Genomic DNA, 52,913 nt, shown 5'->3' on the forward strand with positions numbered 1-52,913 from the left:
CACCAGCGTCGCATCAGCGCCGTGACGCGGGACGTCCCGTCTTGGGCGGTCCAGCTATGAGGGCGAAGCGCCCGCGGAGGACGCGAGGCGACGGGCGCACGAGAACCGCGCTCTCCGTGCAAGCTCGAGCCAAACCGTCCTACGCGCGCGGCCGTGCGGCCCGCCTCGGATCGAGGAAGGCCACGTTCTGAGCGGCCACGGGCTGGAACGGGCGGCGGATCATCGAGATGTCGATCCTCACCGCGTTCAGTCTCTTCTTGAGCAGCTTCATCGAGAACTTGCGGGGCTTGTAGTGCACGATGCCGACGTCCCGCTCGACATGGCCCATCATGTACCGGCGCTGCGTGTCGGGGCACTCCGCCTCCACCAGGGCGTCGTTGAAGGTCGTCCGGTGGCTGTGGAAGTCCCGCTGCGGGTCGTAGATCCCGTGGTCCTTGCGGTAGCGCGTGTAGGCCTTCGAGAAGGTCTCGGTCAGGGTTTCCTTGGCCGCGCTGCGTTCGAGCCAGGGGAAAAGACGCGGTTCGCCCTCGCGCCGGCGCAGCGCGACGAGCTCGAGGAACCCCAGCGCGATGAGGTTCTCGTGCACCGGGATCTTCCGGCGCGCGGCCTTGCTCTTGAGGGTCTGTCCCGGCCCCTGGCGCAGCACGAAGCAGGCAATTCCATCGATGTCCTGGATGTCGTCGGTAGCAAGCTGCAGGATCTCTTCGCTCCGCATGCCGGCATGGGTCGAGATCAGCGGCGCCCAGAACATCGGATCGCCCGGGTCTTCGAGGGGTTGGGTGAACTTCGGGGTGCGGAAGAGCGCCCCGAGCTGCTCGGGGGTCCAGATCTCGCGCGTGTTGTCCTCTTCGAGCAGATTCCGGCGCTCGAGTTCGTCGCTGCTCCAGATATGTTCCGCCATGATGTTTTGGTCGAGCCATCCCCGCAGGACCCAGAAGCGGCACATGCGTTGGAAGTCCTGCATGTGACGATAGATCGTGGCGACCCGCATCCGGGGCACCCGTGCGGCGCGCACGGCCGCCTCGACGCGACCGGGGCTGGCGCCCTCGCGGCGCAGCTCGGCGCGGATCTGCTCGATGAGACGCGCTTCTTCCTGGTCGGCCTTCTCGATCGCCTCGCGCGGCGTGAGCCGTTCTTTCGGACTGCGCCCGAAGTTGGCCGGCAGCCGCTCGATGAGCGCCCAGGCCTCCTTCAGCGCTGCGTCGCTGATGTCGCGCACGGGACCAGGACCGAGAAGATCGCTGAGGATCCGCGCCGTCGAACGCACGTTGTTGCTTGAGTTCCTCTTCCAGCTCCTGCCGGCTTCGGCACAGGGGTTCTCGTTGGCCTTGAAGGTCCTGTGCCCCTTGCAGCGCAGGTCGATATAGAGGTCCGCACCCTCGAGGATGCTGCAGGAAGGCGCCGGCCCCGGCGCCGCAGGCGCAGCCGCGCAGACGGCCGCAGGGGCCGGCGCGATCACTGGAACGCGCGCGACCACGGCCGGCGGTCGGGAGACACCGGTCGGTGGCGACGTCGGGGGAAGGATGGCGGGGGTCAGGGAGCCGGGCACATCCGCGATGCAGGCCGGCGGGACCAGGGGCAGGGGCTGCGGATGGACCAGCGGTGTCGCGATGCTTGTCGGTTCGAGTTCCGCCAGGGCGCGATGCACGAAGACCGGGCGGGGGCCGAATTCGCCCCGGTCGCGGCGGATAGTCTCTTCCCGCACTTCGAGGAGCGCCCGCAGCGCCTTCATCGCGAGGCGCCCCCAGTCGGGATCGCCCTCGTCGAGGACAAGGCCGAGACGGGCGGCGACGGCCTGGAGTGGCGCGCGCACGATCTCGCGGTCGCGCAGCCGGATCGCCTCACGCAGCGTCGCCAGGGCCGCCGCGGCGCAGGCCTCCTCGTAGGCGGCGGTTTCAGGCGTCCGGGCCGGCGCGCTCTCGCGGGCGAGTTCGGCCACTTCGATCTCGAAGCGGCAGAGCGCATCCAGCAGGCGGTTCATCTCGGCAGGCGTGATCGGCATCGTCTTCTCCGCGGCGGCGGCAAAGGCGATGTCGCTGAGGAGGGTGAGCCTCCGGGCGATGGCCTTTGCGTCGGAGAGGACGTGCGTTCGAAGCGGAAAGAGCAGAAAAAAAATCTTTGGGGCATCACCTCGGACGATCGCCAGGACGCGCGCCGGCCAGCGGCGGCGCCAGTGGAAGCCCGAGGGACGGTATTCGAGATGGGTCTGGGCGATGCGGCGGCGGTGCATGCGCGACTCCCTGTGCCAGCGTTTGTGACAGGGGAGGCGACAGGAGTCGTGCCAGACCGCGCATTCCGCGACTCACGAGCGGAGTGCGGTAAATATTTCAATGACTTAGGGGATTTTGGCTCCGGCGGTAGGGATCGAACCTACGACCAATTGATTAACAGTTCTGATGCCGCTTCCTCATACGCCCTCAATGCTACTCAGAGCGCCAATAAAATAAGGGAGCATCACTTCCCCGCTACCCATAGGGCGTCATGCGTGCTAGTCACTATTCATCCGATTGTGGAGACTAGCGTGCGACTAACCGATCTCAGCATCAAGAACCTACCTATTCCCGAAAAGGGGCAGAAGACGTACTGGGATGGCGGCTTCGGAGTGCGCGTATCCCAGGGCGGCTCCAAGACCTTTGTGATGATGAAGGGCAAAGAACGGAAGCTCTTCACCATTGGTAGATACCCCGCCATGAGCCTAAAATCGGCCCGCCAGGAGGCGCTGCGGCTCAAGGTGACCGAAACCCCGAAACAGGCACTCCAGTCGCTCTCAGCGGCCCGTGAGGCGTATCTGAAGGAGTGCGAGCAAAAGAACCGGCCAGCCACAGTTCACGTCTATCGCAACTACCTCAGCAAGCTCGACAAGAAGCACCTCACCGATGTCACCAAGGCTGACGTCGACATCAGCTCACCCCATGCCGTGACGACGTGGAAGGTGTTCTTCAACTGGTGCATCCGAAACGAGCTCGTTGACCGCAACCCCTTCGCGCACCAGTCCGTCTCCTACGGCCAGCGCTCGCGCGTCCTCACCGACGCGGAGATTACCACCATCATGGCCTACGACGCTCCACCGTTCTCGCACATCCTGAAGCTCTGCCTCCTCACCGGGCAGCGCAAAGGGGAGGTGACGCAGTTCTGCCCGGAGTGGATTGACGGCGACACGATCACCATTCCAGCGGCCGTGGCCAAGAACGGCCACGAGCACACCATCCCATTCAACCTACTCACCGCTCGATACCTCAGCGAGTATCAGCACCAGAGCTTCAACGGTTTCGGGAAAGCCAAGGCGCGCTTCGATGCTCTGTACCCTTGGCCGCACTGGACCATTCACGACCTCCGGCGCACCTTCGCCACCATTCACGCGCGGATCGGGACGCCCATCCACGTCGTGGAGGCGATGCTCAACCATCGCAGCGGCACCGTCTCAGGCGTCGCGGCCATCTACATCCGGCACAGCTTCCTCGAGGAGGCCCGCGCAGCAGCCTTGAAATACGAGCTATTTATCGCCAAGCTCACGGGTGCCTAGGAGAGACAAAACCGAGGCTCACGTGGGTCTCCCAAACGGGAGTTCACGTGATGAGACTACTCACCAAGAAGGTGGTCTGCGAACGGATAGGCTTTTCACCAGCACACCTCGACCGCTTCAGGTTCGATGAAGACTACGCGCACCTCAGCTTTCCGAAGCCGGTGCGCATCGGCTTCAAAGTCTTGTGGTCGGAAGAGGAGGTGGATGCCTGGATCAACACGCAGCTCGCGTCGCGCGAGCGCTCTCCCTAACGGGAGCACAATACCGGGCCGGGGGGAGTGCACGCCCTCCGGCCCTCCGCATTTCAGGGATGCAAAAAGCCCCCATCGCGAGGGGGCCCTTTGTCAACGTAGAGCTGTACGTTGCGTACAAAACACAGCAGGCCGTACGCCAGTTGGACCTGCCCCTCTAGCATACACCCACGACCGCTCACCCGGCAAACCCGGCGACTGCCGCGCCGTCTCACCCCTTCGTTCGACTATTCTTCTGGTACCTACCCCTTGAACGAAGGGGAAATACCGCTCCATTCCTACTCATTCCGCACCACTGTTCGTCCTGGCAAAGCCATGACCCAACCCCTTTTCGGGTTCACTCCTTTCACCACGACCGCTCGCTCGCGCAGCTCGTCGCTAAAGGGCTTGGGTCATAGCTCCGCTAGACGAACAGTGGGCGGTACAATTCCTATAGGACAAGTTCCTTAACGCTGCCGCGCTACGCGGTGCGCACCGCAACCACACGGCTCGCGTTCCGCCCTGGCGGGCGGCGTTATGGCGCTTCCACATTGCCACATCATCGGTTCCACCGGGACCGGGAAGAGCACGCTCATCAAGCAGCGGATCTTCGACGACCTTACCGCTGGCCGCGGACTGTTCTACCTCGACCCGCACGGCTCTGACGCCGACCACATCCTCAGCCTCATCCCGCGCGAGCGCCTTGCCGACGTCGTTCTCTTCGACATTTCGGACAGCGAGCACCCGGTCCGCTTCAACCCACTCCGCGCCCCCGGCGAGGTGCCCTTCGTCGCCACAACGCTCGTCGAGGCCATCAAGGACGCCTGGGGGTACAGCGGCGTGAGCACGCCCACGATGGACCAGTACCTCTTCAACGCCACCTACGCGCTCATCGAAGCCAAGCAGCCGCTCCTCGGCCTCAAGTTCCTGCTCACCCCGCACGCGACCCGCTACCGCCGCCGGGTGCTCAAGTCGGTGACCGACCCCATCGTAAAGGACTTCTGGCTCGACTTCGAACGGCTCCCCGAAAAGGACAAGCGCGAGACGACGCGCTCCACGCTGAACAAAATCGGGATGCTCATGGCCGACCGGCGTGTCCGAAACACTATCGGACAGCCAAAGACGTCCTTCACGTTCACGGACATTCTCGAGGACAACCGCGTCTTCATTGCCCGCCTCCCGCAGGGCAAGCTCGGCATCAGTAAGGTGAAGCTCGTCGGGATGCTCCTCCTCACGCAGCTCCACCTGGCGGCGCTGTCGCGCCAGTCCACGGAGCCGTTTCACGTGTACCTCGATGAGGTGCACCACTTCGCCGGGGCGACGCTCGCTGAGCTCCTCTCGGGTGTGCGGAAGTTCGGCCTCTCGCTGACGGTAGCGCACCAGTACCTCGCTCAGCTCTCACCAGCGCTGCGGGAAGCGGTCCTGGGCAACACCTCGCTGCGGTACATCTTCCGGGTCTCATCGACCGACGCGAAGCGGCTGGAGACGATTGTGGGGCAGAATCAGCTCCTCACCGACCTCAACCAGCTTCCCCGCTTTCGCGCCCGCGTGGTCTCGGATGAGCGGCCGGAAGAGGTGGATATTGTCCCTGACTTGCCTGAGCCAGACCCAAAAACTGCCGAAAAGGTCCGCTATGCGAACCACCGTATCGCGAGCGACCCGGCGCAGGTCGAGGAGTACGTGCGCCGCTTCATCGAAAAGACTTGACGGAAGCCAGCGCCACGCTTCCATTTTTCGTACTGTTCCCAAGGAGAAAGAGGGAAGACGTGCATCCGCTCATTGTGAAGTTTATCCTAGCAGTGGTGATTATTGTGCCTATCTTTCTGGCCTTTGTCCGTGCGCAGAAAGCCCTCCACGCAATTGCGGGAACACGAGGCTACCAAGAGCGCCCTAAAGACAAAATCTATCTGATCTATGCAGCCGTAGCCGCGTTTGTACTTATTGCCTTTGCACTGAACTGGATTGTTTCGGGTTTTTCCGAAGAGGCTGACAGGTTAATTTATATTGCTGGAGGCGTCCTTGCTTGTGTAGCCGTACTGGTGATGATGCACCCGGATGAAATGCCGCCTGACTCCTTGCAAGAAGAGTACCAAACGAAACTGCGTGTTGAGGAGCTTGAATTACGGCACCAGCTTGAGCTTAAGGCAATGCGCGAACGCTACGGTTTGGAGCCGAAACCGGAACCGAAACCGGAGCCACCAAAACAGGAAATCCCGGCCGACCTGCGCACCAGCCATACCCACATTCTCGCAGGCAGCAATTTTGGAAAAACGACGCTCCTAAAATCGCTCATTGCGGCCGATATTCAAACAGACGCCAGCGTGGTGGTGATCGACAGCCAAGGCGACCTCATCAACGAAATTGCTCCGCACGTTGCTCCCGACCGCCTTATTCTCGTCGACCCACAGCATTGCCCGGCTGCGCTCAATATCTTTGCTCGTGCTGGAACGGGTGACGCCGAAGTCGCGCGGGCAGTAGAGCTCTTTCAGTACGTCTTCACCGCGCTTGGGGTCGAGCTTACCGGCAAAATGGCAACCGTTTTCCGGTTCCTCTGCATCCTGATGCTGCATACGCCCGGCGCTACGGTGCGCACGATGCACAACGTGCTCAAAAACGGGGTGCCTCTAAATGATCGCTACCTCAAAGAAACGCCGGAGGTGGTCCAAGAGTTCTTCCAAGGCGACTTCAACTCACGCACCTACGCCGAAACCCGCAACGACATCGCAGGGCGCCTCAATACCGTTCTTTCTGCCACCACAGTGGGTCGGATGCTCAACGCGCCGAGCCAGTCCATCAATATCCGCCAAGCGGTGGATAGCGGCAAAATCATCCTCATCAACACCAACAAGGGGTACCTGACAGACCAATTTGCGAGCCTCATTGGCCGCATTTTCCTGGTCCAGCTGATGCAGGCAGTGATGAGCCGCCCGCAGGGGCAGCGCCGCCCGACCTACCTCTACCTCGACGAGTTCGGCGACTACGCCGAGGACAGCCAAGTGCTCTTCAACCTCTTCGAGCAGGGGCGAAAGTACGGGCTCGGGGTGACGGTCGCGCACCAGCTCCTCAACCAACTCGGGCCGCGGCTGCGCTCCACGATCCACGCCAATACCGCGGTGAAGTTCGTCGGCGGCGCATCAGCCGAGGATACAGCGGTTATGGCCAGGGAAATGCGCGTTCAGCCAAACCAAATCGACTTCGTGCGCAAGGGCACGTTCCTCGCATTCATGCGCGGGCAGCTCATCAGCAGGACGTGGACCGTAGATGCTGGCGCGCTGGATAAGATACCAACCCAAGGCTCCATCAGTGCAATTCATGAGCGGATGCGCCAGCGCTACGCCGCTGACCTATCTCCCACTCCCCCAACCTCCACACCGCCAAGCCCGACCAATCCGCCATCTTCAACCGGCCTCACGGCATCATGGGGTACCAGCTTTACGTTCCCGTACGAGGGAACAAAGGTGAGCGCAGAGCCACCACAACCGAAGAAAGGGGATGGGGAAGAGAGCAGCTCGTGGTGACGCAAATGTGATCTATTCCGCATAGCTGCTCGCTCTGCATCAGCACCACTTTTCCCGCATCATTCCAAACGGTTACAGAAATCCCAAGCTGTAGTCTCCTGCTGCTTCTAGATCTATGGAGGCAGCAATGTTCGACGAAAAACCAAACCTTCCGCTCGATGAGAGCTTCAACGAGGCCGTGCTGGTAATCGCTGGCAAACTCGTGCCGCAATACGTGGTGAGCGACGACGCTCCTGGTACCTTCCGCGCGCTCAAGGAGCACCTGGACGCCGGGAAAACGCTCGTGGTGGCTGCCGCAGGGTCCGACTACACCGTCTTCGGCACGCCGGAGGTGAATTGGGCCTTCCGGGCCTGGCACGACTGGGTGCACTGGCGCTTCGAGTACGACTTTTCGCTCCCTGGTGAAGCTGCCACGTGCAGCAAGCAGATCGAGCACCTCTACACCTACTTCCCCGGCTCGCCGCACCTCGAGCGCTGGAGCAGGCTCCTCGTAGCGGAGGTGATTGGCCAGCGGCAGTACTACGAGCGCCACCGCGCCTACGTGGACGACCAGAGGGCCTTCGCGGTCGCGTACATCGCCAACGGTCCCGCCATTCTCGGGCAGCGGTGGTGAGCGTGGTAGCATAGACCTATGGCGAAGACGCACGACGCTATGGGGCGCGCGGTGCGTTGGAAATGGCCGAAGAAGGTAGGGGAGGTGGTGCTCACTGAGTACGACCTCCTCATCTTTTACCAGCTCATGCGGTACCGCTACTTGCGCCGCGACCTTCTCGCCCGGCTCCTCCCCCCGCGCAGCGCCAACACCTTCCCCCGCCGCCTCCGGGAGCTCTTTCGGGCGCGGTACCTGATGCGCCCTGAGAGCCAGAAATTCTGCGAGAATGCGCACGCGCAGTTCATGTACTACGCCATTGCACCCAAGGGCGAGGAAGCGCTCTTGGCGCGGCAGGAACGGCCGCTCGCTGTCACGCAGGTCCGCGGCTCATCGAGCAACTTCGCGCACGACGCTGCGGGCGTTTGCAACGTGATGGCCTCAATCGAGGCCGGGGCGCGGGCGCAGGGGTACAGGCTCGTCACGCTCGAGGAGGTGCTGGACCGGATGAAGGAGCCGCCCGCCGACCCCCTGAAGTTCCCAACCATCATCGAGCACCGGCCGGAGAAGTTCCGCCCGGACGGCTTCTTCGGCCTCTACAAAGAGGGGCGCGTCTCGTTCTTCATGCACGAGCACGAGCGGGCGAATGGGGGAGACGTGAAGAAGCTCCGGCAGGCCAGCTGGCGCAAAAAGGTGCTGGCGTACCAGCACGTCTTCGAGATGGAGGCGTACAAGGAACGGCTCGGCATCCCGAACCTGCGCGTGATCGTCACCACAACGAGCGCCAAGAAGGCGCGAAACCTGGCCAAGCTCACCGAGGAGCTCGTCGGCCCGACCAACCGCTTCCTTTTCCACCACGTTCGTGACCTAGGCCGTGAAGCGGGGGAAGACGAGTACCCGGACCTTTTCGCTGAGGAGTGGCTCCGCGCGGGAAGGGAACCGACCAAGCTCGTGACGTAGTGAGGCCCCGGCATTGCTGCCAGGGCCTTTGTCATTGCGCGGCAATCCAGCCTTCCGCCCGCTGGAGCACCTTCGAGGCGTTCAGCAGGTCGTCGTGGTTGAGCGTGTCGCTCGACTTCCACTCTCCGGCGCCGTTCTTGTACGTGCGCTGGAGCTGGACCGTGTAGAACGGGGTGCCGTTCTCCGGCTCGTTCTTCCAGATGGTGGCCGTGATGAGCCCGATGCGGACCTTGTGCGCGGGTTTGTCAGACATGGGTTCCTCCATAGCTTGTCCCGCACTCAATGGTACCACGCTAGGGGTTGTATAATGGGGGTAGGCGCAGCTCATACCCGTGGAGGTATCCATGACCAAGTTCATTGACTTCGACGAGCTCAAGGCTCGCGTATCACTCGAGGACGCCATGCGGCTCCTCGGGCTCGACCTCAAGAAGCGCGGCGCGCAGTACCGGGGCACGTGCCCTGCCTGCGAAGGCAGCACCGACCGTGCGCTCGTCGTCACTCCTGGCCGTGGGTTCTACTGCTTCACGGCCAAGCAAGGTGGCGACCAGATCGCGCTCGCCGCGCACATCAAAGGCATTCCCGCAAACGAGGCAGCACACTTCCTCAGCGGGACCGATCCCAAGGAGAAGAAGCCAGCCAACGAGACGAAGCCGCAGACCAGTGAGGCCCGCGGTTTCAAGGAGCTGGACTACCTAGAGGCCGACCATGACGCCGTGGTTGCGTTTGGCCTCGACCCCGAAGACGCCAAGCGAATTGGCGTCGGCTATGCGAAGCGCGGGGTGATGCGCGGTACCGTCGCCTGGCCAGTGAGGCTCAGCGACGGGACGCTCATCGGGTACATCGGGCTCACTGAAGCGGTCTTGCCTGGCAGCTGGCGCTTCTGAAGCCTTCCTACTGGCCACCTTACGGGGTGGCCTTTCTTTGTCAAATAATTCCTCTTGCAGCGTTATTTCGCGCAGCAAGCGCCATTCAGAACGAATCAAGACGGTTGTAATGAGGTGCTATGAGGCGGGATGTTTTTCTTGAATTGCATTGAGCTTGCAGCGAGCCTCGGTGGTACGAGAGCAACACTTAAGACACTCTCGCAAAGATAAACATGGATAACTTCTTAAAGGAGCTTGAGGCTGAAACAAGTGACGTATGGCGTGACGCCGCGTTACTCGCACGAGTTACTGCACTACACGCAGCACTCGAAAGAATAAGAGACCTATCAGTAGAGTGGGGAAAGCAAGAGGAGATTGAAAAAGTAATAGCTGAGTACCTGTAGTATGGGTCTCGATATGTACCTTTCCCGAGCGCAATATGCGTATCCGGGAGGCAAAGCCACACTGCGATTAGCTGTGAAGGGCGACGCGCTCACGTTCGAGCCTGAGTATTCAACGGAGGTGAGGGAGGTTATCGGTTACTGGCGAAAAGCCAACCAAATCCACGGTTGGTTTGTACGCAATGCGCAAGGGGGAAAGGATGACTGTCGGGAGTACCCGGTCAGCAGAGACCAGCTCCGTGAGCTATTGAAGGTGGTCCAAGAGGTGAAGGCGTCAACGAAGCTCATCCCAGGGAAGGTGTCGATGGGGCAGACCCTGGAGGGCGGTGAGTGGGTCGAAATCCTCAAGGATGGCCGCGTCATGGCGAACACAGAGGTGGCAGAGCGGCTGCTCCCAGTCTGTGAGGGATTTTTCTTCGGCAGCTATGCGTACGATCAGGACTACTACGACGATCTCGTCGAAACCGAGAGAATCCTAAAGCTCGCGTTGGATAGTCCGGCCGATGTGACGTTCACCTACCAGTCATCCTGGTAGCGAGCTCACCGAAGCGGTGCAAACCGGGGAACGCCAGGCAGCCCGCCTGGCGTTTCGCCGTTTTGGCAGGTGCTCCGTGCTAAAATTGACGTAGTTTCAGCACCTTGCACAGGAGAATACCCATGTCCCTCATGCTCCACGCCGGGGCGGAGCCGGTCGACTATGCCGGTCTCCGTGAGCTTCCCATCCCGGAAGCAACCCCGACCCACGTCCCCATCGCGCACCATTCGGTGGTGGACATGGTGAAGTACAGCCTCGGCTTCTTCGGCCACGACCTGGTCGAGGAGCACTACGGCGTCACGCCCGACGGGAACCGCTTCTTTGGCGTCCTGACCCTGCGCTCGCCCTATGGCGACTACACCGACATGGTCGGCCTGCGGAACAGCCACGACAAGAAGTTCCCCATCGGCATCGCCATCGGTAGCCGCGTCTTCACGTGCGACAACCTCGCGTTCTACGGCGAGCACATCATCAAGCGGAAGCACACGGCCAACGCCAAGCGCGACCTCCCCGGCCTGGTGGCCGAGGTGATCGAACCGCTCGGGGAGCAGCGCAAAGCGCAGCACCTCACCTTCGAGCGGTACCGGGCGGCCATACTCGACGACTTCATGGTGGATCACGCCATCATGCAGATGTACCGGCGCGACGTCATCAACGTGACGCGCATCGCGGACGTTCTCCAGGCGTACGAGCAGCCCGACTTCGAGTGGGGCGACCAGCGCACGGCCTGGCGGCTCTTCAACGCCACGACGTTCGCGCTGACGGGCAAGGTGACCGAGAACCCCAAAGTCACCCGCGACCTGCACAACATCATCGACGGCGTGTGCGAGCGCCTCAACTGATCCTCCCCAACTGGCCACCCTCACGGGTGGTCCTTTTTGCTATCATTGGAGTATGAGGCCGGTCGCGTTTTGCGCAGGCGTTCTTTTCGGGGCATTGGCCCTCATGGCGTCTTTATCTGAGCCAGCAGACGCTGAGCAGCCCACGGCCGAGCGCTGCTTCCTCGCAGAATACGAGAGCCTCGAGGCGTACAACGCGGGGCCAAAACCGCCGCGCGCGTGGATAGAAATGAATGGACCGCACCCGCGCGTCTTTGTGCCGTGCCGAGGTAGCTAGCACGGCTCTACAAAGCCGTTTTTTCATTTTCTGCGACCACTCCCCCACCGCGACCACTCCCCCACCAAGCGGGCCAAAATGGCCGTTTTCGACACCCATCAGGGTGGGGGAGAGGGGAGTGCTAGGCTTCCTCTTGGTCGTCGTCTGAGTTGTCCTCAATGAGCAGCTGCGTCTCTGCCTTCAAGGACCGTATCTCCTCGATGTCATTCGTCAGCGTCTCGATAGACTCAGCGATCACATCGTCTTCCGGGTGGTGCGGTTCGACATGCTCCGGCACCGGCGGAGGCAGAATATCAACCTCGCCGCCTTTGGCAGTGAAAGAGAACAGCTTGTCGATTGACTTTTTCAGCGCTGCTTCAACGTCGCCCTGGAGCTTCCCATCAAGCCGCTTCACAACTTCTTCGTAGGCAGCATCAACGCCACCCTTTTCAACCCGCTCGCGCCGCGCCTTCAGCGTTGCTTCAACCTCAGCATCAGCAATCTTGCGCATCTTCCAGTCTTGCAGCGTGTGCGCAATTTCCATCGACGACTTCACCGTCGAAGCAACCTGCTTCATGATGAGGGCGATAATCGTCGCCACCGTAAGCGTCGTGCCCAGGATGATGATGACGGAGCCGGTCGAGGCGCCCTTCACTTCAACATCTTCGGGCTTCTCACCGACCGCCATCGCCAGGCCGCGAGCAATGTCGTACCACTCCCCCGACCACTTCTTCAGCTGCGTGACGTTCTTAATCTCGACGCCCTCAGTGAAGCGGACGCGGACGGTGACTTTGTCTTCGTCACCCTCGGCGTGGAGGCCGGTAATATTCACCTCCGCCAGCGACTGCCGTGCCTTCTTGAAGAGCTGGAGCGTCCGGTCGAGTTGTTGCTTCGCTTTTCGAGCGTCCTGTGCAGATGTCGCAGGGTCGTAATTCCCCTCCTTCACCGTCTGCTCAATGAACCGCCAGCCTTTCTTGCCGAGCAGGTGGAGCACTCCCATCGCCTCAAGCAGGTCAGATTGCTCGTAGGTGAGCTGCTCGACAGGCATCGACATCAGCTCCCGTTCTACAGCCTCCAGATGCTCCTTCAGGGGCACACGGCTGCTATTCGTCGCGTTTTGCTCGAGCGCCGCGACCAGCGCTTCATACACCGACATGGCGGGTGCTACGTGCTCGTCCAGCCAATCGGCCAGGCCAACTACCTCGTTAACGTCCATAGAAATCTCCAGCTGAATACGTCGGTCTAATCTGAGCGATCCTCGCTCAAAAACAAGCCCTTGTATGGCGCCGCTATCCCCAACGACCGAACGCTCCTAGCCCGCCGTGGTATAGTAGGATTGTGGAGAGGGACGCGCGCTATGCGAACCATCCACCAGCTTCAGGACATCCAGCGAGCCATCTACCAGTTTCGCGTTGCCCAAGGGCGGTACCTCAAAGACATCCCGTACGAGAGCCTCTGCGATGAAGCCCGCGCCGACATCATCAAGGACGCGCGCATCATCCTCTTCCGCACCAACCTCCGCATCAGACTGGTGCGGCGAAACGGCCAGAGGGTCTGGCGGTTCGTGGACCGGGAAACGCCATAGTTTTTATGCCAAAAGCAAAAAAGAAAGCACCACTCAAACTTGGACGGCCAACAAAATACTCGCCTGCCATTCTGAAGAAGGCTGAGGAGTACCTTGAGCTTTGCCAGGATGAAATCGACGAGTTTTGGAAGACCCGCGGCGAGAAGTCAGACAGCTACGACCGCCTGGTGGTCGTGAACATCCCAACCGTCGACGGGCTAGCGCTCCACCTCGACGTCAGCCGTGACACCATCCAGGAATGGGGCAACGTCCACCCCGCTTTTTCCGTCACGATAAGCAAACTCAAGTCAATTCAGGCGTCGAGGCTCATTAAGGGGGGCCTCTCCGGCGACTACAACCCAATGATGGCCAAGTTCCTACTGAGCGCCAACCACGGAATGCGCGAGCGCGTCGACACGACTACGGACGACAAACCGCTGCCGCAGGCCGTGACTATCAATAACTACCACAACCTTTCCGATGACGAGCTCATCGCGCTTGCAAGAGGAGGCCAAAAGGGAGCTGGCGCGTAGGGAATTGGCTAGGCGGCACCTCCGCTACTTTGCTGACTACACCTACGACGACTACCTCGAAGGATGGCACACCATCCTGCTCTGTGAAGCGCTGGAGCGCGTGCTGGCGGGCGAAATCCGCAACCTGCTCATCGAGGCCCCACCGCGCCACTCCAAGAGCGTTCACGTTTCGCAGCTCTTCCCCGCCTTCGCTGCTGGGAAGAACCCGGACCTCTCCTTCATCGTGTCATCGTACTCGGGCGACCTGGCCACCGACCACGGCCGCGAGACCCGCAACCTCATCGACAGCGACCGCTACCAGCACCTTTTCAAGACCCGCCTTGCACCTGACAGCAAGGCAAAGGGGAAGTGGAACACGCAGAAGTGGGTGCCGCCGACGGACGGCCAGGAGGGGCAGTGGAAGAACGCCAAAGGCGCGTACAACGCCGTGGGTGTAGGGGGCTCGACGACGGGAAAGGGCGCCGACATTGCTATCGTCGACGACAGTCTCAAGGACAGAAAGGAAGCTGAGAGCCAGCTCATCCGCGACGGCATCTGGTCCTGGTTCCGCGCCGTTATGCGTACCCGCCTTTCACCAACCGGCAGCCTCATCGTCATGGGTACCCGGTGGCACCTCGACGACCTCGCCGGGCGCATTATGGAGCAAGACCCGTGGGTGGACTACTTCGACTTCCTTAAGAACGGCCTCGGGGAAGCGAAGTGGGTGCGTCTCCGGCTCATGGCGATCGCGGAGGAGGACCAGGAGCCGTTTCGCCGGGTAGGGGAGGCGCTATGGCCGGAACGCTACCCCTTGAGCGAGCTCGAGGACATCAAGCGCACCATCGGCCCATACGAGTGGGAGGCGCTCTACCAGCAGCGCCCCATCAGCTCCGAGACGCAGGAGTTCAAGCCTGCTTGGTACCGATACCGCACCCACACCGAGGTGGAGGCGTTAACCCGCAAGCACCGCACGCTCACCATCGACACGGCAGCGAGCAAGAACGCCGCTGCCGACTTCACCGGCTTCTGCGACAACCTCGTCGCAGACGACAACACTTGGAACATCAAGGCGTGGAAGCTGAAGATTGCGCCCGACCAGCTCATCGAGCTGCTCTTCTCGCTGCACCTCGCCAACAAGTACGACCGCATCGGCATCGAGGAGGGAATGTACACCCTCGTGCTGAAGCCATTCCTCGACCGGGCGCAGCGCGAGCGCGGCGTGTTCCTGCCCATCGTCCCGCTGAAGCACAACAGCACGCAGAAGGAGGTGCGCATCCGCGGGCTTATCCCGCCGTATGCGGCCGAGACCATCTACCACATCGAGGGCGAGTGCTCCGAGCTCGAGTTCGAGCAGGCAGCGTTCCCGAACGGCAAGCACGACGACGTGCTCGACGCGACGGCGTACCAGCCGCAAATCCTTCAGGGCATTAGCGGAGGGGCGATATTCATGTGAGGTATAATGCAGGCAATATGAGAAACTTCTTTACCCGCCTCACAGGCAGCGCACGAACCAAAAGCCTTGGTGGCGTCAACCTCGTAGAGACGACCAGCTTCACCGGCTTCGACCACTACCAAGATGCTGCGACCCTGAAGACGTACAAGGAGAGCCTCTACCTCTTCATCGCCGTCTCGAAGATCACCAAGCGCGGCGCGAGCGTTCCCTTCGAGCTCTACCGCGTCACCAACGCGCAGGGCGACACCGAGGAGCTCCTCGAGCATCCCGTCATCGACCTCTTCAACAACCCGAACCCGCTCATGACAAAGCGGGAGTTCTTCGAGGTTTCACTCGCCCACTACCTGCTCTCAGGCGACTGCTTCTGGTACCTCGTGCGTGAGGGGCGAAGCATCGTCGGGATGGTCCCGCTCCGACCGGACTACGTTGAAATCCTGCTCTCAAGCGACCGTCAGCGGGTGATCGGATACGAGTACAACAACGTCGAGAAGATCCGCATTGCGCCCGAGGACATCGTTCACACGAAGAACGTCGACCCTACCAACATGCTCCGCGGCGTGGGGGCATCACGTCCGGCGAGCCAGCGCATCGTCTCAGAGAAGGAAGCGGCAGCGCTCCAGGGCAAGTTCTTCAAGAGCAACGGCGTCCCGAGCGTGCTCGTCTTCCTCAACCAAGACCTCAACCAGGAGCAGGTCCGGGAAGCGCGCAGCAACTGGCGCGAGACCTTCACCCGCCTAGGCGAGCAGGTTGGCTTCTTCGGCCAGAACACGAAGGACGTGAAGCCGCTCTCCGTCACGCCGCGCGAAATGGACTTCATCGCGTCGCAGGACAAGCTCCGCAACGACATCCTCGCTGCCTTTGGCGTGCCGCTCCCGATGGTCGACCTCAAGGACGTAGAGCGCGCCAACTCCCGCGAAGCCTACCGCATGTTCCTCCAGGAGGCCGTCATCCCGGCGCTCGACGCCTTCGAGGACACCATCAATAACCGGATGCTCCCGCGCATCGACGATAGCGTCTTCCTCACGTTCCCCGACCCAACGCCGTTTGACCGCGAGCAGGCGCTCAAGGAGGCCACTGAGCTCAAGCGCGCAGGCATCATCAGTGCAAACGAAGCGCGGGCGCTCTTCAACTACGAGCCGATGGACGGCCACGACGAGCTCACCGTTCAACGTAATCCACTGGACATGACCGACACCACCAAGGCGCTGCGCGCAAAGGCCAAGCAGGTGCTCCGCAGCCGTCCGTTACTCGTGAAGCGCATCAAGGCTACCGAGGCGCTCACGAAAGCGCTCAGCACCGGCCCCAAGCGCCAGATGAACAGCGTTTTCGCCACCAAGGCGCTCAAGGAGACCTACGCGAAGGCGTACAACGACCGCGTGGACCGCAAGGCGAAGGTGCTCGAGGAGGCGCTGAACAAGTACCACGAAGGGCAGCGCGAGCGCATTCTCAAGACCGACCTCACCCCCAATGGCTTCATGGACAAGGGAGAGGAGCAGCGGCTCGCCAAAGAGGCGCTCCGGCCGGTCCTGGTAAAGCTCTACGAAGAGGGCGGGCAGGCGGCGCTCGACGCGCTTTTCAAGAAGGCTGACGACCGCTTCTTCACCGACGAGGCACTCCTAGCGCAGCTCGACCTCCGCCTCGAGTTCTTCGTGAACAGCATGACCGAGACGACCTTCGAAATCCTGAAGGGCAGAATCGTGGAAGGTCTGAGCGCCGGTAACGGCGTCGCGGAAATCGCGGACAAGATCAGCAACTACTTTGCCGACATGAAGGAAGGGCGCGCCATGACCATCGCGCGCACAGAGACCGGCTTTGCGCTCTCGAAGGCCACAAACGACGCCTACCAGCAGTCGGGCATCGTCACTGGCAAGGAGTGGATCACCGTCGGCGACGAGAAGGTCCGACCCGAGCACGTCGAGAACGACGGCGTGATTGTACCGAAGGGGGCTGCCTTCCCGAACGGCGAACACTACCCCGCAGAGCACTCAATTAACTGCCGCTGCGTGCTCGCGCCTGCCGTTTAGAGGCGCGTGATATAATCCCAGTATGAAGCCCAACATCAAACAAAAGGCCGCAGAGCTCCAAGGAAAGCGCATCGACATCGAAGTGGCGAGCAAGGCCGTCTCTATCGACGATGAGAAGCACACCGCGACCTTTGTGATGAGCACCGCGACCATCGACCGGCACGGCGACATCGTGGACCAGGACAGCTGGATACTCGAGCACTTCATGAGCAATCCGGCCTTCTTCTGGGGGCACCGCTCCAACGACTTCCCACTCGGCAAGTGGCTCCGCGTCTGGCTCGAGCCTGACCCTGAAATGGACGGGGAGAAGATGCTCATGGGCGAGGCTGAGTTTGCTGTCGAGGTTCACCCGGACATCGAGCGAGCCTGGAACCACGTGAAGCGCGGCGACCTCAACATGGTCTCCGTTGGCTTCATCCCGCACATCGTCGACTACGACGAGAAGCGCGACGCCTTCGTGCTCAAAAGCTGTGAGCTTATGGAGTGCTCACTCGTCGGCATCGGCGCCAACCGCCGCGCGCTCGTGAAGGGCGACGACGCTATCAAGCAGACGCTCATCGACGTGAAGGAGCAGATCACCGAGACCATCGACGAAGAAGACCCTGCCATCACGAGAAAGAAGAACGCTATCACGCTGCTCAACAAGGCAATCCGGCAATTCCAAAAGTGAGCGATACCACTGTACCCCTGAAATGGGCGCTCAATTAACCGCTAAGCAATTAGCATTATTCTTTATGTCTAAGAACACTGAAGTGGAAGAGACCGTCACCGAAGAGGAGACTGTCGACGAAGCTACCAAGATGCTCGGCGAAGCTATGCGCAAGGCCATCGAGGCTGGCGACCAGGCTGCTGCTGAGAGCATCCGCAAGGCCAACGAGGCTGTAGGCTCATTCCTCGACGCTGTAGCAGACCAGGCGAAGGCCAAGGCTGCTGGCGTGAAGGTGGAGGTGGCAGAGCGCAAGGCGTCATTCGACGTTGAGCGTGTTGCTAAGCAGATCGAGTCACTCCGAGATTCAAAGGGCTCAGTTTCATTTGAGCTCAAGACGAAGCAGGACCTCGACTACCTCGCGAAGAGCACTGCGAAGGACGACCTGACTGGGGACGTTATCCTCCCAGAGCGTGACCCCGAAATCACCCGCGACCCCGTCCGTGAGCCATTCATGGAGCAGATCGCTGACACCCGAGAGACTAATTCTGACTACGTTTCGTGGGTGGAGGTGGTGACTGAGACCGGCGCTCCAGCATCGACCGCAGAGCTCGGGACGATGCCTGAGAAGGACTTCGCCTTCCAGGAGTTCAAGAAGCCAATCGAGAAGATCACCGTCACCAACAAGCACTCGGTCGAGCTGCTCCAGGACGGTCCAGGGCTCGTGGCTGAGATTAAGAACTTCCTTGCCGAGGACATCAACGTCACCACTGACACGCAGCTCCTCTCGGGCAACGGCACCTCGCCGCAGCTCCAGGGCGTGCTCGGCATTGCGACCACCCTCGACGCCACCGCAATCGGTTCACAGCGCATTGCGAACGCGAACAAATTCGACGTTCTTCGCATCGCGATGACAAAGATTGCGAAGGCAGGGAAGGGTAAGTTCCGCCCAACCCACGTCATTCTGAGCCCAGATGACATCGAAACACTCGACCTCACCAAGGACGCCGACGGCCGCTACATCGTTCCTGCCTTCTACACACCTGGAGGTATGCTCATCCGCAGCGCACGCATCATCGAGAACACCGGCATCACCGCTGGCACGTTCCTCGTCGGTGACTTCCGCAAGCTCCACGTTCGCCGCAAGGGTGGTGTGGAAATCGAGATTACCAACGCAGATGGTACTGACTTCGTGAAGGACATCATGACCATCAAGTACCGCCGCCGCCTCACCTCATACGTCCGCGGCAACGACGACGGTGCCTTCCAGACTGGTAGCTTCGCAACCTGCATCGCTGCACTTGTAGCCGCTTAACCTCTGACGACTTATGGCCAACATTAAAGCCGGAGACGTCGTCGAGAGCTTCCAGGGACGCTTTGCGAAGGTTGTGGGCGTAACCGAGAGTGGCATGGTCCTCCTCAGCGCGTGGCACCTCAAGAAGGTGTACGCCGAGGACGACACCCGCGCGGTGACGCGCCTCAACGCCTTCGGTCTCTCGCAAGTCTTAAAGGACGGCGAGAATGCGCCGGAAACGGACGCAAAGCCAAAGGCCCCGAAGGCTGACGGCGAAAAGAAGGACGCAAAGCCAAAGGCCCCGAAGGCTGAGTAGCTGATACCTTCAATTCAGAAAAGAGCGCTCAACAGAGCGCTTTTTTCTTGCCTTTTGGCGTGAATTGTGGTAGTATAAAAGGGTAGTCGCAAGTTCGCTTCGCTACACAATCCCAAAAGCAAAACCACTCACCACACCCCGTGTGTGTTTTTGTTTGTTTCATTGATAAAAGGAGAAAAGATGAAATTAAAAGTAGTACTACGTAAAGATGAAGTCAGAATTATTCTGATTGTTTCACTACCTTCCCTTTGGGTTATTTTCAAAATACTCACTCAGTTCTGGTGGTAACGGGAGGGGGCAATTTTACCCCCTTTCTCAATGCTACAATGTGGGTAATGAGCACCTGCATCCCAATCTTTGTTCCAGGCGCAAGGCCATTCAGCAAGAGCGCTACGCCGTTTTCCCCATCCACCGGCCGCATTTTCGGCGAGTACTGCGGCGAGCCGGTCTATGACTTCTTCACCTTCATGGACAATACCCCGTACAGCTTCATGGACGGCAGCGAGTACTACCCACAGGGCGGGTGATATACTCGAGCTATATGGCACGTCTCACCGACATCACTGAGAAGAACGCAGCACCGAACGCAGACTACTTGCTGCACGTCGTCGACCCTAGCGACCCCACAGACAACGCGGCCGGATCGTCGTTCCGCATGACCGTTGCCAACCTCGTCGGTGGCTTCGTCGCTGCGCTCGGCATCTACTTCAACAAGGACGCGGACACCGCCGACGACATCACCGAGGGCTCCACCAACCTCTTCATGACCGAGGCAGAGCGCTCCAAGCTCTCCGGCGTGCAGGCGGGCGCAACCGCAAACGCGACCAACGCAGAGCTCCGCGACCGCGCAACCCACACCGGGACGCAGTTGGCCAGCACCATCAGCGACTTCAGTGGTGCCGCAGATGCTCGTGTGGCGGCTGGAATTGCCTCACACGCTGCGGAAAGCGACCCACACACCCAATACCAGCTCCGCGAGGAAAAGGGCGCTGTAGGCGGCTATGCGAGCCTAGACGGCACGGGAAAGGTGCCCGCGTCGCAGCTCCCGAGCTTCGTCGACGACGTCATCGAGGCGGCAGACTTCGCTTCCCTTCCAGGTTCCGGCGAGACCGGGAAGATCTACGTCACCCTCAACGACAACAAGACCTTCCGCTGGAGCGGGAGCGCGTACGTTGAAATCAGCGCCTCACCAGGCAGCACTGCGGCCGTACCTGAAGACCCGAGCAACTTGTACTTCACCGCTGCTCGCGTCCGGGAGACGGTGCTCACCGGGCTCTCAACTGCCACTAGCGCCATCATTGCTGCGACAGACACGGTGCTCGCTGCTTTCGGCAAGCTCCAGGCGCAGATCACCGCGCTCATGGCAGTGGTGGACGGCAAGGCGAACGCGTCACACTCGCACCCCATCAGCGATGTGACCGGGCTACAGACAGCGCTCGACGGAAAGGCACCGACCAGCCATAGCCATGCCATCAGCGACGTCACGGGCCTTCAGACCGCGCTCGATGGGAAGGCGCCAACCTCGCACACGCACGACGACCGCTACTACACCGAGACTGAGGTGGACGGGTTCCTGGCGGTAAAAGCACCAACTGCTTCACCCACCTTTACAGGCACCGCTGACTTTGCCCGCCTCGACTACGACCGCGCTACTGGTACCGTCTCTGCTCTAGGCAACCTCGGCGCAACCGAAACCTTTGACTGGTCCACCGCGACCAACTTCACTGGAACGCTCGACCAGAACACGACACTGGACTTCTCGAACGCAGTCTCTGGCCAGACCGCCATGCTCTACCTTGCGCACGACGGCGTAGCACAGCGCACGCTCGCGTGGACACCGACGATAAAATGGGGAGGAGGGGCTGCTCCGACTGGGCCAGACACAGCCGGACAGGTGCTTGTTATCACTTTGAAGTACGTCGGCACCACGTACTACGGTTCGTTTGAAATCTTTAGCTAATCACGTATGGACACCATCACACTCACCGCATCTATCACTTACCCCGTAGCTGACATCGAGGCGTTTGCTGACGCTCGCGGCTACCAGTCTGTAGTACCAAACCCCGCATTCTCTAGCACCATTGACCCCGTAACAATGGAGGAGACTACCAATGGCGAGGAGCGCACCATTTCCAACCCGCAAACCCGCCTCGACTTTGTAAAGGCGTGGTTCAAGGAGCAGGCTGTCGAGCTATTTGCACAGGACTTGAAGCGCACCGCAGAGCGTGAAGCGCGACGTATGGCAGATGAGATTGCGGCACAGCGCAAAGAGCAGATTGCTGCGGCGATAACTATTCAGTAGGGTATGGCGATTGCTTTTGACAACGCAACGGGCAATCAAGACTCAACTTCGGGTACTAACCATACCGTTTCATTCACTGTAGGAACTGGATTAAATCGCATAATGTTTGTCGGTATTTGTACCTTTAACTCTGGCGGTAGCAACAAAGTGACTGGCGTGACGTATGCGGGTGTGTCAATGACACAGATTGGCCCAGTTGTCGCAGTCCAGTCAAACGAGCACATGACGATGTGGTATTTACTCAATCCGACATCGGGAACAAATAACATTGTTGCGTCGTTTAGTTCCTCTCAGGCTTTCTCATGGCTGGCGGCTTCTGCGTACTCTGGGGTAGACCAAGCAGTACCTGAAGCTAACAGCTCAGGAAACGGTGTAGGAATTACCGAGACAGGCACTGTAACAACACTAACTAATAATGCCTGGGCGGTGATGATGGGCTTCAACAACGGTAATTCACTTGCGGCAGGTACAGCCACAACACTCAGAGATTCCTCAAGTTTCCGCATGGGTGCTTTTGATAGTGGTGGTGCTATTTCTCCAGCAGGAAGCACCACGCTTACCTACACAGGAGCTAATGATACACACGGGCACGTCATTGTTAGTATTGCACCAGCGGGTGGTGCAGCAGCAGCTAAAAACCCTCTCTTCTTCGGCTCTGGCCTCTAGCGTATGAAACCGACGTGGAGCGACCTCACCTCTGAGCAGCAGCGTGAGTACGGTAATGGCTGCGGCCTCTCAGCACGCTTCCTCAACGTCCCCGACTTCATTTTCACCGCCTCGTGTCAGCAACACGACTTCAACTACGAACGCGGCGGTGGCCTACTCGACAAAATCAAAGCAGACTGGGACTTCTTCACTCACATGCTCGCCGACAGTCATCGTTGGTGGCACTACGTAGTGAGTGTGCTCTACTTTTTCGGGGTACTCCTCAACCCAATCGCCTGGCTGAGCTTCACCTACGGCCGCTGGCGCACCATCGAGGAAATTCTAGAGCGCGACCAGGCCAACAAACGCTCGGCTCACTCTCCCCAAGGAGAAGCCGGGTAGGTGATATACTGAGGGTATGGACTACACCGACGAAATCAAAGTCGAGGCATACCTCACCACTACCATCGACCCTTCCTTCGCGACGCAGCTCGCCATCTATATCGGCGCAGTGAGCCGCCAGATGGACCAGCAAGCGGGAATTACCCTCGTCACCGACACCGAAACCACGAAGCGCTATGACGGCAGCGGGCAGGCCATTCTCGCCATCGACCCGGTGCGGGGGATCAGCGAGGTGACCATCAGCGACGTCGCGACCACCGTCACCTCGTACCCCGCCAACACTGACGTAAAGCACGAGTTGGTACTGGCGAGCGGCTACTTCCCGAAAGGGCTCCAGAACGTCGCCGTGACCGGCTACCACGCCCGCTTCGCAACGACCGTCCCCGATGACATCGCCTTCGCCGCGACCGTACTCGTCGCTGGCATCGTGCAGGGCATCAAGGAGCAGCGCCAGGGCGTGAAGAGCGAAACCGTCGGCAAGTACAGCGTCACCTACCTCGACGACAAGCAGCGCGCAGACTTCGAAATGGCCAAGCAGATCATCAACTCGTACTGCCGCATCGTATGCTAGCTGCCCACTTCACAGACCGCGTCATCATCAGCCGCCGGAGCACCACCGACCGGAAGACGACTTATGCACAGCTAGCGACCGACATTCCGGCTCATATTCAGCCAAATGACGGCAGCTCAGACCCTGGCCAGATGGGGCGAGGGGAGCGCAAGTTCCTAATGATGACCCACTACGCGGTGCAGATTGGCGACCGCGTCACCGACGAGGCGGGCACTGAGTACGAGGTGACAGGGGTACTCCGCGAGGACTTCCGCTCGCACTCGCACTACGAGGCGATGCTCCGCACACCATGAGAGTACAGATAGCCCTCGACACGATGGGGGTGGAGAAGATGCTCCAAGCCGCCCCGAAAGAAATGAGCGCCGGGCTTCAGGACTTGGTGGAGAAGGTGGGGCGCCGCATTGAGCGGCAAGCCAAGTACGAAATGCGCGCGAACGTGGCCGGGCCTAACGAGGCGCGCTCGCGCACCGGCAACCTTGCCCGCCAAATCCGCTTCGTAGAGGGCAGCCAGCGCAACGCCAGCCGCATCGGCGTGGTGAAGGCGAACGCCGACTACTCCGGCTTCGTGCACGGGGAGCCGTACTACTCACCGCGCATGACCAAGAGCGGCCGAATGCGGAAGACCAACCCCTTCTTCACGAAGGCAGAGAACAACACCGAACGCGCCCGGCAGCGCGATGCTGAGGACATGCTCCGGGAGGTGGCGAGGAAGCTGGTACAATAGGGCTATATGTACCTCCCCGAAGAAATCCGCGACCTCATCATCAACCGCATCACGACGGCCAGCACTAAGCAGTCGAGCTTCTACCGCGCGCCCGCGTCGCAGTACGACAGCTACCCGGCATACATTCTCGAGTACGGCAGCAACGAGAACCAGTGGGCGTCGAGCGCCAGCGACCGCAAGACGTTCATGTTCAACCTCTACATCGCCTACGAATACAAGAACGACAGCGAGGCCAGCCGCGAGCTCGCAGAGGTGGCCATTTCTGAGTGCATCGGGGAACTCTACCGTGACGTCTTCCAAGACCCCGGCGTGCTCAACATCCCGAACGGGTGGGCGCGCGCGTCGGACGTGTCGTGGGGCTACGGCGACGGTGCTGACGTGCCGATCCGCATGGCGATGATGCAGCTCGAGGTGACCGTCCATGAAGACCGGGCGTGATATACTGACCTATATGGCAAAAAAGGACATTCAGAGCCGTACTGACGCCGTAACCAAGGACATGACCGCCGAGCCCGAAAAGCGCGAGCGGGTGTACTCATTCCCGAAGTTCGGCGTGAGCATCAAGGCGACCAGTTACCAGGAGGCGCTCGAGAAATTAAAAGCCAGCAAATAACCTTTAGAATATGCCACTTACACGAGGAGAAACCATCGCGCTCGGCGTCGCCGTAGAGAGCACCCGAGGCACCTTTGCAGAACCACAGGACTTCATCCGGCTCCGCGAGCCCGTCGGCCTTCAGACGCTCGTCGAGAAGGTGGACATCAAGGAAGCCACCGGCTCCGGCATGGACACGCAGGGCCAGGAGCTCATCAAGAGCAAGGTGGAGGGCACTGTGGCCTTCAACCTTCGCTTCCGCACCATCGGCTACCTGCTCAAGTCGCTCCTCGGCGGCCTGAGCTCCGCCACTGAAGCGGGCGAGACGGTCGTGTACCGCCACGCCTTCAGCCTCGACACCAGTGTCCTTCAGCCAAGCCTCTCGTTCGCGCTCGCCAAGGGTGAGCTCCAGCATAAAGCCGTCAACGGCGGCATTGTGAGCTCGCTCGAGCTCAACTTCCCCCTCGAGGACGTTATCAACGGCACCGCGACGCTCATGGGGCGTACTGAAGCCAATCATGCCGACTGGACGCCTGCGTTTGCGAGTGACGACACCCTCGTTCCACGCCACTACATGACCATCAAGCTCGCAGCTGACGTCGCCGGGCTCTCTGGTGCGACCGCCATCCCGATCACTGAGGCGAGCATCGCGCTCGACCGTCAGACCCGCGAGAAGATGGTGCTCTCTTCCCTTTCGCCGACCGACTTCATCGCCCGCCTGCTTAACGTCAGCGGTTCATTCACCTGGGAGAAGGACGCGGACACCTACCGCGACCTCGCCGTCGACAACACCGCTCGGGCGCTCCAGATCGACATTGTGAACACCGCGCAGGACATCGGCGTAGGCTCCAACCCGACGCTCACCATCGTGCTCCCGAAGGTGACGCTCAACTACTCGGAGACCCGGCCGCTCGACGACGTCGTGACTGAGCAAATCGAGTTCAAGGCGCACTACGACGAGACCGAGGCTGAAGGGGTGACTATGAGCCTGGTAAACGAGAAGGCCAACTATGCAGCCGCGTAGCTACCAGGAGGAGGTGGTGACACCCATCGGCGAGCATAAGGTGGTCATCAAGACGCTTCTGACCGCTGCTGAGCGCGAGCGCGTCGACGCCGCGCAGATGGACTACGTGGACACCAGCGACGGCAAGACGTTCACCGTGAAGGACATGAAGAAGGTCGCCACGGCGCAGCGCCACGAGCTCCTTAAGGTCTCGGTGGTCTCAATCGACGGGGACGCCGCCAACTGCTTCGACCGTCTCCAGAAGATGTTTCACCCCGACTACGAGTTCGTACTTAACGAAATCGAAGATCGCCAAAAAAAAGCGTACCAGCCGACCTCCGCAGCATCGTCGTAATCTGTGACAGGTTCGGCTGGGACTATTGGAAGTTCCGGCAGCAGCCCGACTTCTTTATCCGGGCTGTAGTACAATACCTGCAAGATGAGCAACGTAGTATTAAAGATCAACGCGATAGATGAGACGCGCCAAGCCTTTGCAAGTGTACGCCAGAACCTAGACGGCCTCGAAAAAACGACCACCGGCCTCCGCAGCCGCATCGACGACCTGCAACCCACCTTTCAGGGAATGGCCGCAGCAGGAACCGCAGCTTTTGCGGCAATTTCTGCGTTTTCTCTCGTAAGTATCCGTGGCGCAGCTCAGGCGGAGGTAGCACAGAAGCGCCTTGCTCACGTCATCCAGACTTCGACCGGGGCGTCAGACGCGCAAGTTGCAGCACTAATCCGCCAAGCCGAAGCTCTTGAAGAGGTCGGAGTGGTTTCCGCGGACGCTATCAACATCCTACAGGAAGAGGCAGCCTCCTTTGACCTCTCCGCTGAAGCCATCGAGCGCTTAACCCCAGCTGCGACAGACTTTACGGTCGCCCTTTACGGCATCAACCCGAGCGCAGAGCAGGCCCGCCAGGCGATGACTGGACTCGGAAAGGCGCTCCAGGGACAGCTCGAGCTTCTTACCAAGAAGGGCTACCAGCTCGATGTAAACTCTGAGGCTATCTTGAAAAACGGAACCGAAGAGGAGCGAGTGTCTGAAATCATTAAAATCCTTGGCTCAAACTACGAAAACCTCAACACCGCGATGCGCAACACAGCCGAGGGCGGTATGGTCGGCATGAGCTTTGCGACTGGAAAATTGAGCGACAGCATCGGCGAGGCGCTCATCCCGGCTTTGAACCAAATCACCTCCACATTGGCACCCCTCATCGACAAAATTGCGGAATGGATCGCCACAAACCCCGAGCTCACCAAGAACATCCTTATCGCGACGGCGGCCGTTGCCGGTCTTGTCGCTATTGTAGGAACGCTTGGCTTGCTCCTCCCACCCATCATCGCAGGCTTCACGTTGCTCCTTGGCCCGGTCGGGCTCGCCATCGCTATCATCGGGGCGCTCGGCTTTGCTGTTATGCGCGTCGTGCAGATCCTCGACATCTTGAAGAATGACACAGCGATGGTCTGGCTGGGCATCAAGGAGTACTTCAAGGAGGCCGTCGACTTCATCATTTCAAAGACGCTCGACCCGCTCATTGCGAAGCTCGAGTCCGTCATCAGCTTCCTCAAGCGCGTCCGCGACGGCATTGCTGCGATTGGCGGGAAGGTAGGCGGAGCAGTGAGCAGCATCCTCCCTGGGCGAGCGGCGGGCGGCCCGGTTGCCAGCAACACCCCCTACATCGTCGGCGAGCGCGGGCCTGAGCTCTTTGTCCCGAGCGGGGCAGGGAGGGTGGTGCCAAACTACGCCCTTGCTGGCGGCAGTACCGCCCCTGTCATCAACCTCACCATCACCGGCAACAGCTTCATGGGCGAGGACGACATGGCCGAGCGCGTCGGCGACCGCATTATCAGCCTGGTGAAGCAGAACATGCGGCTATGATAACCGTCACGCTCGACGCGGTGGACATCACCGACAAGATCGTCCGCGACAGCCTCCGCATCACCGACCAGCTCAACAACCGGGTGAACCGGGCGAGCTTCTCTGTGGAGCGTGTGCCGGGCGACACCTACCTCCCGCCGCTCAACAAGGAAATCGTCATCACCCGTGACAGCGTCGTCATCTTCGCTGGCGTCACCGTCGAGTGCGAGGAGCGCATTCTCGGGCACAACACGGTCCGCTGCGACGTCTCCTGCTCAGACTACTCGCACTACCTCAACCGCAAGCTCGTCACCGAGCGCTACGAAGACACGACCATCGGCGCTATCATCGCGGACCTACTCGCCACATACGCCCCTGACTTCACCGACAACAACGTCGTCGCGAACGTCGGCGTGGCGTCGGTAGCCTTCAACCGGATCACCATTTCAGACGCGCTCCAGAAGCTCGCTGAGCTCTCCAACTTCTCCTGGTACGTGGACTACGAGAAAGACATCCACTTCTTCGCGCAAAACGGCCAGCAGGCGCCCTTTGCGCTCTCGGACACCGCACGCAACCACGTCTTCGAGAGCCTCGAAATCAAGCGCGACATCACGCAGCTGCGCAACACCATCATCATCCAGGGCGGCGAGGTGCCTGGTGCGAGCCGCACCGTGAAGTACGCGGGCGACGGAGACCGGGCTGAGTTCGACACGCAGTACAAGTTCGCGACAAAGCCGACCGTGACTGTGGACGGGGTAGCGCAGACTGTTGGGCTCGACTTCATCGACGACGACGGCTCCTTCGACTGCATGTGGAGCTTTCAGCAGAAGTACATCCGTTTCACCGCGGGCAACCTCCCCCCGGCACCGACCAGCCCGGACGTCACGAACGTCGACATCACCGGGCAGCCCCTCTACCCGATTGTGGTGAAGGTGAACGACCCGGAGAGCATCGCTGAGTACGGCGTCTACGAGTTCCAAATCCGCGACGAGAACATCAGCAGCCAGGACCAGGCCATCAAGCGCGGCCTCGGCGAGCTCCGCGCCTACGCCGGGAGCCTCAACGAGGGCAGCTTCGAGACCTACGAGCCAGGGCTGCGCGCCGGGCAGACTATCAACATTCAGAGCACGCTGCTCGACGTCGACGAACCCTTTCTCATTCAGCGGGTGCAGTACCGCTACATCAGCGAGAACCTCGACCTCTGGACGGTCCAGGTGGCGTCGCTGAAGACGCTCGGCATCGTCGAAATCTTCCAGAAGCTGCTCACCAACGAGGAGCTCACCGCCAACGAGCAGGAAACGCTTCTCACTTACATTCAGCTCGACGACACCGTCGACGTCTCTGACGCAGGCGGCCTGACCATCACCGGGCAGACTGGCCCGTACCTCTACGGCTCGGCCGAGTGGGGAAGGGCGACGTGGGAGTAGTGGTACAATGGGCGCATGATACAAGGGCGCTACAAAATCCGAACCTCGACGGGCCGCGATACCGGCTGGATTAAGAACCTCGTCGTCACCGGCCCAAACAGCGGCATCGGCCTCATCACACAGAACCTCGTCGCAGGCGCGACCAACTCCCCCGTCATCGACCGTGCGAAGATAGGCACCGGCACGACGCCTGCGGCGGCCGGAAACACCGACCTTCAGACGCCCGTCCTCTCAGACATCCTCCCCACTACCGGCCTCACAGTCGTCACCCCCTCGAGTATCTCGCTGGAGTTCTTCATCCCCGACATCGACCTTGCCAACGGCACCTATACCGAGTTCGGGCTCTTTTGTGGCACGCGGCTCTTTGCGCGCTCGATCATTTCACCATCGTTCACGAAGGAGACGGGTGAGGATGTTATTATTACCTACGAAATAACCATCACACCGTAGTATGGCGATTGAAAATGGGCAGCAGATTGACGCGGCGGACTTTCTCGAAACGTCTGACGGCAGTGCGGGTAAGGTGCCGAAGACGAAGGTTGGGGGTAAAATCGACGGCAGCTTCCTGCCTGGAGCGTTGTCAACTTGCATACCATACGGCGTTGGGTCTTCGGGCTTCTCTACGGGCTCTATCGACGTAAATACAACCGCCAAACTCGGCCTTATTTATGTTCCTGAAAACATTGTCGTCTCAAAGCTATCATTTTATGCTTCGACCACGAGTACGCCAGGCACTATCGACATCGTCCTATACACAGACGACGGCCAGACGCAGGTCATAAATGTCACAAGCGGAACCATCGCTGCCAACTCGGTGCAAACGATAACGCTAGGGAGTGCAGTAGAGCTACAACCCGGAAACTATTACGTTCTCGTATGCCCTAATGGTACAACAAACACCGTCGGCTTATTCCACAACTCGAACAACTCGCCGTTCATTCCGACGCAGCTCGGTGGCGGTGTGACCGGCGAGCCAAAAATCAGCGGGACTTTAACAATTACGGCGGGAACGCCACCTGCTACGTTCGACCCGACCGCTATAACAGCGCAAGCCAACGGAGCGCTCGCTATCCGTCTCGACGCATAGCCATCTGCTACAATTCCCCTATACGCCTAACTTGTCCTAAATGGCCTCCGAAGCTGAGCTTGCAAACCAAATAAAATCCCTGGAGCGGAGCCTCGACCGCTTTATTCGCGAGAGCGAGCGGAGCGACGTGCAAATGCGGGCGGATATAAACTATATTAAAGAGCGCGTGACCGAGCTAAAGGTGCTCGTGACCGACCACTACGTTCCGCGTATCGAGTTCGAGCCCGTAAAGAAGCTCGTCTACGGCGTGGTAACGCTCGCACTCACTGGTGTAATAGGTTCGCTAATGGCGCTTATACTACGGCAATGAAACGTCTACTCCCTATCGCTGCGACGTACTTTATGCTCCTATCGAGCGCCGCTATCGCGTATATTATTTTCTTTTCGCTAGTGGTCCCCTTCTCTTGGTACGTCGATATAGACGAATACTCGGCCGCGGATACCTGCGTCGGTAGTAACCTGGTCGAGTACCACTCCGAGCGGACGCCGCGGTGGGCTATTCTCGGAGAGAGCTACGGCCAAATGGTCCTCTTTACGGGCCAGCGGGCGGTGGAGACGACGATAACTCGCGGCACTCCGAGCGAGAAAATCGGCTTCGGGTACGAGCCCGATACCTACGAGGTCGCCTACCAGACCCGGTGGGACGAGACCTTCCTGACGCCCGGCGTGTACGGCGCGAACGAGTGGGTGACGATATACCCGCTCCCTTTCATCGAGGTGAGGACCTTCTTACCTGCCGAGCGGACGCAATTCCGCGTGGTAGAATGCGAGTAATATGAAATTGCTACTACTCTCGGCCGACCCTAGCCTTACGAGCTGGCGGACGTTGCCGGGGAAGCTCTCGACGATGAAGCGAATGCTCAACGCCGGGAAGGGTGCGACGTGGGACGTCGAGGTCCGCTACGTCGAGGGAGTAACCCCGAAGGTGAAGGACGCGCGTATCGTCCACGCCTGGCTGAACGACCTTATCCGCCCGTACTACCGGGAGGGGTGGGATATAGTGGGCTTCCACTTCTCGCGTGCGCAGAAGGACGAGTGGGGTATCGAGGGGATACGCGGCTCGAACCCGCGAACGCCTGACCAAATGGGCGACTTCTACTTCTGGGCCGACGAGCACTCGAAGCGCGAGGGGCTCTCGCAATTCATCCAGACAGGGCTCCACGAGCTCTGCCACGAGTACTACCAGGAGACCGGGCTACCGGACGAGACGCACGCCTGGCACGACGCGAACCCGAATATCGAGGGGCTCTTGGCGCGCATCGACTGGAGCTTCTACCAGCCGCTGCGCCGCCGCCTGAAGCTCGAGAAGACGCTCTGGGAGCAGGTGCTCGAGCTCACCAAACAGCTCGTGGTGCTCCGCTCGCTCACCCGCCCGCTCCCCTACCACTGGAACCTCGTGACGCAGACCTGGCTGAACCCCGACGAGACGACCTACCCGGCGACCGGGGTCCACGTCGGGACCGACTTCGCCGCTCCGGAGGGGACGCCTATCCTCGCCCCCGCGGACGGGACTATTACCCGGACCGGGAAGAGCAGCTCGCTCGGGTACTGGTGCGAGTTCCGCTTCGGGAGCCGCTACCTGGTAGCGCTCCACCTCCGGTCCGAGCCGCGGCCGGTGTGGGTCCGGAAGGGGACGCCTATCGGCTACGTCGGCCGGAGCGGTATGATAAAGGGGGTCCACGCGCACCTAGAGCTATGGCGTGGCCCTATGGACCGGACGAAGCTGACCTCCGCCGAGGCCGTGCGGTCGCTGACCGACGACATTACTAAAGTAATTTTATAGTATGAAATCTCTACTCACCTCGAAGACGTTCTGGCTCGCCGTTATCCAGGCGGTGGCCGGCGTCGCTATCGCTGCGCTTACTGAGCTCGACCTCGTCGCCTACGTTGCGGTTGTGAAATCCACCGTGGATATTCTCCTCCGAATGCTGACGACGACCGGCATCGACCGCGTGGTATAGTGGTAGGGATACGGCGCGGTACCGTGTTCCTTCACAACTAGACCTCCATTCTCACAAAGTATCTCAATTGCATACGCGAAACGCTCCGCCTCTGCGGAGCGTTTCGTTTTATGTGGATAACGACGCTCGCGCTTTGTTATGTATTACTGTATACTGTATACAGGTCGATAAATAGTAATCGCTGACTTTGTTCTATGCCAATAAATGCAATCGTCCCGTATAAGCTCACCTCGACGCAGCGCCGCCTGCTGACCGCCTACCTTACCGGAAAGGCGACGCAGCACGAAACCGCGCGCCAGCTCGGGGTGACGCGCCAGCGGCTATATACGATATGCGCGGTTATCCTCCGGCATTCGTGTAGTACCGGCGCGACCGACGCTAAAGCTCTACTAGAAAACTACTAACGTACAAACACACTATGAAACGACTATCCGCTGCTGACGTAGCTAACGTGCAATTCCGAAAGGGTGCTTCTAGCACCTCGAAGACCGATGAGTTCTACCGCAACGTCTTCTTCTTAAACGTAGGGGAGGGGCTCTTTATAACGAAGACCGAGTGGCCTACGAAGACGGCGCCTCGTGCGAGCGCTATCCCTAAGCGCTACCGCCGCGACGGTGCTAAGTACCGCGTGAATGAAAAGTTCGACCGCTCCGGGTGGGTAATTATTCGCGTCTCCTAGCGTATGGCGGACCTCGAAATAAAAAACCTCACCGCTGCCGTTATAAAGGTAATGGAGGAGGTGAAGGGTGTAGAGAAAAATACGACCGTCTCGGCTGGTAATAGCAGCTACAAAGGCGTGAGCGATAAAGACGTGAAGGACGTTATCCGCCGCGCGATGATTAAAAACGGTCTCGCTATCCTGCCGGTCGATATTAAAGAAGAGACCGAGGTGACGCGGTGGGAGGAGAAGACTAGCTACGGGTTGAAGCAGAAGCAGAACGTCTTTACCCGCGCGCACGTTACCTACCGGCTCCTCCATACGTCGGGCGAGTATATGGACGTCCAGGGTATCGGCCACGGCGTCGATACGCAGGATAAGAGCGCCGGGAAGGCGACGACCTACGCGCTAAAGTACGCGCTCCTCTATACCTTCCTCGTGCCGACCGGAGACATCGACGACGCCGACGCGGTGCACTCAGACGCGCATCAGGTTGCACCAACCAAAGCCGCGCCCAAGAAGGCGGCAGCGCCAGTGCAGCCCCAGGTGACGCTCGAGCAAGCCTTCGCCAAGCTCCGCGCCGCCGACAGCATCCCGGCCCTGGAGGCAGCGTACAAAGCGCTCCCCGCAGCGCTCCGCAAGGACACTGAGGTTATCGCCGTCGCGACGGAGGTAAAGCAGGGGCTCCTCGAGCCCGTCATCGAGTAGCGTATGGACGTTGAAGCCCTCAACGCCGCGCTCCGTGAGCAGGCGCGCATCCGCGAAGCCATCCTAGAGCTCCCGGCCGTCACGTACGACGGGGAGCTCCACATACCACGAGCCAAAGTGCTCGAAATTATCCAGCCAACCAATCCAACCGTATGAACCTCAACCGCGCGACCATCATCGGCCGCCTGACCAGAGACCCTGAGACCAAAGCGCTCCCGTCCGGGATGCCCGTGACCAACTTCTCAGTCGCAACCAGCTCCACCTACGTGAAGGACGGCGAGAAGGTCGAAGAGACCGAGTTCCACAACATCGTCGTCTTCGCCAAGCAGGCCGACGCCTGCGCCACCTTCCTACGAAAAGGCACCCTCGTCGCCATCGAGGGGCGGCTCCAGACACGCTCGTGGGAGAAGGATGGGGCCAAGCACTACCGCACCGAAATCATCGCCGACCGCGTGCAGTTTGGTCCGAAGAACGAGCGCAGCGCGGATGCGCAGAATGATGTGCCACCGCCACCAACACTAGACGGCACTTACCCGCAGGAGGACATCGACCCAAACGAAATCCCCTTCTAGTTTCTACTCTACAATTACTCTCCAATTACTCTACAATTCATGTCATTCATCAAATCGGCCCTGAAGGCCATCGCCATCACACTCGTTGTCATCATTACCCTTATCACTCTCGTCGCGCTCGCCATCCCAAGTGAGGATGCAGTGCAGGAGAGCGTGAACGGCCTCTATGAGACCGTCGCGACCGACTTTGCGGCACAGTACGAGCTGACGAAGCAGCACGGCTCTCCGCTCGACCGCTGCCTCGCCGCACAGCAGGTGGCGGCCGCCTACTTACAAGCCAACAGCACCGCGCAGTACGCCGAGTGGAAGAGTATCGAGGGCGTCGAGTGCAGCCGCGCGGGCCTCAACTTCTAGTCCATGAAACCAGATTACTCAGTCACCATTACCCGCTTCGCAGAAGGTGACGACAAGGTACTCGTCGACAGGTACATCACCGCCGACGAGGCCATCGACCTACTCCTTCACATCCAGGAGCACGTGCACGGTTTACAGGTAGAAATCACAGGTTCCCAAGGAGAACCCACGACGCAATTCGCATTCAGTGCGGTGGAAGGCGAGGAACCTGAGCCAGCCCCAAAGCGCAAGAAATACAGCAAGCCAGCTGACGCTACCGAGCCAATCGAGCGCCTAACAAAGGCAGGTGGTCGCGGCACGCGAAAGTGCAGCAGCTGCGGCCAGCCAGGGCACACGGCGCGCACGTGTAGCGGCAGGCAGACCGACGAAGCGCTGACCGAATACGAGCGTCGCAAGCAAGAGAAAGAAGCCGAAACGACCGACAACGACCCTGCGCTCGCTGAGCTCGACCGGATGGCCGCCGAGGGGCTGTCGCAGACAGAGCTCGGGCAAATGTTCCCCTCAATCCCGATCTACGAGATTATCAAGGCGTGGGAGCGCCATAACCACCTCTAGCCCATGCCATCCAGATACAAGCGCCTGCGTCGCGAAATGCGTGCCGCCAAGTACCGCCGCATGGAGCGCCGCGCTGGCATTGCACTCCTCGCCGCCATCGCCCTCGTGTGGGTGTGGATGGTGAGCTAACTCGCAACACCTATGGCCGTACGAGACACATCCATTGAGGCGTACCACGCCCTCATCAAACATCGCGAAATCACGCCACGCTGCCGCCAGGTGCTCGAAGTGCTCATCGAGCACGGGCCGCAGGCAGACTACGAAATCGCTGCCCGGCTCGGCTGGCACCCGTCGCAGGTGTCCGCCCGCCGCGGCGACCTAGTGAACGAGCAGAACACCGGCATCGTCGTCTTCACTGGCAGCTACAAGCCCAACCCATTAACAGGAAAGACCGTCCGCGTTTGGCGGGCCAACCTCGGCGACCAGCCGACACTTCTATGATTCCCGAACACCCAAAGCAGGACGTCATCGACGAGCTCAAGCGAGCAGGGGAGAACGCCATGCTCCTCGAAGCGGAAATGGACGACGACAGCGCCAATTACTCCGACCAATAACCCACCAGACATGACCTACTACGCCATCACCACGCGCGAAATTAAGCCATCGAGCGAGCGCGTCCGGGAGTACTACATCGTCGCCCCCAACATCGCGACCGCCATAAGCCACGCGCTCCGGGCAGCTACCGTATTCCCCATCATCGTAAAGGCCGAGGCCATCGCCCTCTAGGCGAGTGGTACAATGAGACCAACCAGGGTGCTGCCCTGGTATTGGGGCACATCCAGCTGAGTGCCTCAGTACCAGCGCGGCATCGCCGATGAGCTGGACGTTCCCCAACAGACAGGAGGAAGCAATGGCGTGGTCCGAAAAGGCCAAGCTCCGGCGCCGTCGTGCGAAGCGAGCCCGAATGAAACCCATCCGCCAGGCGTGGCGCATCTACCTACGAAAGGAGGTGCGCTATGGCGCATCTTGAACCCATCATCGACGTCGGCGGGCAGCTCCAACTCTTCGCTCCGGCCGTGCATTGCGTGTACTGCGGCAAGGCGACCTACTCGCCGCACTACGTGGTGAAGCACTTCGGTCGCTCGACGTACCAGCTGCCGTTCTGCAACGAGCAGCACGCGAACGACTACTACCTCGAGCAGCTGCGGGAGAATGGCCTATGAGCTCGTTCTTCCGCTGCACCTATTGCCACGGCGTACGAGCACCGTGGGAGGCCCTATGGTGGCGCGGCAGCGTGTTCTGCTGTTGGGGCTGCCTCTTCAAGTGGAGGCGGCTATGAGCGCGGAACCTGAATGCCAGGCTCACTACGCCTGCTCTTGGTGCGGAGAGCTTCACTACCGCACCGACATCCGCTTCATCGACGACCGGCCCGTCTGCAAAGACGGCCCGTGCCGCGATGAGTACTTCGCGGCGAGCCTTCCTCGTCCCGTACCGAAAAGCCGCGCTCGCTATGAGCACGGCTGACTTGCAGCCCTTCGGGGCTGCTCTTTTTCTGGTACAATGAAGCGGTCAGCGGTCGAAGCTGGCACTTATACCCTCTAACCCTTTTTACGTTAGGCGAGGGCTTCTAAAGCAGAAACGCACCCCACGGAGAGGCCGGGGTGCTTTTCTGTTATGATGACGGTCTATGAAACACGACCTCCAGTGGTTCGCGGATCGCCGCGGCCGGACCATCATTATGCGCAACGAGTACGCCCATGAAGAGCGGCTCATCGCGCTCGAGGATGACGACATCGACTATCGCCGTCGCCACCTCTACCAGGATTGTGGGTACACGTTCCGAGACCAGGTGCGGGTGCACAGCGGGCCGCCAGAGAGCGCCTGCGTGTCGTGCGAGGGCTAAGGAGTGGCGGGCGGGTTCCAGACGACTGTGTGCCCGTGTGACGCTGCCTTCTGTACCTCAGCGGCGGTTTTCGGGGTGTGCGAGACAAACTCACTTTTCGTGCATTGCGGCAGTCCGAGTGCAGCAATCAGCGCTTTGTCGTAGTGCCCATTCAGAAGCAGAATGCCTTGCTTCGCTAGGATGTCCCTTGTTCCGCGCTTATTGTCCGCCCGTATGCGGCGCATGAAGTCCTTCTGCATCGCGGTCGCTTCGATGACGTCGCGCGTGATGATGGTGCGCTGCAACCCTTTGAAGAGCTCCACGACGCGGCCGTTGCCAGTTTTCTGCTGGTAGATGCTTTGGACTACTGCGTTTGGTACGTGCCGCCAAAAGTTCGGTGGATAGTGGACCGCGTTGAAGATCCAAAGAATGTTCTCGAAGCCTTGTGCGGAAATCGTCTTCTTCGAGTCCTTGTTCTGCCCCATCGTCAGGTAGTGAGGGTGCGCGACTACGAGCCCGAGGTAGCACTTCGCCTTCGTCTCATCGGCGGCTACCAGAATGCACGGGTGACCAACCGCTTCGGTGGGGATCATCCAGTTGTTCCCCATCGTGTGCTTGATGTCGACGTCGTGTCCGAGAATGACCGTATCGAGCTTGCCTTTAGGGAGCTTCAGCAGCGAGCGGAGCTCAATCTCCACGCGGGTGCCGATGTAGGTCTTTTCAGTTTTCTCGAGCTCGACGTACGCTCGACGCCCGGTCTTTGGGGTCATGATGACACTGTCGATGGCCTCGCGAAGCATTGCAGTAAAACCCGCCTGGAGCGGCCCCTGACCACCGGCACGACGCACTATCTCCTTCGCAAGCGAAGTGAGGAGTGCGAAGTCAGGATGCCCCGCCTTTACAATGCTTGCTGGTATCGACGCCTTCACCTGCTAACCGCCCCGAAAGATTCGCCTTTTCGGAACGGTCGCACATAGCTGGTCGATTCGTCACGGCATTAAACTGCCTTGAGAAGTCGCTTAGAAAGCGCAGCAGCAATCTGCGAGCCGACGGCCCGTGCTACCGGCGGCGGGAAGGCGTTGCCTACCTGCTTGTACGCGTGCGTCTTGGCGCCCGTGAAGTGCCAGTGGTCCGGGAAGCCCTGGAGGCGCGCCACCATTCGAACAGTCAGCCGCGGCATCCCGTTGAAGAACGGATCGGGCGCCTCAACGGCAATCGTCCGCCCTTCAACGCCAAGCGTCGCCCAGGCACGCCGTGCTCTCGTCGGCCCAAGGTCCGGGCCTCCATGTTTCTTCGAGCCGCCCACAATGGTGGGAGCAATTTCGTTCGCCTGCTCTCGCCACGCGTCCGCGCCGCGCCACCCACGCGCGGCCATGAGGTCGTGAAGGTGCTCACCTACCGTCGGAGGGTTGTGCGGGTGCGGGTCCGGCCAGTTGAAGGCATCGGCGCGAGCTTCGGGGAGCGCAACCAATACGACCCGTGGGCGAAGCTGCGGTACGCCATAGTCCGAGGCGTTCAAGAGCCGCACGTCCATCTTGTAGCCGAGCTTCTTCAGGTCGCCGCGGAGCCGCTCGCGGTACTCGTGGAAGACCGCGTCTAAAAAGCCGCGTACGTTCTCAATCATCACCGCTTTCGGCCGGATGGCGTCGATGATGTCGATGGCGTCATTGAAGAGGTTGCGCTCGTCTTGCTCACCGAGCTGCTTGCCTGCGACTGAGAAAGGCGGGCAGGGCAGGCCGCCAGCGAGCAGGTCGATGCCGCGGTACTTGTGCGCGTCTTCCTTGAAGAGGCGCATGTCAGTCTCGAGTACGTTCCACTGCGGTCGGTTGTGGCGGAGCGTGTTGCAGCAGTGGTGGTCTATTTCGACCAGGCCAAGGTGCTCGTAGCCCGCATCCTCGAGGCCGAGAGCTTGCCCGCCAGCGCCAGCACAAAGTTCCAATGAAGTGAGCATCTAGCGCCTCCCAGTTCCGCGCATACCACCAGTTGTGGTCTGAAAGTTCAAGCACGCAGTTGCAGTGTTCCTATTTTGTTCTTAAGGCCGCGTGAACAGCTCGGCAAGCTGCTATGATGGTGACGTGACTTTCACCATCCCTCTCCCAGAGAAGATTAGCCTCAACAGCCAGCTTGGCCGCGTCCACTGGACGATCCGCGACCGCCAGAACCGCGACTTTCAGACAGCGGTGTTCCTCGCAGCTCACCAGAGCCAAATATCGGCGTTCTCTGGGCCGTTCCCATGCCACATCGAGTATCGGTTCAAAATGCGCGGGAGGGGCCTCGACAGCTCAAATTTGGCCTACATGGCCAAGCTCGTGGAAGACGGCTTGGTGCACTCCGGCATCATCCCGGACGACTGCCCGAAGTACGTGCGGGCGATGACGCTTATTACCGAGAAGGGGGAGGATGAGGTGGAGGTGACGCTGCGCTAGTTGTCCACAACCATTTTGTCAATTTAGACGAATTGGTGTATTATTCAGAAATGCTACCTCAAATAACAAACATTGAGTGTGTAAATGGCGCTAGCTGTGTTATACTTTCAGTGTTTGGGGTAGCACGCAAACCGAAAAAGCTCATAGCTTAGGCTGTGGGCTTTTTGCGTATTTGATGGTTGGTTCACTCCTGGACGTAGATCGCTCACATCAAAAGATGTCCCTTTGGGGGAGCGTCCAGAAGCGAGCCAATCATCACCAGTACATTCACATCACCACGTCGCAGGCTCTTGCGCCTGGACGATAAACAAGATGGTTGGTTCCTTGAATGGTGACGCATAGACAGGTTTAGAACGGCGTGCACGCTGTCAGTCTAAAACTACCCCAGGAAGCCCGCGTGGAAATACGCAGAATACTACGCAATATGTGGCTTGGTGAGGGGGACGAGGGTGCCTGCTACCTCACACCATTCAAGGAGCCAATCATCAAAGCAACATAGTTGGTGTGTTGTTGTGTGGGTATGCCGATAGTAGTGAATGGCGGAGCATCACCGTCCGACAGTAGGGAGACACGATACTCCTCGTGCTACTGAAAGCCTTGTGCCTTTGTAGGCAACCCACACACAAGCACATCAACTCGCAACGCCTCCAAATCAGACCGCCAGGAGTGTATCCTGGTCTCGAATATGGAGGGGTTGAGCAGATAGACCTATTGCAAGTTGAGACCCGATAAAACGTGAAAGCACCAAAAATGCTTTCATTGAGAAGGGAAAAGGTAGCATCGCCCTATGACTACCACTTGCACAGTGAGTTCTGTAGGTGATGGACATAACCCTTCCGTAGCAATCGACCCGTTTCGAGAAGGGGAAGACGTATCCAAAAGCTATGGGAAGAAAAAAGCAGTTTTCCTGGCAGGAGCAGATGGTCCGGGAGGAAATCAAGCGCATTCCGCGCCACATCGACCGGAAGGGGCAGCACTATGCCCATTTAGTAGCGGAGATTAAACGCAAGTACGGAGTATGAAAACAAATGAACTGGAGGAAATTGAGAAGACGCTTCAAAATTACTCATTCTGGAATGTTATCGACACCGATGAGCAATGTGAATTGCGCAATACTATTACCAACATCCGTCAGAGGTATGAGAAGGAAGTGAAAGCGATTAGACTAGAGGAGTTGCAAACTCTCCACGAAATCGAGGTGATGATTGACCCCTTTAATAGCAAACATCAGGACATTTGGTTTTTTCTCAAGGCACGAAGCAGGTATTTAGAACACTCACTATCGGCAAACTATGACCGACCCAACTCACACCCCCCCGAAGCAGCTCAATAGCCTCCTCACCGGCCGCTCGTTCACTGTCGAGAAGGGACGCTACGTCGTCGGATCATACGAGCACTACGTCCACCTCACCTCGAAGCTCATCAAGCGCAGCTACATCGCCACGCACAAGCTCGTGGAGGGCTGGCCGCTCCCGAAGATCATCGAGCGGTATGAGCTCTGCACCAAGCACGCGGGCACGATGCCGGGTGATGTGAAGTGGTGGTGGATGAGGAAGCAGGACCGGGCTGCGCGACTAAAAAGCGACTAGCCGAAACACAAAAGGCTTGGCCAAAAGACCAAGCCTTTGAAGTATTTGGCTCCGGCGGTAGGGATCGAACCTACGACCAATTGATTAACAGTCAACTGCTCTACCGCTGAGCTACGCCGGAACACGGGGGCGCGTATAACAAGGGCGCCGGACCCCGTCCAGAGGGAAAGAGCGCCTGTTCGCGCGCCTAGTTGCGCACGAAACGCGCCCGGGTCCCAAGCCTGGGAAGGGCGCGCACCAGACCGCGCGCCTCGAGGTCGACCAGATGGGCCAGAACGTTGCGTTCGGCCGCGGGCAGCAGGGTCGAGGGCGCGTCGTGATAGATCCGCCGCGCCAGCGTCCTGAGGTCGAGGGGGGTCCGCCCCAGCGCCGCGAGGATCTGCGCCTCGCGCTCGCGTCGGTGCCGCATCAGCCAGTCCAGCCGGTCGGCGGGGTCCTCGACCGGCGCGCCGTGGCCCGGATGGAACCGGACCGCGCCCAGCGCCCGAAGCCGCGCGCAGGAGGCCATGAACGAGGTGACGTCGCCGTCGGGGGGCGAGATCAGCGTCGAGGCCCAGCCCATGACATGGTCGCCGCTGAAGACCCGGCCGTCCCAGTCGAAGCTCAGATGCCCGGCGAAATGCCCCGGCGTCCAGATCGCCGTCAGCCGCCAGTCCGCGCCCTCGATCACCGCGCCGTCCGCCAGCGCGACATCCGGGGCAAAGCCGTGGTCCACGCCTTCGCCGCCGCCGATCAGGCCCTGCCGCGCCAGATCCTCCATCACCGGGGTGCGGCCGGCGACCGGCGGGCCGAAGCCCAGCACGGGCGCCCCGGTCGCCGCGGCCAGGCGGCGGGCGAGGGGGCTGTGGTCGCGATGCGCGTGGGTGACAAGGATGTGGCTCACGCGCCCGCCGCCGACGGCATCGAGGATCGCGGCAAGGTGGTCGGGGTCGTCGGGGCCGGGGTCGATCACGGCAACCGCGTCTTCGCCCAGAAGATAGGTGTTGGTGCCCCAGTGCGTCATCGGCGAGGGGTTGCGGGCGAGGATGCGGCGAAGCCCCGGCTCGATTTCCATCGGGTGGCCGGGTTCGGGACGGTCGGCGATGTCCAGTCCTTTGAGCATGGTGGTCACCCCGGTCGTCGGGACACTAAAGCGCAACATTGTTGCGCGCGCAAGCCGCGCGGCGCGACGGGCGTGGTTTTTGCCTTCCGCGCGCGCCGCCGGCGTCCTAGGGTGCGGCCATGGATTTCAGCTGGATGAAGGCCTACATGCCACGCTCGCTTTACGGGCGGGCGGCGCTTATCCTGTTGCTGCCGATCATCACGATCCAGCTTGTCCTGTCGGTCACCTTCATCCAGCGCCTCTATGAGGACGTGACCGAACAGATGACGCAGAACGTGTTGATCGAGGTCAGCTACGTGCTGCGCCAGATCGCGGACGCGCCCGACCTTGCGGCAGCCCAGGCCGAGGCCGAGGCACTGTCGCGCGCTCTGGCGATGCGGATCACGCTGCCGTCCGAGGGGCCCGACAGGGACTTGCGCGCCTTCTACGACCTCTCCGGCCGCCTCGTGATCGAGACGCTGCGGGCGGGCATCGCCGATGTCGGGGGGATCGACCTGACCACCGATGACGGGGTGGTCGCCTTCCTTGTCGGCACGACGCATGGGCCTGTGCTTCTCGAGGTTCCGCGCGGGCGGGTCTCGGCCTCGAACCCGCACCAGCTTCTGGTGCTGATGGTTGTTGTTTCGGTCGTGATGACGATCATCGCCTTCCTGTTCCTGCGCAACCAGCTTCGGCCGATCAAGCGGCTTGCGGTGGCGGCCGAGGCCTTCGGGCGCGGCCAGTCGGTGCCCTACTGGCCGTCGGGCGCGACCGAGGTGCGCTCGGCCGGGACGGCCTTTCTTGACATGCGACACCGGATCGAACGGCAGATCGAGCAGCGCACGCTGATGCTGTCGGGCGTAAGCCACGATCTGCGCACGCCCCTGACCCGGCTGCGGCTTGGCCTGTCGATGCTTGATCAGGACGACGACGTGCGCGCGATGCAGCAGGACCTGTCGGACATGGAGCGGATGCTGGACGCCTTCCTCGACTTCACCCGGGGCGGGGCGCTTGACGACATCGAAACCGTCGATCCGCGCGGAATCGCCGAGGCCGCGGTGGACCGGGCGCTGCGCGGGGGAAGTCCCGTCGCCATCTTCGAGATGAAGGGCGCGGGCCAGATGCCGTTGCGGCCCATGGCCGTGGGGCGCGCGCTTGACAACCTGATCAACAACGCGGTGCGCTATGGCACGCGCGCGGAGGTGAGCCTTTATCTCACCGACCGCGCCGCGCGCTTCGTGGTCGAGGATGACGGCCCCGGGATTCCGGCCGGAAAGCGCGACGAGGCGTTGCGCCCCTTCACCCGTCTCGACAGCGCGCGCAACCAGGACCGGGGCACCGGCGTGGGGCTGGGCCTGTCGATCGCGGCGGACGTGGCGCGCCAGCACGGCGGCACGCTGCGACTGGGCGACAGCGCGAGGCTTGGTGGACTGAAAGCCGAACTGGTGATCGCCCGATAGGCGAACCGCGGGCCCCGCCGGTCCGCCGTTGGGCCCTCACGGCTCGACCCAGGGATGAGTTGCGGCGATGGAGGAGCATTCGACGCGGGGGGTCTGAACGCCCTTTAGCGCCCGAAACCCGGGACCTGTTCACGTGTGCAAACGTCCGTGCCGCGACGTCTCTGCCCACCGCACCCGCAGGCGGGGGCTACTCGGGATAGTCCTGGCCCTCCGCCTGGGGCGGCGCGTTGAAAAGGATGAAGGCGAGCGGGTTGCCGGGTTCGGCCATGGCATCGCTGCGCAGGCCCAGGACTTCCCCGGACACTCCGCTGATGTAGTCCGCGACCACCTCGCCGAAGCTGTTGCGCTGGATCGCCACCCTCTGCCCCGGTTCGACCGGATCGTTGAGCCCGACGAGGTACTCCACGATCCCGCCCGCGGTGGCGAGGATGGCGAACGAGGCATTGCCGACGAAGACGCGGACGTCCGCGCTGGTGCGTCCCATCGGACCGGCCACGATCCCGTGATGCTTGAGGACATTCATCGTGCCTTCGACGAAGCGGTCGATGCGCTCGTGATCGAGAACGCGCGCGGCGCCGACCTCGGGACAGAAGGACGGGATGCCGGCGTCGATGAACGCGTTGTGCAGGACGCCCGGATAGGTCGGATTGTCGGCGATCTGGCTGACGGGATAGAGGTCCAGCATCGCCCTGATCTCGGGGACGCTCATTTCCCCGATGTTGAAATCCGTGACCCCGAAGCCTGTCGTGCCGGTGTGGAAATCGATCGCATAGTCGGCGTTGGGCCGCAGCAGGCGGTTGAACACCAGCCAGGCGTGCCGACCGGACGCCGTGGGGCCGTTCTCGATCCCCGGCCATTCCCGGTTCATGTCGACGAGGTCGATGCCCCGGCCCGAATTGGGCCAGCGGCGCTGCATGCCCTCAAGCGCGGGGCGGGCAATGTCGGTGACCGCCATCACGGTGCCCGACATCGCGGCCGGGTCGAGCTGGGCCATCACGTTCAGGACGGTCTGGATTGAGCTCATCTCGTCGCCATGCACACCGCTGGTAAGGACGACCCGCGTGCCCGGCTTCGCCCCCCGCGCGACCATGACGGAGACAAGCCAATGCTGTCCCGACGGCGTCTCGACGCCCCGGAAGAAAAGGTGGTGCATCCGCCCGGGCGCGAGGTCGCCGACATCGAGCGAGGTGACGACGGGTCTGCCCTCGATGACGTCGCCGGAATAGGCGGTGCCCGGTGTCGACACCGGGGACGGCGGCGCCGCTGTCTGGCCACGCGCTGTGCCGGCGCTGGCGACCAAGGCGGCCGACGCGCCGATCACGGCCGCGGACGCGACCAGGAAGTCGCGGCGGACAAGACCTTCCCTGGTGGGGGTCTCGGACATTTCTGCACTCCTGTGTCGGGACAAGGCTTCTCAACATGCCCGGCCTAGGACTGTCTGTCGTTGACCCAGCGCAAGGCGCATTCGCGGGAAGATCGCCGAGGCCGTCGCGCTGCGATCCAGCGTTCGAGGCCGGCCGAAACCACGGCGCCTCCGGCCCTGTTCTGGCCTTCCCCTGGGCCAAGACCGAGGCCCGGATTCCAGGGAAGGGACCGCGGCGCGAGGGCGAACGTCCAGCTCAAATGCGAAGGGCCGGGTCATGCCCAGCCGTCGCTTGCGCCTCCCCGGTGGACAGGTCGTCGCACCCGGAAGACCTTTCCGCGGGTCAAGGTGCGGGTCACGCCACGCCGCGCCAGCGGACTACGATGAGCGATATCAACTGCTTGGACGGTCTATGTGGTAGGCCCGGAGGGACTCGAACCCCCAACCAAAGCGTTATGAGCGCTCTGCTCTAACCAATTGAGCTACAGGCCCGACCGTGGGGCTGTCCTAGCAGACGGTCGCAGGCGGTCAAGCGCGCCGTTCCACGGCTGCCGGCCCGCGCCGGTCATCCCGCCGTTTACACCCATTGGGCCGGCTGATAGCAGGGGCGCGACCTGTGACGGCGGCTTCGGGGGACGGGGATGGACGAAAAACGCAACGGGCTGACCTATGCCGAGGCCGGCGTCGACATCGACGCGGGCAACGCGCTTGTCGATCGCATTAAGCCTGCAGCGGCGCGCACCGTGCGCGCCGGGGTGGTCGACGGGTTGGGGGGCTTCGGCGCGCTGTTCGATCTGAAGGCGGCGGGCTTCGCCGACCCGGTGCTTGTGGCCGCGACCGACGGCGTCGGCACCAAGCTCAAGCTGGCCATCGAGACCGGGATCGTCGGCACCGTGGGCATCGACCTTGTCGCGATGTGCGTGAACGACCTGGTCTGCCAGGGCGCCGAGCCGCTGTTCTTCCTTGATTACTTCGCCACGGGCGCGCTTGACGTGGATCAGGCGGCCGGAGTGATCGAGGGGATCGCGCGGGGCTGCGCGGACGCGGGCTGCGCGCTGATCGGCGGCGAGACGGCCGAGATGCCGGGCATGTACGGGCCGGGCGATTTCGACCTTGCGGGCTTCGCCGTGGGCGCGATGGAGCGGGGGCAGGGCCTGCCCGCCGGCGTGACCCAGGGCGACGTGCTTCTGGGCCTTGCCTCGAACGGGGTGCATTCGAACGGCTATTCGCTGGTCCGCCGGATCGTGGCGCGCGAGGGGCTGGCCTGGGACGCGCCCGCGCCCTTCGCCGAGGGCACGCTTGGCGCGGCGCTGCTGACGCCCACGCGGCTTTACGTGCGCCCCGTGCTTGACGCCGTGCGGGCCGGGGGGGTCCATGCGCTGGCCCATATCACCGGCGGCGGTCTGACCGAGAACCTGCCCCGCGTGCTGCCAGGGGGGCTTGGCGCCGAAATCGACCTTGGCGCCTGGACGCTGCCGCCGGTCTTCCGCTGGCTGGCCGACCGCGGCGGGGTGGCCGAAGCCGAGATGCTGAAGACCTTCAATGCTGGCATCGGCATGGTCGTGGTCGCCGCCGCCGGAGATGCCGACGCTGTCGCCGCCCGGCTGGCGGCGGCGGGCGAAACGGTGGTGCGCCTCGGCCATGTGACGGCGGGCGCGGGGGTCAGCTACCGGGGCGCGCTTCTTTGAAGAAGCGCGTCGCGATCCTGATCTCGGGCAGCGGGTCCAACATGGTCCGGCTGGTCGAAAGCATGGGTCCCGACCACCCGGCCGAACCGGTTCTTGTGCTGTCGAACCGGCCCGACGCCGGCGGGCTTGCGCGGGCGGCCGCGCTGGGCGTGCCGACGGCGGTCGTCGATCACCGGCCGTTCCGGGGCGATCGTGGCGCCTTCGAGGCCGCGCTGCAGGCGGAACTGGCGGCCGCGCGGCCGGACATCCTGTGTCTTGCGGGCTTCATGCGGATTCTCACCCCCGGCTTCACCCGTGCCTGGGCCGGGCGGATGGTGAACATCCACCCGTCGCTTCTGCCGAAGTATCCCGGCCTCGACACCCATGCCCGTGCGATCGCCGCCGGCGACGCCGAGGCCGGCTGCACCGTCCACGAGGTGACCGAGGATCTCGACGCCGGGCCGATCCTAGGCCAGGCGCGGGTTCCGGTCCTGTCCGGCGATACGCCCGACACGCTGGCCGCGCGCGTCCTGGCGGCAGAGCATCGGCTTTACCCGGCAGTGCTGCGCCGTTTCGCCGTGGGGGATCGCACACCCGTCGCCTTGCCGTGAGGGGCGGATTTCCCTATCAGGGGCGAAGGCAAGGACGCTGGCAGGAACGCGGGCGAGAACACGGGCAGGCACGGGGACTGACGCAAGGCGCATGATCACGATTACCACGACCGAGGGGCTGGCCGCCTTCTGCGACCGGGCACGCGCCCATCCCTACGTCACTGTCGACACCGAATTCCTGCGCGAGCGGAGCTATTACTCGAAGCTCTGCCTGGTGCAACTTGCCGTGCCGGGCGAGGCCGAGGAAGACGCCGTGCTTCTCGATCCGCTGGCAAAGGGCCTCAGCCTCGAGCCGCTGTACGACCTGATGCGCGACACCTCGGTGGTGAAGGTCTTTCACGCCGCGCGTCAGGATCTCGAGATCTTCTACATCGACGGCGGCGTGATCCCCCAGCCGCTGTTCGACACGCAGGTCGCCGCGATGGTCTGCGGCTATGGCGAGCAGGTGGGCTACGAGACGCTGGTGCGCAAGATCGCGCGTGCCTCGCTCGACAAGACCTCGCGCTTCACGGACTGGTCGCGTCGCCCGCTGACGGACGCGCAGAAGGTCTATGCCCTGGCCGACGTCACGCACCTTCGGGTGATCTACGAGTATCTTTCCGACGAGCTCGACAAGACCGGCCGGAAGGGCTGGGTCGAGGAAGAGCTTTCGACGCTGACCGACCCCGAGACCTACATCATCCGCCCCGAGGACGCGTGGGAGCGGATCAAGACCCGCACCAACTCGGGCCGCTTCCTGGCCGTCGTGCGCGAACTGGCCCGTTTCCGCGAGACCTATGCCCAGGAACGCAACATCCCGCGCGCGCGGGTGTTCAAGGACGACGCCCTGCTCGAGATCGCCTCGACCAAGCCGCAAAGCGAAGAGGACCTGTCCCGTTCGCGCCTTCTGCTGCGCGAGGCGCGGCGGGGCGAGATCGCCGATGGTATCCTGGCGGCGGTGAAGGCCGGCCTCGCCGCGCCCCAGAAGGACTGGCCGGTCGTCGACCAGAGCCGGGACAAGCTGCAGGTCAACCCGGCGCTGGCCGATCTTCTGCGGGTGCTGCTGAAGGCGAAGTCCGATGCCTCGGCCGTGGCGCAGAAGCTGATCGCGACCTCGGCCGAACTGGACGAGATCGCGGCCGGTGAATTCGATGGCCCGGCCTTCAAGGGCTGGCGGCGCGAGGTCTTTGGCGAGGACGCGCTGCGGCTGTGCCGGGGCGAGGTCGCACTGGCCGCGGACGGCGGCCGGGTCAAGATCATCGAGCTTTAGACCCCGGGTCAGGCTCCGGGTCAGGACCTCAAGTCAGGGCCGGACGCTGCGTTCGTTGCGTTCGGCCACCACGCGCAGCGTGGTCACGCCGGCAAGTTCCTGGCGACTGATGAACTTGCCCACCACGACCTCACGCGAACGCGTCCCGCCCACGGTGGCGGCTGCCGGGGTGCCCGCAGGGGGCGGCAGGATGCGGAACTGGAAGCTCAGGACGCCGTTCACCGGCGCGGGGTTTGCGTTTTCGACCACAAGCTCGCCGTCCCAGTAGCCTTGCGTCGGCGGAATGCCCGTGGCGCGCAGGATCACGCCGCCCGGCGTCGGATCGACGGAAAGCGCGGTCAGTTCGGTCATCAGCGGGCGGGCGTCGACGAACAGCTGCTGCTCGACGGGGACCAGCGACTCGGGCGTGTCGCTGCGCCCGACCCAGGTCATGGGGTTCAGGTTGCTTTCGCTCCACCCGCTGGAACAGCCGGACAGGAGCACAACCATGCCCGCGACCGCGATCCCCCGCCCGACCCTCTGTCCGATCATCCGTTCGCCGTCCCTTCCCGTTGCCCCTCACGCCTAGCCCAATTCGGCGGGGCTGAAAAGCGTGGCGCCGTCTGGACCTTCGCCGCGTCGCAGCCTACCTCAGAAGCATGAGCACCGACGCCTTCGAAGACCTCGCCGACACCTTCGCCTTCCTCGACGACTGGGAGGACCGCTACCGCCATGTCATCGATCTGGGCAAGGCGATGCCCGCGCTGGACCCCGCGCTGCGTGTGCCCGCGACCAAGGTCGACGGCTGCGCCAGTCAGGTCTGGCTCCATCCGGCGATCGAGGGGCAGGGGCCCGGTGCGCGCTTTTCCTTCGACGGCGCAAGCGACGCGATGATCGTGAGCGGCCTGATCGCCGTCCTGCGCACGCTTTACAACGGCCTGACGGTTGCCGAGGTGCTGAAGGTCGACGCGCCGGCCGAGCTTGGCCGTCTTGGCCTGAACGAGCATCTGTCGGCGCAGCGCTCGAACGGGCTCCGCGCCATGGTCGAGCGCATCCGCAAGCTTGCCGCCGAGGCGGCGGCGGCCTGATCCACCGCTCGCCCCCTTGGCGGAGGCGCCGCGACGCCTAGCTGACCGAGAGCCGGGTGCGGCCCGACCGAGCGGTGAGAGACATGACGCATTTCGACGGCGGCTGCCTGTGCGGCCACATCCGGTTCCGCGCCTCGGGGGCGCCGGGGTTTCCGCACACCTGTTCCTGCCGGATGTGCCAGCGGCAAACGGGCAGCCTTACCGCCGTCTGGGTCGAGTTTCCGCGCGAAGCCGTCGCCTGGACGGGGCCGGGCGGCGCGCCGTCGGTCTTCCGGTCGTCCGGGGCTTCGTCCCGCGCCTTCTGCCCGCTGTGCGGCAGTTCGATCGGGGCGATCGACGACGCGCCCGTTGTCGCGCTGCTGACTGGCACCTTCGACAAGCCGCACCTCAAGGCGCTGACGCCGCAAGGCCATTCCTACGTGTCGGCGCGTCCGAAGTGGTGGACGCCCCACATCGCCGGGGCAGGGCGGGACTGACGGCCTCCTATCCCAGTTCTGCCTCGCCCGAGGGCTTGCCAAGATAGACCCGCGCGCCCAGCGGCACCTGGTCGTAAAGATGCACGGCGTGGCTGTTGACAAGCCGCGCGCAGCCGTTCGACACGCGCGTGCCGATGGTGCGCGGCGCGTTCGTGCCGTGGATGCGCAGGAAGCTGTCGCCCCCCTCGGCCGTGAAGAGGTAGAGCGCGCGCGCGCCCAGCGGATTGTCGGGGCCGCCCGGCATCCCGTCCTTCCAGCGCTCGTAGCTTGCCGGGTCGCGGGCGATCATCTCGGGCGTGGGCGTCCACTCGGGCCATTCCTTCTTGGCCCCGACATAGAAGCTGCCCCATTCGTAAAGCCCCTCGCGACCGATGCCCACGGCATAGCGGATCGCCTTGCCCTCGGGCAGGGTCCAGTAAAGGGCGAAGGCGTCTGGGTCGACGTGGATCTCGTTGGGCTGCACGGCGCCCTTGATGCGCACGAGGCGCGGCATGTGCTCTTCGGGAATGACGTAGGGCGTCTGTTCCTGCGCGCGCGCAGCAGGGGCGACGGTGGCAGCGGCGGCAAGGGCAGCAGCACCCGAAAGAAGGGTTCTGCGGTGAATCATGGTCGGTCCTCGGTTCGGTTCCTGTTTTCTCATCATACGACATTTTCCTTCGGCTGTCCGATCCAGCCTTCAAGGCTGCGGCCAAGATCGCCATAGCCCGTGAAGCGGCGTTCATAGGCAAGGCCAAGCCGGGCCGCGCAATCGCGCGCCTTGGCATCCAGCGCGGGGTCGTCGGTCTGGGCCTGATAGACGAGCTTTTCGTAGTTGCCGAAGTACTGGTTGCGCAGGGCGGGGTGACGGTCGAGGCCAAGCGGACGCCAGACGAAGGCGTCGAACTGCCGGACCAGGAAATCGGTCAGGTAGAAGGCGGTGAATTCGTCCTCGGCCCGGGCGGCGAAGGCGGCGTTGCCTTCAAAGAACGAATAGCAATGCGGCCCTTCAAGCATCGAAACGCCCAGATCCTTGCAGATTTTCGACAATTCGCCCCCCGTGCCGCAATCGGCGTAAAGCACGAAGATCTCGTCGTAGCGGGGGCGGTGGCGGGCCACGGCCTCGGCCACGGCGGGGGCGATCCGGTCGGGGTGGTTGTGCAGGATCGCGGGCAGGCAGGCGAGGTCGATATGATCCCAGCGGTTCGCGGCGGTCAGGGCCAGGACCTCGTGCGCCAGTGCCCCGCAGGCCAGAAGCAAGACGCGCCCCCGGCCGTCGGGGGCAAGGCCGCGGTCGGTCAGGGCGTCGTCGGCCGGCAGGGGGGCGGCGAGGGGGGCGGCCAGAGCGGCTTCCGGCGGGGTCGCTGGCGGGGCATCGGGGCGCGTCATTTCAGTCGTACCGCCGTCCCGTAGAACACGACCTCGGACGCCGATTGCTGGATCGTCGAGGTTTCCATCCGCACCGCCACCACCGCGTCGGCGCCAAGCCTTGCGGCGTCCTCGATCATGCGGTCGTAGGCCTGTTCGCGCGCGCCGGCCAGAAGGGCCGCGTATTCCTTGACCTCGCCGCCGACAAGGTTGCGCAGCCCGGCGACGATGTCCGAGCCGATGTGCTTGGCGCGCACCGTCGAGCCGCGCACAAGGCCAAGCGCGCGTTCGATCTCGCGGCCCGGGACGGTTTCGGTGGTCAGCGCGATGATGTCACTTCTCGATGCCGTCATAATGATCGTCCTCGCGATTGCGCAGCCGGTCGTAGATCACCCGCCAGAAGATGAACGCGACAAGCGTGACCGGCACCAGAACCACCCAGCCCGCGCCGGGGATGTTGGTGCCCACGGCAAGCAGCGTGCCAAGCCAGATCGTCGCGCCGGAGGCGGCGACGACGATCACCAGAAGAAGAACGAAACGGTCCAGAGGCATGGGCGCGACCCTCCTTTCGCCTTCAGATATGGTGCAGCAGCATGGCGATTTGAAGGCGGGTTCCGGCCTGCGCCCCCGCCGCGCGCCAGTTACGCACCTTCATCGCGCGCCTCATCCACCCTGTGCCGTCACCGGCCCGCATCGCCGGCAAGATCGAAGGTGAACATCGCCAGGTTCGTGCCCGTCTGCGGAACCTTCAGGCTTCGGTAGAACCCCATCGCCGCGTCCGTCGGTTCGGCCACGACCCAGGCCTGCCGGCAGCCAAGGCCGCGCGCAAGATCGCAGGTGGCGTGGATCAGGGCCGTGGCGATGCCCTGGCGCCGCCACGCCCTGGCAACGCCAAGCTCGTTGATGAAGAAGTCCTCGGGTTTGTCGGGGTGAAAGTGCACCAGTCCCGAACAGAACCCCACCAGAAGATCGTCCTGCAGCGCCAGGACGATGTGCATCGTGGGCGACGCAAGGTAGCGGCGCAGAAGATCGGGGTCGATCGGATTGTCGAAAACATCTTCGGCGACCCGCCCGAAGAGGGCCGCGTCCTGCGGCCCCGCCACGGTCAGGCGCAGGCTCACGCGCTGGCGGCGACGCCCTGGTTGTGCTTGCGGGCGATGAAGTCCTTCGCCGTCTGCACCGCCACGGCGGCGTCGCGGCAATAGGCGTCGGCGCCGATCGCCCGGCCGAATTCCTCGTTCAGCGGCGCGCCGCCGACCAGGATGATGTAGTCGTCGCGGATGCCCATCTCCTTCATCGTGTCGATCACGACCTTCATGTAGGGCATCGTCGTGGTCAGCAGGGCCGACATGCCAAGGATGTCGGCGTCTTCGCGCTGCAGCGCGTCGATGTATTTCTCGACCGCGTTGTTGATGCCAAGGTCGACGACCTCGAATCCCGCGCCTTCCATCATCATCGAGACCAGGTTCTTGCCGATGTCGTGGATGTCCCCCTTCACGGTGCCGATCACCATCTTGCCCATGCGCGGCGCGCCGGTTTCGGCCAGAAGCGGCTTGAGGATGAACATGCCCGCCTTCATCGCGTTGGCCGCCAGAAGCACTTCCGGAACGAAAAGGATGCCATCGCGGAAGTCGTCGCCGACGATCTTCATGCCCGACACCAGGGCTTCGGTCAGCACGCGGTAGGGCGCCCAGCCCCGACCAAGCAGGATGTGCACGCCTTCCTCGATCTCTTCCTTGAGGCCGTCGTAAAGGTCGTCGTGCATCTGCAGGACGAGTTCCCCGTCGTCGAGTTCGGAAAGGATGATCTCGTCGTC

General features: G+C 61.8%; 67 protein-coding genes and 2 tRNA genes (2 of these 69 only partly in view). 53 read left to right on the top strand and 16 right to left on the bottom strand.

Features of this window, described 5'->3' with window-relative positions:
• Positions 1 to 25, top strand: partial view of an AAA family ATPase gene (locus tag ACRDNQ_RS03865; RefSeq protein ID WP_431827311.1) — the 3' portion only. The gene continues 2,585 nt to the left of window position 1, outside the view; only the last 25 of its 2,610 coding nucleotides appear in the window; its start codon lies off the left edge, out of view; its stop codon occupies positions 23 to 25.
• A 114-nt stretch (positions 26 to 139) separates the two neighbouring features.
• Here the strand turns inward: ACRDNQ_RS03865 and ACRDNQ_RS03870 are convergent, their stop codons facing one another.
• The gene (locus ACRDNQ_RS03870; RefSeq protein ID WP_431827312.1) at positions 140 to 2,230 is read right to left on the bottom strand and encodes a site-specific integrase; all 2,091 of its coding nucleotides are present in this window, start codon (positions 2,228 to 2,230) and stop codon (positions 140 to 142) included.
• A gap of 291 nt (positions 2,231 to 2,521) precedes the next feature.
• Between ACRDNQ_RS03870 and ACRDNQ_RS03875 the strand changes: the two genes are divergently transcribed.
• The 6 genes from ACRDNQ_RS03875 to ACRDNQ_RS03900 all read left to right on the top strand — a co-directional run bounded on the left by ACRDNQ_RS03875 (position 2,522) and on the right by ACRDNQ_RS03900 (position 8,820).
• Positions 2,522 to 3,523, top strand: a complete 1,002-nt coding sequence (locus ACRDNQ_RS03875; protein ID WP_431827313.1) for a tyrosine-type recombinase/integrase — start codon at positions 2,522 to 2,524, stop codon at positions 3,521 to 3,523.
• Between the two features lie 50 nt (positions 3,524 to 3,573).
• The gene (locus ACRDNQ_RS03880; protein WP_431827314.1) at positions 3,574 to 3,774 is read left to right on the top strand and encodes a helix-turn-helix transcriptional regulator; all 201 of its coding nucleotides are present in this window, start codon (positions 3,574 to 3,576) and stop codon (positions 3,772 to 3,774) included.
• Positions 3,775 to 4,290: 516 nt separating this feature from the next.
• Positions 4,291 to 5,460, top strand: a complete 1,170-nt coding sequence (locus tag ACRDNQ_RS03885) for a type IV secretory system conjugative DNA transfer family protein (RefSeq protein WP_431827315.1) — start codon at positions 4,291 to 4,293, stop codon at positions 5,458 to 5,460.
• 59 nt (positions 5,461 to 5,519) lie between these two features.
• A complete protein-coding gene (locus ACRDNQ_RS03890; RefSeq protein WP_431827316.1) occupies positions 5,520 to 7,271 on the top strand; it encodes a type IV secretory system conjugative DNA transfer family protein in 1,752 nt (583 codons plus the stop codon).
• A gap of 127 nt (positions 7,272 to 7,398) precedes the next feature.
• Positions 7,399 to 7,884 carry a hypothetical protein gene (locus tag ACRDNQ_RS03895; RefSeq protein ID WP_431827317.1) on the top strand — a complete coding sequence of 162 codons (486 nt, stop codon included), beginning with the start codon at positions 7,399 to 7,401 and terminating at the stop codon, positions 7,882 to 7,884.
• Positions 7,885 to 7,902: 18 nt separating this feature from the next.
• Positions 7,903 to 8,820, top strand: coding sequence for a hypothetical protein (locus ACRDNQ_RS03900; RefSeq protein WP_431827318.1), 918 nt, complete (start codon positions 7,903 to 7,905; stop codon positions 8,818 to 8,820).
• A gap of 31 nt (positions 8,821 to 8,851) precedes the next feature.
• On the opposite strand, the gene ACRDNQ_RS03905 is transcribed toward ACRDNQ_RS03900, so the two are convergent.
• Positions 8,852 to 9,073, bottom strand: coding sequence for a hypothetical protein (locus ACRDNQ_RS03905; protein ID WP_431827319.1), 222 nt, complete (start codon positions 9,071 to 9,073; stop codon positions 8,852 to 8,854).
• A 91-nt stretch (positions 9,074 to 9,164) separates the two neighbouring features.
• Between ACRDNQ_RS03905 and ACRDNQ_RS03910 the strand changes: the two genes are divergently transcribed.
• The 3 genes from ACRDNQ_RS03910 (at position 9,165) to ACRDNQ_RS03920 (ending at position 11,461) form a co-directional block, all read left to right on the top strand.
• Positions 9,165 to 9,704 (top strand): CHC2 zinc finger domain-containing protein, encoded by a 540-nt coding sequence (locus ACRDNQ_RS03910; RefSeq protein WP_431827320.1) that lies wholly within the window; start codon positions 9,165 to 9,167, stop codon positions 9,702 to 9,704.
• Positions 9,705 to 10,160: 456 nt separating this feature from the next.
• Complete coding sequence (locus ACRDNQ_RS03915; RefSeq protein WP_431827321.1) at positions 10,161 to 10,619, top strand: hypothetical protein; 459 nt, start codon at positions 10,161 to 10,163, stop codon at positions 10,617 to 10,619.
• 122 nt (positions 10,620 to 10,741) lie between these two features.
• On the top strand, positions 10,742 to 11,461 hold the full coding sequence (locus ACRDNQ_RS03920) for a DUF932 domain-containing protein (RefSeq protein ID WP_431827322.1): 720 nt from the start codon (positions 10,742 to 10,744) through the stop codon (positions 11,459 to 11,461).
• 395 nt (positions 11,462 to 11,856) lie between these two features.
• Here the strand turns inward: ACRDNQ_RS03920 and ACRDNQ_RS03925 are convergent, their stop codons facing one another.
• Positions 11,857 to 12,930 carry a nuclear transport factor 2 family protein gene (locus tag ACRDNQ_RS03925; protein ID WP_431827323.1) on the bottom strand — a complete coding sequence of 358 codons (1,074 nt, stop codon included), beginning with the start codon at positions 12,928 to 12,930 and terminating at the stop codon, positions 11,857 to 11,859.
• 141 nt (positions 12,931 to 13,071) lie between these two features.
• Between ACRDNQ_RS03925 and ACRDNQ_RS03930 the strand changes: the two genes are divergently transcribed.
• The 35 genes from ACRDNQ_RS03930 (at position 13,072) to ACRDNQ_RS04100 (ending at position 36,785) form a co-directional block, all read left to right on the top strand.
• Positions 13,072 to 13,299: a hypothetical protein gene (locus tag ACRDNQ_RS03930; protein ID WP_431827324.1), complete on the top strand. Its 228-nt coding sequence runs from the start codon at positions 13,072 to 13,074 to the stop codon at positions 13,297 to 13,299.
• 5 nt (positions 13,300 to 13,304) lie between these two features.
• Entirely contained in the window at positions 13,305 to 13,811 is a 507-nt protein-coding gene (locus ACRDNQ_RS03935) for a terminase small subunit (RefSeq protein ID WP_431827325.1), read from the top strand.
• Positions 13,759 to 15,243 carry a terminase large subunit domain-containing protein gene (locus ACRDNQ_RS03940; protein ID WP_431827326.1) on the top strand — a complete coding sequence of 495 codons (1,485 nt, stop codon included), beginning with the start codon at positions 13,759 to 13,761 and terminating at the stop codon, positions 15,241 to 15,243. Before ACRDNQ_RS03935 ends, ACRDNQ_RS03940 begins: the two co-directional genes overlap by 53 nt.
• 17 nt (positions 15,244 to 15,260) lie before the next feature.
• Positions 15,261 to 17,267, top strand: coding sequence for a phage portal protein (locus tag ACRDNQ_RS03945; RefSeq protein WP_431827327.1), 2,007 nt, complete (start codon positions 15,261 to 15,263; stop codon positions 17,265 to 17,267).
• Between the two features lie 22 nt (positions 17,268 to 17,289).
• On the top strand, positions 17,290 to 17,937 hold the full coding sequence (locus tag ACRDNQ_RS03950; RefSeq protein ID WP_431827328.1) for an HK97 family phage prohead protease: 648 nt from the start codon (positions 17,290 to 17,292) through the stop codon (positions 17,935 to 17,937).
• Positions 17,938 to 18,019: 82 nt separating this feature from the next.
• Positions 18,020 to 19,228, top strand: a complete 1,209-nt coding sequence (locus tag ACRDNQ_RS03955; RefSeq protein WP_431827329.1) for a phage major capsid protein — start codon at positions 18,020 to 18,022, stop codon at positions 19,226 to 19,228.
• A gap of 13 nt (positions 19,229 to 19,241) precedes the next feature.
• On the top strand, positions 19,242 to 19,523 hold the full coding sequence (locus ACRDNQ_RS03960; RefSeq protein WP_431827330.1) for a hypothetical protein: 282 nt from the start codon (positions 19,242 to 19,244) through the stop codon (positions 19,521 to 19,523).
• 335 nt (positions 19,524 to 19,858) lie between these two features.
• Positions 19,859 to 20,050 carry a hypothetical protein gene (locus ACRDNQ_RS03965; RefSeq protein ID WP_431827331.1) on the top strand — a complete coding sequence of 64 codons (192 nt, stop codon included), beginning with the start codon at positions 19,859 to 19,861 and terminating at the stop codon, positions 20,048 to 20,050.
• 14 nt (positions 20,051 to 20,064) lie between these two features.
• A complete protein-coding gene (locus ACRDNQ_RS03970; RefSeq protein ID WP_431827332.1) occupies positions 20,065 to 21,483 on the top strand; it encodes a phage tail fiber repeat family protein in 1,419 nt (472 codons plus the stop codon).
• Between the two features lie 6 nt (positions 21,484 to 21,489).
• Positions 21,490 to 21,825 (top strand): hypothetical protein, encoded by a 336-nt coding sequence (locus tag ACRDNQ_RS03975; RefSeq protein WP_431827333.1) that lies wholly within the window; start codon positions 21,490 to 21,492, stop codon positions 21,823 to 21,825.
• Positions 21,826 to 21,828: 3 nt separating this feature from the next.
• Positions 21,829 to 22,491 carry a hypothetical protein gene (locus tag ACRDNQ_RS03980; protein ID WP_431827334.1) on the top strand — a complete coding sequence of 221 codons (663 nt, stop codon included), beginning with the start codon at positions 21,829 to 21,831 and terminating at the stop codon, positions 22,489 to 22,491.
• Positions 22,492 to 22,494: 3 nt separating this feature from the next.
• Positions 22,495 to 22,872, top strand: a complete 378-nt coding sequence (locus ACRDNQ_RS03985; protein ID WP_431827335.1) for a hypothetical protein — start codon at positions 22,495 to 22,497, stop codon at positions 22,870 to 22,872.
• Between the two features lie 16 nt (positions 22,873 to 22,888).
• Positions 22,889 to 23,443, top strand: coding sequence for a hypothetical protein (locus tag ACRDNQ_RS03990; protein ID WP_431827336.1), 555 nt, complete (start codon positions 22,889 to 22,891; stop codon positions 23,441 to 23,443).
• Between the two features lie 161 nt (positions 23,444 to 23,604).
• Positions 23,605 to 23,736, top strand: coding sequence for a hypothetical protein (locus ACRDNQ_RS03995; RefSeq protein WP_431827337.1), 132 nt, complete (start codon positions 23,605 to 23,607; stop codon positions 23,734 to 23,736).
• On the top strand, positions 23,733 to 24,167 hold the full coding sequence (locus ACRDNQ_RS04000; protein ID WP_431827338.1) for a hypothetical protein: 435 nt from the start codon (positions 23,733 to 23,735) through the stop codon (positions 24,165 to 24,167). The genes ACRDNQ_RS03995 and ACRDNQ_RS04000 overlap by 4 nt, the downstream gene beginning before the upstream one ends.
• Positions 24,168 to 24,173: 6 nt before the next feature.
• Complete coding sequence (locus tag ACRDNQ_RS04005; RefSeq protein WP_431827339.1) at positions 24,174 to 24,605, top strand: hypothetical protein; 432 nt, start codon at positions 24,174 to 24,176, stop codon at positions 24,603 to 24,605.
• Positions 24,589 to 24,780, top strand: coding sequence for a hypothetical protein (locus tag ACRDNQ_RS04010; protein WP_431827340.1), 192 nt, complete (start codon positions 24,589 to 24,591; stop codon positions 24,778 to 24,780). Before ACRDNQ_RS04005 ends, ACRDNQ_RS04010 begins: the two co-directional genes overlap by 17 nt.
• Before the next feature lie 10 nt (positions 24,781 to 24,790).
• Positions 24,791 to 25,783 (top strand): phage tail tube protein, encoded by a 993-nt coding sequence (locus tag ACRDNQ_RS04015; RefSeq protein ID WP_431827341.1) that lies wholly within the window; start codon positions 24,791 to 24,793, stop codon positions 25,781 to 25,783.
• Between the two features lie 16 nt (positions 25,784 to 25,799).
• Positions 25,800 to 26,117, top strand: coding sequence for a hypothetical protein (locus ACRDNQ_RS04020; RefSeq protein ID WP_431827342.1), 318 nt, complete (start codon positions 25,800 to 25,802; stop codon positions 26,115 to 26,117).
• Positions 26,118 to 26,201: 84 nt separating this feature from the next.
• On the top strand, positions 26,202 to 27,641 hold the full coding sequence (locus ACRDNQ_RS04025; RefSeq protein WP_431827343.1) for a phage tail tape measure protein: 1,440 nt from the start codon (positions 26,202 to 26,204) through the stop codon (positions 27,639 to 27,641).
• A complete protein-coding gene (locus ACRDNQ_RS04030) occupies positions 27,638 to 29,047 on the top strand; it encodes a hypothetical protein (RefSeq protein WP_431827344.1) in 1,410 nt (469 codons plus the stop codon). The genes ACRDNQ_RS04025 and ACRDNQ_RS04030 overlap by 4 nt, the downstream gene beginning before the upstream one ends.
• A gap of 15 nt (positions 29,048 to 29,062) precedes the next feature.
• Positions 29,063 to 29,497, top strand: a complete 435-nt coding sequence (locus tag ACRDNQ_RS04035) for a hypothetical protein (RefSeq protein ID WP_431827345.1) — start codon at positions 29,063 to 29,065, stop codon at positions 29,495 to 29,497.
• 1 nt (position 29,498) lies between these two features.
• Positions 29,499 to 30,134 (top strand): hypothetical protein, encoded by a 636-nt coding sequence (locus ACRDNQ_RS04040; protein WP_431827346.1) that lies wholly within the window; start codon positions 29,499 to 29,501, stop codon positions 30,132 to 30,134.
• 40 nt (positions 30,135 to 30,174) lie between these two features.
• Positions 30,175 to 30,444 (top strand): hypothetical protein, encoded by a 270-nt coding sequence (locus ACRDNQ_RS04045; RefSeq protein WP_431827347.1) that lies wholly within the window; start codon positions 30,175 to 30,177, stop codon positions 30,442 to 30,444.
• On the top strand, positions 30,441 to 30,908 hold the full coding sequence (locus ACRDNQ_RS04050) for a hypothetical protein (protein ID WP_431827348.1): 468 nt from the start codon (positions 30,441 to 30,443) through the stop codon (positions 30,906 to 30,908). Before ACRDNQ_RS04045 ends, ACRDNQ_RS04050 begins: the two co-directional genes overlap by 4 nt.
• Before the next feature lies 1 nt (position 30,909).
• Positions 30,910 to 31,917, top strand: coding sequence for a M23 family metallopeptidase (locus tag ACRDNQ_RS04055; RefSeq protein ID WP_431827349.1), 1,008 nt, complete (start codon positions 30,910 to 30,912; stop codon positions 31,915 to 31,917).
• Between the two features lies 1 nt (position 31,918).
• The gene (locus ACRDNQ_RS04060; RefSeq protein WP_431827350.1) at positions 31,919 to 32,095 is read left to right on the top strand and encodes a hypothetical protein; all 177 of its coding nucleotides are present in this window, start codon (positions 31,919 to 31,921) and stop codon (positions 32,093 to 32,095) included.
• Between the two features lie 682 nt (positions 32,096 to 32,777).
• Positions 32,778 to 33,461, top strand: a complete 684-nt coding sequence (locus tag ACRDNQ_RS04065; RefSeq protein ID WP_431827351.1) for an ERF family protein — start codon at positions 32,778 to 32,780, stop codon at positions 33,459 to 33,461.
• A gap of 152 nt (positions 33,462 to 33,613) precedes the next feature.
• Positions 33,614 to 34,033 (top strand): single-stranded DNA-binding protein, encoded by a 420-nt coding sequence (locus ACRDNQ_RS04070; protein WP_431827352.1) that lies wholly within the window; start codon positions 33,614 to 33,616, stop codon positions 34,031 to 34,033.
• Between the two features lie 39 nt (positions 34,034 to 34,072).
• A complete protein-coding gene (locus ACRDNQ_RS04075; RefSeq protein WP_431827353.1) occupies positions 34,073 to 34,387 on the top strand; it encodes a hypothetical protein in 315 nt (104 codons plus the stop codon).
• Between the two features lie 3 nt (positions 34,388 to 34,390).
• On the top strand, positions 34,391 to 34,942 hold the full coding sequence (locus ACRDNQ_RS04080) for a hypothetical protein (protein ID WP_431827354.1): 552 nt from the start codon (positions 34,391 to 34,393) through the stop codon (positions 34,940 to 34,942).
• A 141-nt stretch (positions 34,943 to 35,083) separates the two neighbouring features.
• Positions 35,084 to 35,383, top strand: coding sequence for a hypothetical protein (locus ACRDNQ_RS04085; RefSeq protein ID WP_431827355.1), 300 nt, complete (start codon positions 35,084 to 35,086; stop codon positions 35,381 to 35,383).
• A gap of 123 nt (positions 35,384 to 35,506) precedes the next feature.
• On the top strand, positions 35,507 to 35,668 hold the full coding sequence (locus ACRDNQ_RS04090) for a hypothetical protein (protein WP_431827356.1): 162 nt from the start codon (positions 35,507 to 35,509) through the stop codon (positions 35,666 to 35,668).
• A gap of 230 nt (positions 35,669 to 35,898) precedes the next feature.
• Positions 35,899 to 36,105 (top strand): hypothetical protein, encoded by a 207-nt coding sequence (locus tag ACRDNQ_RS04095; RefSeq protein ID WP_431827357.1) that lies wholly within the window; start codon positions 35,899 to 35,901, stop codon positions 36,103 to 36,105.
• Positions 36,106 to 36,569: 464 nt separating this feature from the next.
• The gene (locus ACRDNQ_RS04100) at positions 36,570 to 36,785 is read left to right on the top strand and encodes a hypothetical protein (RefSeq protein ID WP_431827358.1); all 216 of its coding nucleotides are present in this window, start codon (positions 36,570 to 36,572) and stop codon (positions 36,783 to 36,785) included.
• Here ACRDNQ_RS04100 and ACRDNQ_RS04105 read toward each other — a convergent pair.
• Both ACRDNQ_RS04105 and ACRDNQ_RS04110 read right to left on the bottom strand, forming a co-directional pair.
• Positions 36,782 to 37,693 (bottom strand): NaeI family type II restriction endonuclease, encoded by a 912-nt coding sequence (locus ACRDNQ_RS04105; RefSeq protein WP_431827359.1) that lies wholly within the window; start codon positions 37,691 to 37,693, stop codon positions 36,782 to 36,784. The two genes, ACRDNQ_RS04100 and ACRDNQ_RS04105, sit on opposite strands and share 4 nt — an antisense overlap.
• Positions 37,694 to 37,761: 68 nt before the next feature.
• Positions 37,762 to 38,715: a DNA cytosine methyltransferase gene (locus ACRDNQ_RS04110; protein ID WP_431827360.1), complete on the bottom strand. Its 954-nt coding sequence runs from the start codon at positions 38,713 to 38,715 to the stop codon at positions 37,762 to 37,764.
• Positions 38,716 to 38,839: 124 nt separating this feature from the next.
• On the opposite strand from ACRDNQ_RS04110, the gene ACRDNQ_RS04115 reads away from it, so the two are divergent.
• Positions 38,840 to 39,190 carry a RusA family crossover junction endodeoxyribonuclease gene (locus tag ACRDNQ_RS04115; RefSeq protein WP_431827361.1) on the top strand — a complete coding sequence of 117 codons (351 nt, stop codon included), beginning with the start codon at positions 38,840 to 38,842 and terminating at the stop codon, positions 39,188 to 39,190.
• A gap of 1,292 nt (positions 39,191 to 40,482) precedes the next feature.
• A complete protein-coding gene (locus ACRDNQ_RS04120; RefSeq protein WP_431827362.1) occupies positions 40,483 to 40,779 on the top strand; it encodes a hypothetical protein in 297 nt (98 codons plus the stop codon).
• A gap of 46 nt (positions 40,780 to 40,825) precedes the next feature.
• Here the strand turns inward: ACRDNQ_RS04120 and ACRDNQ_RS04125 are convergent.
• Together ACRDNQ_RS04125 and ACRDNQ_RS04130 are read right to left on the bottom strand one after the other, a co-directional pair.
• Positions 40,826 to 40,900, bottom strand: a tRNA-Asn gene (locus ACRDNQ_RS04125).
• A gap of 66 nt (positions 40,901 to 40,966) precedes the next feature.
• Entirely contained in the window at positions 40,967 to 41,881 is a 915-nt protein-coding gene (locus ACRDNQ_RS04130; protein ID WP_431827363.1) for an MBL fold metallo-hydrolase, read from the bottom strand.
• Positions 41,882 to 42,000: 119 nt separating this feature from the next.
• Here ACRDNQ_RS04130 and ACRDNQ_RS04135 point away from each other — a divergent pair, with 119 nt between their 5' ends.
• Positions 42,001 to 43,320 (top strand): ATP-binding protein, encoded by a 1,320-nt coding sequence (locus tag ACRDNQ_RS04135; RefSeq protein ID WP_431827364.1) that lies wholly within the window; start codon positions 42,001 to 42,003, stop codon positions 43,318 to 43,320.
• Between the two features lie 187 nt (positions 43,321 to 43,507).
• Here ACRDNQ_RS04135 and ACRDNQ_RS04140 read toward each other — a convergent pair whose 3' ends face one another.
• Both ACRDNQ_RS04140 and ACRDNQ_RS04145 read right to left on the bottom strand, forming a co-directional pair.
• Complete coding sequence (locus ACRDNQ_RS04140; protein ID WP_431827365.1) at positions 43,508 to 44,704, bottom strand: M14 family metallopeptidase; 1,197 nt, start codon at positions 44,702 to 44,704, stop codon at positions 43,508 to 43,510.
• 394 nt (positions 44,705 to 45,098) lie between these two features.
• Positions 45,099 to 45,175 (bottom strand) — tRNA-Ile (locus ACRDNQ_RS04145).
• Positions 45,176 to 45,324: 149 nt separating this feature from the next.
• On the opposite strand from ACRDNQ_RS04145, the gene purM reads away from it, so the two are divergent.
• The 3 genes from purM (at position 45,325) to rnd (ending at position 48,210) form a co-directional block, all read left to right on the top strand.
• Positions 45,325 to 46,371: a phosphoribosylformylglycinamidine cyclo-ligase gene (gene purM, locus ACRDNQ_RS04150; RefSeq protein WP_431827366.1), complete on the top strand. Its 1,047-nt coding sequence runs from the start codon at positions 45,325 to 45,327 to the stop codon at positions 46,369 to 46,371.
• On the top strand, positions 46,368 to 46,961 hold the full coding sequence (purN, locus tag ACRDNQ_RS04155; protein WP_431827367.1) for a phosphoribosylglycinamide formyltransferase: 594 nt from the start codon (positions 46,368 to 46,370) through the stop codon (positions 46,959 to 46,961). The genes purM and purN overlap by 4 nt, the downstream gene beginning before the upstream one ends.
• 91 nt (positions 46,962 to 47,052) lie before the next feature.
• Positions 47,053 to 48,210, top strand: coding sequence for a ribonuclease D (gene rnd, locus ACRDNQ_RS04160; protein WP_431827368.1), 1,158 nt, complete (start codon positions 47,053 to 47,055; stop codon positions 48,208 to 48,210).
• A 33-nt stretch (positions 48,211 to 48,243) separates the two neighbouring features.
• On the opposite strand, the gene ACRDNQ_RS04165 is transcribed toward rnd, so the two are convergent.
• Positions 48,244 to 48,741, bottom strand: coding sequence for a hypothetical protein (locus ACRDNQ_RS04165; protein WP_431827369.1), 498 nt, complete (start codon positions 48,739 to 48,741; stop codon positions 48,244 to 48,246).
• A 107-nt stretch (positions 48,742 to 48,848) separates the two neighbouring features.
• Here ACRDNQ_RS04165 and ACRDNQ_RS04170 point away from each other — a divergent pair, with 107 nt between their 5' ends.
• Positions 48,849 to 49,277 (top strand): SufE family protein, encoded by a 429-nt coding sequence (locus ACRDNQ_RS04170; RefSeq protein WP_431827370.1) that lies wholly within the window; start codon positions 48,849 to 48,851, stop codon positions 49,275 to 49,277.
• 83 nt (positions 49,278 to 49,360) lie between these two features.
• The gene (locus ACRDNQ_RS04175; RefSeq protein WP_431827371.1) at positions 49,361 to 49,753 is read left to right on the top strand and encodes a GFA family protein; all 393 of its coding nucleotides are present in this window, start codon (positions 49,361 to 49,363) and stop codon (positions 49,751 to 49,753) included.
• Between the two features lie 7 nt (positions 49,754 to 49,760).
• On the opposite strand, the gene ACRDNQ_RS04180 is transcribed toward ACRDNQ_RS04175, so the two are convergent.
• The 6 genes from ACRDNQ_RS04180 to ACRDNQ_RS04205 form a co-directional block, all read right to left on the bottom strand.
• Positions 49,761 to 50,360, bottom strand: coding sequence for a L,D-transpeptidase (locus ACRDNQ_RS04180; RefSeq protein ID WP_431827372.1), 600 nt, complete (start codon positions 50,358 to 50,360; stop codon positions 49,761 to 49,763).
• A gap of 32 nt (positions 50,361 to 50,392) precedes the next feature.
• Positions 50,393 to 51,118 (bottom strand): DUF1638 domain-containing protein, encoded by a 726-nt coding sequence (locus ACRDNQ_RS04185; protein ID WP_431827373.1) that lies wholly within the window; start codon positions 51,116 to 51,118, stop codon positions 50,393 to 50,395.
• On the bottom strand, positions 51,115 to 51,450 hold the full coding sequence (locus ACRDNQ_RS04190) for a YbjQ family protein (RefSeq protein WP_431827374.1): 336 nt from the start codon (positions 51,448 to 51,450) through the stop codon (positions 51,115 to 51,117). Before ACRDNQ_RS04190 ends, ACRDNQ_RS04185 begins: the two co-directional genes overlap by 4 nt.
• A complete protein-coding gene (locus ACRDNQ_RS04195; protein ID WP_431827375.1) occupies positions 51,431 to 51,649 on the bottom strand; it encodes a hypothetical protein in 219 nt (72 codons plus the stop codon). Before ACRDNQ_RS04195 ends, ACRDNQ_RS04190 begins: the two co-directional genes overlap by 20 nt.
• A gap of 128 nt (positions 51,650 to 51,777) precedes the next feature.
• Positions 51,778 to 52,218 carry a GNAT family N-acetyltransferase gene (locus ACRDNQ_RS04200; protein ID WP_431827376.1) on the bottom strand — a complete coding sequence of 147 codons (441 nt, stop codon included), beginning with the start codon at positions 52,216 to 52,218 and terminating at the stop codon, positions 51,778 to 51,780.
• Positions 52,215 to 52,913 carry the 3' portion of a corrinoid protein gene (locus ACRDNQ_RS04205; RefSeq protein WP_431827377.1) on the bottom strand. The gene runs 12 nt beyond the window's last position, so only the last 699 of its 711 coding nucleotides appear in the window; its start codon lies off the right edge, out of view — the gene reads right to left on this strand; it ends in the stop codon at positions 52,215 to 52,217. The genes ACRDNQ_RS04200 and ACRDNQ_RS04205 overlap by 4 nt, the downstream gene beginning before the upstream one ends.

The organism is Saliniferula longa (assembly GCF_050789285.1).
Taxonomy (GTDB): Bacteria; Pseudomonadota; Alphaproteobacteria; order Rhodobacterales; family Rhodobacteraceae; genus CAVPWP01.

Excerpts from the sequence above, each read along its gene's own strand:
- ACRDNQ_RS03910 (WP_431827320.1), top strand. The coding sequence starts at position 9,165 with ATGACCAAGTTCATTGACTTCGACGAGCTCAAGGCTCGCGTATCACTC.
- ACRDNQ_RS03900 (WP_431827318.1), top strand. The coding sequence starts at position 7,903 with ATGGCGAAGACGCACGACGCTATGGGGCGCGCGGTGCGTTGGAAATGG.
- ACRDNQ_RS03895 (WP_431827317.1), top strand. The coding sequence starts at position 7,399 with ATGTTCGACGAAAAACCAAACCTTCCGCTCGATGAGAGCTTCAACGAG.
- ACRDNQ_RS03950 (WP_431827328.1), top strand. The coding sequence starts at position 17,290 with ATGAAGCCCAACATCAAACAAAAGGCCGCAGAGCTCCAAGGAAAGCGC.
- ACRDNQ_RS03980 (WP_431827334.1), top strand. The coding sequence starts at position 21,829 with ATGGCGATTGCTTTTGACAACGCAACGGGCAATCAAGACTCAACTTCG.
- ACRDNQ_RS04120 (WP_431827362.1), top strand. The coding sequence starts at position 40,483 with ATGACCGACCCAACTCACACCCCCCCGAAGCAGCTCAATAGCCTCCTC.
- ACRDNQ_RS04165 (WP_431827369.1), bottom strand. The coding sequence starts at position 48,741 with ATGATCGGACAGAGGGTCGGGCGGGGGATCGCGGTCGCGGGCATGGTT.
- ACRDNQ_RS03930 (WP_431827324.1), top strand. The coding sequence starts at position 13,072 with ATGCGAACCATCCACCAGCTTCAGGACATCCAGCGAGCCATCTACCAG.
- ACRDNQ_RS04095 (WP_431827357.1), top strand. The coding sequence starts at position 35,899 with ATGGCGCATCTTGAACCCATCATCGACGTCGGCGGGCAGCTCCAACTC.
- ACRDNQ_RS03925 (WP_431827323.1), bottom strand. The coding sequence starts at position 12,930 with ATGGACGTTAACGAGGTAGTTGGCCTGGCCGATTGGCTGGACGAGCAC.
- ACRDNQ_RS04000 (WP_431827338.1), top strand. The coding sequence starts at position 23,733 with ATGAGAGTACAGATAGCCCTCGACACGATGGGGGTGGAGAAGATGCTC.
- ACRDNQ_RS04100 (WP_431827358.1), top strand. The coding sequence starts at position 36,570 with ATGAAACACGACCTCCAGTGGTTCGCGGATCGCCGCGGCCGGACCATC.
- ACRDNQ_RS03965 (WP_431827331.1), top strand. The coding sequence starts at position 19,859 with ATGAGCACCTGCATCCCAATCTTTGTTCCAGGCGCAAGGCCATTCAGC.
- ACRDNQ_RS04195 (WP_431827375.1), bottom strand. The coding sequence starts at position 51,649 with ATGCCTCTGGACCGTTTCGTTCTTCTTCTGGTGATCGTCGTCGCCGCC.
- ACRDNQ_RS03940 (WP_431827326.1), top strand. The coding sequence starts at position 13,759 with ATGACGAGCTCATCGCGCTTGCAAGAGGAGGCCAAAAGGGAGCTGGCG.
- ACRDNQ_RS04070 (WP_431827352.1), top strand. The coding sequence starts at position 33,614 with ATGAACCTCAACCGCGCGACCATCATCGGCCGCCTGACCAGAGACCCT.
- ACRDNQ_RS03870 (WP_431827312.1), bottom strand. The coding sequence starts at position 2,230 with ATGCACCGCCGCCGCATCGCCCAGACCCATCTCGAATACCGTCCCTCG.
- ACRDNQ_RS03945 (WP_431827327.1), top strand. The coding sequence starts at position 15,261 with ATGAGAAACTTCTTTACCCGCCTCACAGGCAGCGCACGAACCAAAAGC.
- ACRDNQ_RS04135 (WP_431827364.1), top strand. The coding sequence starts at position 42,001 with ATGGATTTCAGCTGGATGAAGGCCTACATGCCACGCTCGCTTTACGGG.
- ACRDNQ_RS04130 (WP_431827363.1), bottom strand. The coding sequence starts at position 41,881 with ATGCTCAAAGGACTGGACATCGCCGACCGTCCCGAACCCGGCCACCCG.
- ACRDNQ_RS04065 (WP_431827351.1), top strand. The coding sequence starts at position 32,778 with ATGGCGGACCTCGAAATAAAAAACCTCACCGCTGCCGTTATAAAGGTA.
- ACRDNQ_RS04045 (WP_431827347.1), top strand. The coding sequence starts at position 30,175 with ATGGCCTCCGAAGCTGAGCTTGCAAACCAAATAAAATCCCTGGAGCGG.
- ACRDNQ_RS04090 (WP_431827356.1), top strand. The coding sequence starts at position 35,507 with ATGACCTACTACGCCATCACCACGCGCGAAATTAAGCCATCGAGCGAG.
- ACRDNQ_RS03885 (WP_431827315.1), top strand. The coding sequence starts at position 4,291 with ATGGCGCTTCCACATTGCCACATCATCGGTTCCACCGGGACCGGGAAG.
- ACRDNQ_RS03985 (WP_431827335.1), top strand. The coding sequence starts at position 22,495 with ATGAAACCGACGTGGAGCGACCTCACCTCTGAGCAGCAGCGTGAGTAC.
- ACRDNQ_RS03935 (WP_431827325.1), top strand. The coding sequence starts at position 13,305 with ATGCCAAAAGCAAAAAAGAAAGCACCACTCAAACTTGGACGGCCAACA.
- ACRDNQ_RS03975 (WP_431827333.1), top strand. The coding sequence starts at position 21,490 with ATGGACACCATCACACTCACCGCATCTATCACTTACCCCGTAGCTGAC.
- ACRDNQ_RS04110 (WP_431827360.1), bottom strand. The coding sequence starts at position 38,715 with ATGCTCACTTCATTGGAACTTTGTGCTGGCGCTGGCGGGCAAGCTCTC.
- ACRDNQ_RS04075 (WP_431827353.1), top strand. The coding sequence starts at position 34,073 with ATGTCATTCATCAAATCGGCCCTGAAGGCCATCGCCATCACACTCGTT.
- ACRDNQ_RS03970 (WP_431827332.1), top strand. The coding sequence starts at position 20,065 with ATGGCACGTCTCACCGACATCACTGAGAAGAACGCAGCACCGAACGCA.
- ACRDNQ_RS04080 (WP_431827354.1), top strand. The coding sequence starts at position 34,391 with ATGAAACCAGATTACTCAGTCACCATTACCCGCTTCGCAGAAGGTGAC.
- ACRDNQ_RS03960 (WP_431827330.1), top strand. The coding sequence starts at position 19,242 with ATGGCCAACATTAAAGCCGGAGACGTCGTCGAGAGCTTCCAGGGACGC.
- ACRDNQ_RS04030 (WP_431827344.1), top strand. The coding sequence starts at position 27,638 with ATGATAACCGTCACGCTCGACGCGGTGGACATCACCGACAAGATCGTC.
- ACRDNQ_RS03995 (WP_431827337.1), top strand. The coding sequence starts at position 23,605 with ATGACCCACTACGCGGTGCAGATTGGCGACCGCGTCACCGACGAGGCG.
- ACRDNQ_RS04055 (WP_431827349.1), top strand. The coding sequence starts at position 30,910 with ATGAAATTGCTACTACTCTCGGCCGACCCTAGCCTTACGAGCTGGCGG.
- ACRDNQ_RS04035 (WP_431827345.1), top strand. The coding sequence starts at position 29,063 with ATGATACAAGGGCGCTACAAAATCCGAACCTCGACGGGCCGCGATACC.
- ACRDNQ_RS04040 (WP_431827346.1), top strand. The coding sequence starts at position 29,499 with ATGGCGATTGAAAATGGGCAGCAGATTGACGCGGCGGACTTTCTCGAA.
- ACRDNQ_RS03990 (WP_431827336.1), top strand. The coding sequence starts at position 22,889 with ATGGACTACACCGACGAAATCAAAGTCGAGGCATACCTCACCACTACC.
- ACRDNQ_RS04050 (WP_431827348.1), top strand. The coding sequence starts at position 30,441 with ATGAAACGTCTACTCCCTATCGCTGCGACGTACTTTATGCTCCTATCG.
- ACRDNQ_RS03905 (WP_431827319.1), bottom strand. The coding sequence starts at position 9,073 with ATGTCTGACAAACCCGCGCACAAGGTCCGCATCGGGCTCATCACGGCC.
- ACRDNQ_RS04025 (WP_431827343.1), top strand. The coding sequence starts at position 26,202 with ATGAGCAACGTAGTATTAAAGATCAACGCGATAGATGAGACGCGCCAA.
- ACRDNQ_RS04015 (WP_431827341.1), top strand. The coding sequence starts at position 24,791 with ATGCCACTTACACGAGGAGAAACCATCGCGCTCGGCGTCGCCGTAGAG.
- ACRDNQ_RS04085 (WP_431827355.1), top strand. The coding sequence starts at position 35,084 with ATGGCCGTACGAGACACATCCATTGAGGCGTACCACGCCCTCATCAAA.
- ACRDNQ_RS04010 (WP_431827340.1), top strand. The coding sequence starts at position 24,589 with ATGAAGACCGGGCGTGATATACTGACCTATATGGCAAAAAAGGACATT.
- ACRDNQ_RS04170 (WP_431827370.1), top strand. The coding sequence starts at position 48,849 with ATGAGCACCGACGCCTTCGAAGACCTCGCCGACACCTTCGCCTTCCTC.
- ACRDNQ_RS04060 (WP_431827350.1), top strand. The coding sequence starts at position 31,919 with ATGAAATCTCTACTCACCTCGAAGACGTTCTGGCTCGCCGTTATCCAG.
- ACRDNQ_RS03920 (WP_431827322.1), top strand. The coding sequence starts at position 10,742 with ATGTCCCTCATGCTCCACGCCGGGGCGGAGCCGGTCGACTATGCCGGT.
- ACRDNQ_RS04005 (WP_431827339.1), top strand. The coding sequence starts at position 24,174 with ATGTACCTCCCCGAAGAAATCCGCGACCTCATCATCAACCGCATCACG.
- ACRDNQ_RS04175 (WP_431827371.1), top strand. The coding sequence starts at position 49,361 with ATGACGCATTTCGACGGCGGCTGCCTGTGCGGCCACATCCGGTTCCGC.
- ACRDNQ_RS04185 (WP_431827373.1), bottom strand. The coding sequence starts at position 51,118 with ATGACGCGCCCCGATGCCCCGCCAGCGACCCCGCCGGAAGCCGCTCTG.
- ACRDNQ_RS04180 (WP_431827372.1), bottom strand. The coding sequence starts at position 50,360 with ATGATTCACCGCAGAACCCTTCTTTCGGGTGCTGCTGCCCTTGCCGCC.
- purM (WP_431827366.1), top strand. The coding sequence starts at position 45,325 with ATGGACGAAAAACGCAACGGGCTGACCTATGCCGAGGCCGGCGTCGAC.
- ACRDNQ_RS04190 (WP_431827374.1), bottom strand. The coding sequence starts at position 51,450 with ATGACGGCATCGAGAAGTGACATCATCGCGCTGACCACCGAAACCGTC.
- ACRDNQ_RS03880 (WP_431827314.1), top strand. The coding sequence starts at position 3,574 with ATGAGACTACTCACCAAGAAGGTGGTCTGCGAACGGATAGGCTTTTCA.
- rnd (WP_431827368.1), top strand. The coding sequence starts at position 47,053 with ATGATCACGATTACCACGACCGAGGGGCTGGCCGCCTTCTGCGACCGG.
- ACRDNQ_RS04140 (WP_431827365.1), bottom strand. The coding sequence starts at position 44,704 with ATGTCCGAGACCCCCACCAGGGAAGGTCTTGTCCGCCGCGACTTCCTG.